General features: G+C 67.4%; 52 protein-coding genes, 1 tRNA gene and 3 rRNA genes (1 of these 56 only partly in view). 14 read left to right on the top strand and 42 right to left on the bottom strand.

Annotated features, from left to right (window positions below; all coding sequences use genetic code 11):
- Positions 1-966: the 5' portion of an acetyl-CoA C-acetyltransferase gene (locus GPY60_RS01605; RefSeq protein ID WP_156685819.1), read on the bottom strand. It extends 216 nt beyond the left edge of the window; only the first 966 of its 1,182 coding nucleotides appear in the window; it begins with the start codon at positions 964-966; its stop codon lies off the left edge, out of view.
- 78 nt (positions 967-1,044) lie between these two features.
- Here GPY60_RS01605 and mce point away from each other — a divergent pair, with 78 nt between their 5' ends.
- Entirely contained in the window at positions 1,045-1,509 is a 465-nt protein-coding gene (gene mce, locus GPY60_RS01600) for a methylmalonyl-CoA epimerase (RefSeq protein ID WP_156685818.1), read from the top strand.
- A gap of 53 nt (positions 1,510-1,562) precedes the next feature.
- Here the strand turns inward: mce and GPY60_RS26860 are convergent, their stop codons facing one another.
- A complete protein-coding gene (locus tag GPY60_RS26860; protein WP_156685817.1) occupies positions 1,563-1,871 on the bottom strand; it encodes a hypothetical protein in 309 nt (102 codons plus the stop codon).
- 20 nt (positions 1,872-1,891) lie between these two features.
- On the bottom strand, positions 1,892-2,563 hold the full coding sequence (gene nucS, locus GPY60_RS01590) for an endonuclease NucS (protein WP_197283501.1): 672 nt from the start codon (positions 2,561-2,563) through the stop codon (positions 1,892-1,894).
- Positions 2,564-2,608: 45 nt separating this feature from the next.
- Between nucS and GPY60_RS01585 the strand changes: the two genes are divergently transcribed.
- A complete protein-coding gene (locus GPY60_RS01585; protein WP_156685815.1) occupies positions 2,609-4,231 on the top strand; it encodes an adenylate/guanylate cyclase domain-containing protein in 1,623 nt (540 codons plus the stop codon).
- Positions 4,232-4,234: 3 nt separating this feature from the next.
- On the opposite strand, the gene GPY60_RS01580 is transcribed toward GPY60_RS01585, so the two are convergent.
- Together GPY60_RS01580 and GPY60_RS01575 are read right to left on the bottom strand one after the other, a co-directional pair.
- On the bottom strand, positions 4,235-4,990 hold the full coding sequence (locus GPY60_RS01580; protein ID WP_231639225.1) for a class I SAM-dependent methyltransferase: 756 nt from the start codon (positions 4,988-4,990) through the stop codon (positions 4,235-4,237).
- Complete coding sequence (locus GPY60_RS01575) at positions 4,987-5,967, bottom strand: methylenetetrahydrofolate reductase (RefSeq protein WP_156686023.1); 981 nt, start codon at positions 5,965-5,967, stop codon at positions 4,987-4,989. The genes GPY60_RS01580 and GPY60_RS01575 overlap by 4 nt, the downstream gene beginning before the upstream one ends.
- 107 nt (positions 5,968-6,074) lie before the next feature.
- On the opposite strand from GPY60_RS01575, the gene GPY60_RS01570 reads away from it, so the two are divergent.
- On the top strand, positions 6,075-6,464 hold the full coding sequence (locus GPY60_RS01570; protein ID WP_156685814.1) for a hypothetical protein: 390 nt from the start codon (positions 6,075-6,077) through the stop codon (positions 6,462-6,464).
- Between the two features lie 18 nt (positions 6,465-6,482).
- Here the strand turns inward: GPY60_RS01570 and GPY60_RS01565 are convergent, their stop codons facing one another.
- Entirely contained in the window at positions 6,483-7,730 is a 1,248-nt protein-coding gene (locus tag GPY60_RS01565) for an MFS transporter (RefSeq protein WP_156685813.1), read from the bottom strand.
- 90 nt (positions 7,731-7,820) lie between these two features.
- Between GPY60_RS01565 and GPY60_RS01560 the strand changes: the two genes are divergently transcribed.
- Entirely contained in the window at positions 7,821-8,741 is a 921-nt protein-coding gene (locus tag GPY60_RS01560; RefSeq protein ID WP_156685812.1) for a LysR family transcriptional regulator, read from the top strand.
- Positions 8,742-8,750: 9 nt separating this feature from the next.
- On the opposite strand, the gene GPY60_RS01555 is transcribed toward GPY60_RS01560, so the two are convergent.
- Genes GPY60_RS01555 through GPY60_RS01545 form a run of 3 tightly spaced genes read right to left on the bottom strand, consistent with a single transcriptional unit; the run spans position 8,751 to position 12,576 of the window.
- Complete coding sequence (locus GPY60_RS01555) at positions 8,751-9,167, bottom strand: hypothetical protein (protein WP_370462639.1); 417 nt, start codon at positions 9,165-9,167, stop codon at positions 8,751-8,753.
- A gap of 17 nt (positions 9,168-9,184) precedes the next feature.
- A complete protein-coding gene (locus GPY60_RS01550; RefSeq protein ID WP_156685810.1) occupies positions 9,185-12,124 on the bottom strand; it encodes an MMPL/RND family transporter in 2,940 nt (979 codons plus the stop codon).
- A complete protein-coding gene (locus tag GPY60_RS01545) occupies positions 12,121-12,576 on the bottom strand; it encodes an MmpS family transport accessory protein (RefSeq protein WP_156685809.1) in 456 nt (151 codons plus the stop codon). The genes GPY60_RS01550 and GPY60_RS01545 overlap by 4 nt, the downstream gene beginning before the upstream one ends.
- 179 nt (positions 12,577-12,755) lie before the next feature.
- Between GPY60_RS01545 and GPY60_RS01540 the strand changes: the two genes are divergently transcribed.
- The 3 genes from GPY60_RS01540 to GPY60_RS01530 all read left to right on the top strand — a co-directional run bounded on the left by GPY60_RS01540 (position 12,756) and on the right by GPY60_RS01530 (position 15,404).
- Complete coding sequence (locus tag GPY60_RS01540; RefSeq protein WP_156685808.1) at positions 12,756-13,355, top strand: TetR/AcrR family transcriptional regulator; 600 nt, start codon at positions 12,756-12,758, stop codon at positions 13,353-13,355.
- A 70-nt stretch (positions 13,356-13,425) separates the two neighbouring features.
- The gene (locus GPY60_RS01535) at positions 13,426-14,904 is read left to right on the top strand and encodes a DNA-3-methyladenine glycosylase 2 family protein (RefSeq protein ID WP_156685807.1); all 1,479 of its coding nucleotides are present in this window, start codon (positions 13,426-13,428) and stop codon (positions 14,902-14,904) included.
- Entirely contained in the window at positions 14,901-15,404 is a 504-nt protein-coding gene (locus GPY60_RS01530) for a methylated-DNA--[protein]-cysteine S-methyltransferase (protein WP_156685806.1), read from the top strand. Before GPY60_RS01535 ends, GPY60_RS01530 begins: the two co-directional genes overlap by 4 nt.
- 115 nt (positions 15,405-15,519) lie before the next feature.
- On the opposite strand, the gene rrf is transcribed toward GPY60_RS01530, so the two are convergent.
- From rrf to murA, 4 genes are all read right to left on the bottom strand, one after another.
- Positions 15,520-15,632, bottom strand: a 5S ribosomal RNA gene (gene rrf, locus GPY60_RS01525).
- A gap of 66 nt (positions 15,633-15,698) precedes the next feature.
- Positions 15,699-18,795: ribosomal RNA gene (locus tag GPY60_RS01520) — 23S ribosomal RNA — on the bottom strand.
- A gap of 272 nt (positions 18,796-19,067) precedes the next feature.
- Positions 19,068-20,587, bottom strand: a 16S ribosomal RNA gene (locus GPY60_RS01515).
- The 16S, 23S and 5S rRNA genes sit together here, the layout of an rRNA operon.
- Positions 20,588-21,150: 563 nt before the next feature.
- Entirely contained in the window at positions 21,151-22,407 is a 1,257-nt protein-coding gene (gene murA / locus GPY60_RS01510) for a UDP-N-acetylglucosamine 1-carboxyvinyltransferase (RefSeq protein ID WP_156685805.1), read from the bottom strand.
- Between the two features lie 80 nt (positions 22,408-22,487).
- Between murA and GPY60_RS01505 the strand changes: the two genes are divergently transcribed.
- Positions 22,488-23,072 (top strand): cob(I)yrinic acid a,c-diamide adenosyltransferase, encoded by a 585-nt coding sequence (locus GPY60_RS01505; protein WP_156685804.1) that lies wholly within the window; start codon positions 22,488-22,490, stop codon positions 23,070-23,072.
- A 147-nt stretch (positions 23,073-23,219) separates the two neighbouring features.
- Here GPY60_RS01505 and GPY60_RS01500 read toward each other — a convergent pair whose 3' ends face one another.
- The 21 genes from GPY60_RS01500 to argS all read right to left on the bottom strand — a co-directional run bounded on the left by GPY60_RS01500 (position 23,220) and on the right by argS (position 44,787).
- Positions 23,220-23,663 carry a DUF2550 domain-containing protein gene (locus GPY60_RS01500; RefSeq protein ID WP_156685803.1) on the bottom strand — a complete coding sequence of 148 codons (444 nt, stop codon included), beginning with the start codon at positions 23,661-23,663 and terminating at the stop codon, positions 23,220-23,222.
- A 16-nt stretch (positions 23,664-23,679) separates the two neighbouring features.
- Positions 23,680-24,045: a F0F1 ATP synthase subunit epsilon gene (locus tag GPY60_RS01495; RefSeq protein WP_156685802.1), complete on the bottom strand. Its 366-nt coding sequence runs from the start codon at positions 24,043-24,045 to the stop codon at positions 23,680-23,682.
- A gap of 1 nt (position 24,046) precedes the next feature.
- Positions 24,047-25,516: a F0F1 ATP synthase subunit beta gene (gene atpD / locus GPY60_RS01490; protein WP_156685801.1), complete on the bottom strand. Its 1,470-nt coding sequence runs from the start codon at positions 25,514-25,516 to the stop codon at positions 24,047-24,049.
- A gap of 22 nt (positions 25,517-25,538) precedes the next feature.
- Positions 25,539-26,453, bottom strand: coding sequence for a F0F1 ATP synthase subunit gamma (locus GPY60_RS01485; protein WP_156685800.1), 915 nt, complete (start codon positions 26,451-26,453; stop codon positions 25,539-25,541).
- Between the two features lie 6 nt (positions 26,454-26,459).
- Positions 26,460-28,139, bottom strand: coding sequence for a F0F1 ATP synthase subunit alpha (gene atpA, locus GPY60_RS01480; RefSeq protein WP_156685799.1), 1,680 nt, complete (start codon positions 28,137-28,139; stop codon positions 26,460-26,462).
- A 61-nt stretch (positions 28,140-28,200) separates the two neighbouring features.
- The gene (locus GPY60_RS01475; RefSeq protein ID WP_156685798.1) at positions 28,201-29,541 is read right to left on the bottom strand and encodes a F0F1 ATP synthase subunit B/delta; all 1,341 of its coding nucleotides are present in this window, start codon (positions 29,539-29,541) and stop codon (positions 28,201-28,203) included.
- Between the two features lie 6 nt (positions 29,542-29,547).
- A complete protein-coding gene (locus GPY60_RS01470) occupies positions 29,548-30,084 on the bottom strand; it encodes a F0F1 ATP synthase subunit B (protein WP_156685797.1) in 537 nt (178 codons plus the stop codon).
- 19 nt (positions 30,085-30,103) lie between these two features.
- Entirely contained in the window at positions 30,104-30,349 is a 246-nt protein-coding gene (locus tag GPY60_RS01465) for a F0F1 ATP synthase subunit C (protein ID WP_156685796.1), read from the bottom strand.
- Between the two features lie 87 nt (positions 30,350-30,436).
- Positions 30,437-31,192 carry a F0F1 ATP synthase subunit A gene (gene atpB, locus GPY60_RS01460; protein WP_156685795.1) on the bottom strand — a complete coding sequence of 252 codons (756 nt, stop codon included), beginning with the start codon at positions 31,190-31,192 and terminating at the stop codon, positions 30,437-30,439.
- Positions 31,185-31,667 carry an ATP synthase subunit I gene (locus tag GPY60_RS01455; RefSeq protein ID WP_156685794.1) on the bottom strand — a complete coding sequence of 161 codons (483 nt, stop codon included), beginning with the start codon at positions 31,665-31,667 and terminating at the stop codon, positions 31,185-31,187. Before GPY60_RS01455 ends, atpB begins: the two co-directional genes overlap by 8 nt.
- A gap of 246 nt (positions 31,668-31,913) precedes the next feature.
- Entirely contained in the window at positions 31,914-33,110 is a 1,197-nt protein-coding gene (locus GPY60_RS01450; RefSeq protein WP_156686021.1) for a glycosyltransferase family 4 protein, read from the bottom strand.
- 55 nt (positions 33,111-33,165) lie between these two features.
- Positions 33,166-33,819 (bottom strand): L-threonylcarbamoyladenylate synthase, encoded by a 654-nt coding sequence (locus tag GPY60_RS01445; RefSeq protein ID WP_156685793.1) that lies wholly within the window; start codon positions 33,817-33,819, stop codon positions 33,166-33,168.
- A complete protein-coding gene (gene prmC / locus GPY60_RS01440; RefSeq protein ID WP_156685792.1) occupies positions 33,812-34,660 on the bottom strand; it encodes a peptide chain release factor N(5)-glutamine methyltransferase in 849 nt (282 codons plus the stop codon). Before prmC ends, GPY60_RS01445 begins: the two co-directional genes overlap by 8 nt.
- On the bottom strand, positions 34,657-35,730 hold the full coding sequence (gene prfA / locus GPY60_RS01435; RefSeq protein ID WP_156685791.1) for a peptide chain release factor 1: 1,074 nt from the start codon (positions 35,728-35,730) through the stop codon (positions 34,657-34,659). Before prfA ends, prmC begins: the two co-directional genes overlap by 4 nt.
- A gap of 87 nt (positions 35,731-35,817) precedes the next feature.
- Positions 35,818-36,045: a 50S ribosomal protein L31 gene (rpmE, locus tag GPY60_RS01430; RefSeq protein ID WP_156685790.1), complete on the bottom strand. Its 228-nt coding sequence runs from the start codon at positions 36,043-36,045 to the stop codon at positions 35,818-35,820.
- A gap of 177 nt (positions 36,046-36,222) precedes the next feature.
- On the bottom strand, positions 36,223-38,109 hold the full coding sequence (rho, locus tag GPY60_RS01425; RefSeq protein WP_156685789.1) for a transcription termination factor Rho: 1,887 nt from the start codon (positions 38,107-38,109) through the stop codon (positions 36,223-36,225).
- Between the two features lie 261 nt (positions 38,110-38,370).
- Complete coding sequence (gene thrB, locus GPY60_RS01420; protein ID WP_156685788.1) at positions 38,371-39,312, bottom strand: homoserine kinase; 942 nt, start codon at positions 39,310-39,312, stop codon at positions 38,371-38,373.
- A complete protein-coding gene (thrC, locus tag GPY60_RS01415; RefSeq protein ID WP_156685787.1) occupies positions 39,312-40,394 on the bottom strand; it encodes a threonine synthase in 1,083 nt (360 codons plus the stop codon). The genes thrB and thrC overlap by 1 nt, the downstream gene beginning before the upstream one ends.
- A complete protein-coding gene (locus GPY60_RS01410; protein WP_156685786.1) occupies positions 40,391-41,716 on the bottom strand; it encodes a homoserine dehydrogenase in 1,326 nt (441 codons plus the stop codon). The genes thrC and GPY60_RS01410 overlap by 4 nt, the downstream gene beginning before the upstream one ends.
- A 3-nt stretch (positions 41,717-41,719) precedes the next feature.
- On the bottom strand, positions 41,720-43,054 hold the full coding sequence (gene lysA / locus GPY60_RS01405; protein ID WP_231639239.1) for a diaminopimelate decarboxylase: 1,335 nt from the start codon (positions 43,052-43,054) through the stop codon (positions 41,720-41,722).
- Positions 43,055-43,134: 80 nt separating this feature from the next.
- The gene (argS, locus tag GPY60_RS01400) at positions 43,135-44,787 is read right to left on the bottom strand and encodes an arginine--tRNA ligase (protein ID WP_156685784.1); all 1,653 of its coding nucleotides are present in this window, start codon (positions 44,785-44,787) and stop codon (positions 43,135-43,137) included.
- Between the two features lie 125 nt (positions 44,788-44,912).
- Here argS and GPY60_RS01395 point away from each other — a divergent pair.
- Positions 44,913-44,985: transfer RNA gene (locus GPY60_RS01395), tRNA-Arg, on the top strand.
- Positions 44,986-45,156: 171 nt separating this feature from the next.
- Here the strand turns inward: GPY60_RS01395 and GPY60_RS01390 are convergent.
- The 3 genes from GPY60_RS01390 to GPY60_RS01380 all read right to left on the bottom strand — a co-directional run bounded on the left by GPY60_RS01390 (position 45,157) and on the right by GPY60_RS01380 (position 49,195).
- Positions 45,157-45,927, bottom strand: a complete 771-nt coding sequence (locus tag GPY60_RS01390) for a cutinase family protein (protein WP_156686020.1) — start codon at positions 45,925-45,927, stop codon at positions 45,157-45,159.
- A 239-nt stretch (positions 45,928-46,166) separates the two neighbouring features.
- On the bottom strand, positions 46,167-47,096 hold the full coding sequence (locus GPY60_RS01385; protein WP_156685783.1) for a cutinase family protein: 930 nt from the start codon (positions 47,094-47,096) through the stop codon (positions 46,167-46,169).
- Between the two features lie 332 nt (positions 47,097-47,428).
- Entirely contained in the window at positions 47,429-49,195 is a 1,767-nt protein-coding gene (locus GPY60_RS01380; RefSeq protein ID WP_156685782.1) for a GNAT family N-acetyltransferase, read from the bottom strand.
- 80 nt (positions 49,196-49,275) lie between these two features.
- Between GPY60_RS01380 and GPY60_RS01375 the strand changes: the two genes are divergently transcribed.
- Together GPY60_RS01375 and rimI are read left to right on the top strand one after the other, a co-directional pair.
- Complete coding sequence (locus GPY60_RS01375) at positions 49,276-50,055, top strand: alpha/beta fold hydrolase (protein WP_156685781.1); 780 nt, start codon at positions 49,276-49,278, stop codon at positions 50,053-50,055.
- 162 nt (positions 50,056-50,217) lie between these two features.
- Positions 50,218-50,718, top strand: a complete 501-nt coding sequence (rimI, locus tag GPY60_RS01370; RefSeq protein WP_156685780.1) for a ribosomal protein S18-alanine N-acetyltransferase — start codon at positions 50,218-50,220, stop codon at positions 50,716-50,718.
- On the opposite strand, the gene GPY60_RS01365 is transcribed toward rimI, so the two are convergent.
- Positions 50,678-50,977 (bottom strand): hypothetical protein, encoded by a 300-nt coding sequence (locus tag GPY60_RS01365; RefSeq protein ID WP_156685779.1) that lies wholly within the window; start codon positions 50,975-50,977, stop codon positions 50,678-50,680. The two genes, rimI and GPY60_RS01365, sit on opposite strands and share 41 nt — an antisense overlap.
- Before the next feature lie 221 nt (positions 50,978-51,198).
- Positions 51,199-51,546: a hypothetical protein gene (locus GPY60_RS01360; RefSeq protein WP_156685778.1), complete on the bottom strand. Its 348-nt coding sequence runs from the start codon at positions 51,544-51,546 to the stop codon at positions 51,199-51,201.
- A gap of 465 nt (positions 51,547-52,011) precedes the next feature.
- Between GPY60_RS01360 and GPY60_RS01355 the strand changes: the two genes are divergently transcribed.
- Entirely contained in the window at positions 52,012-52,344 is a 333-nt protein-coding gene (locus tag GPY60_RS01355) for a DUF732 domain-containing protein (RefSeq protein WP_156685777.1), read from the top strand.
- Positions 52,345-52,415: 71 nt separating this feature from the next.
- Here GPY60_RS01355 and GPY60_RS01350 read toward each other — a convergent pair whose 3' ends face one another.
- On the bottom strand, positions 52,416-52,961 hold the full coding sequence (locus tag GPY60_RS01350) for an NUDIX domain-containing protein (RefSeq protein ID WP_156685776.1): 546 nt from the start codon (positions 52,959-52,961) through the stop codon (positions 52,416-52,418).
- A gap of 182 nt (positions 52,962-53,143) precedes the next feature.
- On the opposite strand from GPY60_RS01350, the gene GPY60_RS01345 reads away from it, so the two are divergent.
- Positions 53,144-54,865: an NAD-binding protein gene (locus tag GPY60_RS01345; RefSeq protein ID WP_156686019.1), complete on the top strand. Its 1,722-nt coding sequence runs from the start codon at positions 53,144-53,146 to the stop codon at positions 54,863-54,865.
- Between the two features lie 6 nt (positions 54,866-54,871).
- On the opposite strand, the gene GPY60_RS01340 is transcribed toward GPY60_RS01345, so the two are convergent.
- Positions 54,872-55,684, bottom strand: a complete 813-nt coding sequence (locus GPY60_RS01340; RefSeq protein WP_156685775.1) for a tetratricopeptide repeat protein — start codon at positions 55,682-55,684, stop codon at positions 54,872-54,874.
- A 37-nt stretch (positions 55,685-55,721) separates the two neighbouring features.
- Positions 55,722-56,603 carry an LLM class flavin-dependent oxidoreductase gene (locus tag GPY60_RS01335; protein ID WP_156686018.1) on the bottom strand — a complete coding sequence of 294 codons (882 nt, stop codon included), beginning with the start codon at positions 56,601-56,603 and terminating at the stop codon, positions 55,722-55,724.
- Positions 56,604-56,641: 38 nt separating this feature from the next.
- Here GPY60_RS01335 and GPY60_RS01330 point away from each other — a divergent pair, with 38 nt between their 5' ends.
- Complete coding sequence (locus tag GPY60_RS01330; RefSeq protein WP_156685774.1) at positions 56,642-57,055, top strand: VOC family protein; 414 nt, start codon at positions 56,642-56,644, stop codon at positions 57,053-57,055.
- Positions 57,056-57,225: the final 170 nt, after the last annotated feature.

The raw sequence follows: 57,225 nt of genomic DNA, 5'->3' as shown, positions 1-57,225 counted from the left end.
AGCAGCAAACGCCTCGTTGATCTCGATGACGCCGAGCTGGTCGACGGAGATGCCCTCGCGGGCGATCGCCTTCTTGATGGCGTTGGCCGGCTGCGACTGCAGGGTCGAGTCCGGGCCCGCCACGACCCCGTGGGCGCCGATCTCGGCCAGCCACGAAAGCCCCAGCTGCTGCGCCTTCTCCTTCTTCATCACCACCACGGCGGCGGCGCCGTCGGAGATCTGCGAGGCCGAACCGGCGGTGATCGTGCCGTCGCGGCGGAACGCCGGCTTCAGCCCGGACAGCGACTCGACCGTCGTGTTCGCGCGGATTCCCTCGTCCTCGGCAAACTGCAGCGGATCGCCCTTGCGCTGCGGGATCTCGACGGGCACCACCTCGTCGGTGAACACGCCGTCCTTCCACGCCGCGGCGGCCTTCTGGTGCGACCCCGCGGCGTAGGCGTCCTGCTCCTCGCGGGTGAACTGGTCGAGGTCGTTGCGCTGCTCGGTGAGCGCGCCCATCGGCTGGTCGGTGAACACGTCGTGCAGCCCGTCGTAGGCCATGTGGTCGAGCACCGTGACGTCCCCGTACTTGTAGCCCGCGCGGCTGTCCATCAGCAGGTGGGGAGCCTTCGTCATGGACTCCTGACCGCCCGCGACCACCACGTCGAATTCGCCGGCGCGGATCAGCTGGTCCGCGAGCGCGATGGCGTCGATGCCCGACAGGCACATCTTGTTGATCGTCAGCGCGGGGACGTCCCAGCCGATGCCCGCCGCCACCGCGGCCTGCCGTGCCGGCATCTGACCGGCCCCGGCCGTCAGCACCTGGCCCATGATCACGTACTCGACGGCCGACGCCGGCACGCCCGCCTTCTCCAGCGCGCCGCGGATCGCGATCGCGCCCAGGTCCGTGCCCGAGAAGTCCTTCAGCGAGCCCATCAGCTTGCCGATGGGCGTCCGTGCTCCAGCAACGATCACCGACGTGGTCATGAATACCTCCTGGACGTGCGCGGACCCCGGATTTCGATCCCCCGAGAAGCGGAATCGTTGCCGCCAGGTTACCGTGGTGTGATGACGACCGATCAAGTTGACGCCCGTCAGGTCCTGGCCACCGCGCTGGTGACGGCGATCGATCACGTCGGCATCGCAGTCGCCGACCTGGACGCGGCCATCGAGTGGTACCACGACCATCTCGGGATGATCCTCGTGCACGAGGAAGTCAACGATGACCAGGGTATCCGCGAAGCCATGCTCGCCGTGCCGGGCGCCCTGAAGGGCACCGCACAGCTTCAGCTCATGGCGCCGCTGGACGACTCCTCGACCATCGCCAAGTTCCTCGACAAGCGCGGCCCCGGCATCCAGCAGCTGGCCGTTCGCACCAGCGACCTCGACAGCCTCTGCGAGAGCCTGCGGGCGCAGGGCGTCCGCCTGGTGTACGAGGCGCCCCGGCGCGGCACCGCAAACTCCCGGATCAACTTCATTCACCCCAAGGACGCCGGCGGGGTGCTGATCGAGCTCGTCGAGCAGGCCTAGTCTGGTCTAACAGCGCCGAGCGCCCCGCTGGCCGGGCACTCGGCGCCCAATCGTCATGACCACTTGCGCGTCGGTCCGCGCGTGCTGCGGTGAGTCCAACACGGCGTGTGCCAATGCCGCCGGTCTTCGACCAGTCCCGGGCCGCCCCCGAGCGTCGAATCGGCCGGCCATACCACCAGATGTGCGGTCCCCGAACGTATCTCGTGATCGCAACCGGGACAGCGATACGCCTTGACGGCGCGCGCCGCGGCGACGGGACGAACTTCGTACTGGTGGCCGTCGGGCCCGGTCTCCACCCGGGGCGGCCCGGCGAGCGGCGGGAGCGGCCGAACCCGGCGGGACGGGGCACGGCGCCGGGGCATGCGCCAAGTCTAGTGAGCGATCAGAACAACCGGTATTCGTCGCTGTCCATGCCGCGCATCTGGTCGTAATCCAGCGTCAGGCAACGGATTCCGCGATCGACCGCCAGCGTGCGGGCTTGCGGTTTGATCTGCTGTGCGGCGAACACTCCCTTCACCGGCGCCAGCACGCTGTCGCGATTGAGCAACTCGAGGTAGCGGGTGAGCTGCTCGACGCCGTCGATCTCACCGCGACGCTTGACCTCCACGGCGACGCAGCCGCCGCTCTCGTCGCGGCAGAGAAGGTCGACGGGACCGATCGCCGTCATGTACTCCCGGCGGACCAGGGTGTACCCCTCCCCCAGCAGGTGGACGTGCTCGGCGAGCAGTGCCTGCAGGTGCGCCTCGACGCCGTCCTTCACCAGCCCGGGGTCGACGCCGAGGTCGTGGCTCGAGTCGTGCTCGACCTCCTCGACGGTGATGCGCAACTGCTCGCCCCCCTTGTTCTGGACCACCCAGACCGGAGCCCGCTCGCCGGGCTCCTCGGTGAGCCAGCACGGGGGACTCATCCAATTCAGGGGCTTGTAGGCGCGGTCGTCGGCGTGGACGCTGACCGAGCCGTCGGCCTTGAACAGGAGCAGACGGCGCGCCGACGGGAGATGCGCGGTGAGCCGGCCGATGTAGTCGACGGTGCACTGGGCGATCACAAGACGCACCCGACTCACCTTAGAGCGTGGCCGACAAATTAGGCTGACGCCACCATGTCGGCCAACCTGAGCTTGGCGAAACGCATCGGCCGGGTGCTCGAGACGGTCACCCGTCAGAGCGGTCGGCTACCGGAGACACCCGCGTACGGCTCCCTGTTGCTGGGACGGGTCGCCGAGAGCCAGCGACGGCGCCGCATCCGCATCCAGATCATCCTGACCGTGCTCGTCCTGGGCGCCAACCTGATCGGGATCGCCGTCGCGCTGCTCCTGGTGACCGTCGCGATCCCGCAGCCGAGCGTGTTCGACGACGCGCCCTGGTGGATCACCTTTGCGGCCTCACCGGCCTATATCGCGCTGGCACTCGCGGTGGGGACGTACTGGATCACCCGCAGGACGGTCATATCGCTGCGTTGGGCGATCGAGGAGCGCGCGCCGACACCGGACGACGAACGCAACACGTTCCTGGCGCCTTGGCGGATCGCCCGCTTCGACCTGATTTTGTGGGGAGTCGGGGCGGTGGTGCTGACGACGCTCTACGGCCTGGTCAACACGCTGTTCATCCCGCGCTTCCTCATCGCGGTCGGCATCTGCGGCGTCTTGGTGGCCACCGGCAGCTATCTGCTCGCCGAGTTCGCGTTGCGGCCGGCGGCGGCGCAGGCGCTCGAAGCGGGGCCGCCACCAAGGCGATTCGCGTCCGGCATCATGGGCCGGACCATGGTGGTCTGGTTCCTCGGCTCGGGCCTCCCCGTCCTCGGCATCGCCTTCCTGGCGGGCTTCCAGGCCCTGATGCGAAACCTGACCGAGACCCAGTTCGCGGTCGGCGTGCTGATCGTCTCGCTCGCCACGGTGATCTTCGGTTGCCTCCTGATGTGGATCCTGGCCTGGATCACCGCGACTCCGGTGCGCGTGGTCCGCGCGGCGCTCCGGCGCGTCGAGCGCGGCGACCTGCGTGGCGACCTCGTCGTGTTCGACGGCACCGAACTCGGCGAGCTGCAGCGCGGTTTCAACGCGATGGTCGACGGGCTGCGTGAGCGCGAGCGGGTGCGCGACCTGTTCGGCCGGCACGTGGGGCGCGAGGTGGCGCTGGCCGCCGAGCGGGAGAAACCGAAGCTGGGCGGCGAGGAGCGCCACGTCGCGGTGGTCTTCATCGACATCATCGGCTCGACCAAGCTGGTGACCAGCCGGCCCGCGGCCGAGGTCGTCGCGTTGCTCAACCGGTTCTTCGCGATCATCGTCGAGGAGGTGGACCGACACTGCGGTCTGCTCAACAAGTTCGAGGGCGACGCGACCCTGGCGATCTTCGGCGCCCCGAACCACCTCGACAGTCCCGAGGATCAGGCGCTGGCGGCGGCCCGTAACATCGCCGGTCGGCTCTCGCGCGAGATCGCCGAGTGCCAGGCCGGAATCGGGGTCGCGGCGGGCCAGGTCGTGGCCGGCAACGTCGGCGCGCGGGAACGCTTCGAGTACACCGTGATCGGCGAACCGGTCAACGAGGCGGCGCGACTGTGCGAGCTCGCCAAGCAGCAGCCGACCCTGTTGCTGGCGACGGCCGACACGCTGGACGGCGCGAGCGAAAGCGAGCGCGCCCGTTGGACATTGGGTGACACCGTCACGCTGCGCGGGCACGACGAGCCCACGCGGCTGGCCCTGCCGGTCGAGGACGCCGAGCGCGAGTGAGCTTCACGCGTGCCGCAGCACCAGCAATTCGCCGGTGAGCGTGCCGTTTCCGAGCAGCCGCCCGATGTCCGAACTCTGCCGCTCGGCCAATTGCCAGGCCCGCGTGTGACCGTGCCGGTCCGCCAATTCCTTTTCCACCTTGTCCACCCGCCGATCCCACTCGTCGGGGATTTCCGGCAGCTCCGCGGTGCGCAGCCACCGCTCGACACGAAGCCCGGAGCGCTCCGCCAACTCCGCGAGGCCGTCGGGGGTCGGGAAGTGGTTCTCGGCGAGCCGCTCATCGGGGATGTCGCGGTGAATGACGAACGCCAGCAACCCGATCGGGCCGCCGGGCCGTACGGTCCGTCGCAGCTCACGGAGAAGCCCGAGCTGGTCCGGCGTCGTGCACAACACCCCCAGCGACCAGGCGGCGTCGAAGCTCGATTCCGCGAGCGGCAACGCCGCGGCGTCGGCGCGCGCCACCGGGAAGCCGAACAACCGCTTCGCCGCGCGACAGGCGCCCGCCTCGGGTTCGACGAGGACCGGGCGAACCGCGCTCGCTTGCGCCGCGTAGGCGGCGGGTCCGCCGACCCCGGCGCCGCAATCCAGAAGCGAGTCGCCCGGTGCCAGCGCCATCTGCTCGATGAGCCAATCCAGGGCGGCGGGGCTGCCGCTTCCCCGGCATCCCGCCGGCACGTGGTAGTCGGGGCCGAGGTCGGCGGCCACGCGGGCCGTCCATTCCGCGACCGTGTCGAACTCGGCCTCCATCGCTTCCGTCACGCTGTCTCCTCCCGAATGCGGCGGCCGACCTCCGCCTTGATCTCCGCGCCGATGCGGGTGCCGGACGCCGACGCCAGCCCGGAGACGTTGACGCCGTCGACACCCTCGATGGACAACAGGGCGCGCGCCTCGTCGACGGCCGCGGCGATGCCGGCCGCGACCGGGTCCGCCGCACCCAGCACCCGCTCGGTCACCGCCTCGTCCAGTTCGAGTCCCGGCAGGCCCTGCAGCACGGCCGCGGATACGGTGTCGGTGAACACCGCGACCGCGGCGATCACCGGAATCGACAGCCCCTGTGACCGGGCCGTCGCCACGAACTCCGCGATCATCGCGGGAAACGGCACGTGGTTGAGCACCGCCAGACTGGCCCCGGCCCGCTGCTTCTGCACCAGCCGGCCGGGCCGCGCGGACACCGGTGGCGCCGTGGGCGTTTCGGGCACGGCCGCGACCATGTCGAGCGACGCGGCCAAAGCGACCAGGCGGGGCCCGTCCAGGTCGAAGGTCTGGGTGACGTCCGGACGCACGTCGTAGCCGCGGCCGTCCCCGGTGACGCAGAGCACCGTGTCGACCCCGATGGTCTTGAGCCCGCGCAGCTCCTGCTCGAGCACCACCCGGTTGCGGTCGCGGCACGACAGGGTGATCCATGGCGCGACGCCCGCGTCGAGCAGCAGCGAACCCATCAGCGTCGGCGGGAAGTCGGGCTTGTTCTGATGCTCACCCACCAGCACCGCGTCACAACCCGGCGCGAGGACGGCGGCGGTGGCCGCGACGTCGTCGCGATCGAACGGCGTGCAGCTGAAGTCGGTGAGCACCAAGGGGGCCCGGACGGGCCGCGGCGCGGACGGCACGGCCGACTTAACCGGCCAGGGCACGACGTCGGCGAATGCGCAAGGGCCTGGACGCATTTCGCACTGGCCGTCCGGGCGCACGCCGCCGCACGGCCCGAACTCCATCCGTTTCGGACATGCCGACTCCACCGACAAGCTGCGCCCTTCTCCCGCGCGAATGTCCCCTGCGTGTACCCGGTGCGGTGCGGGCACAAGCGTGCGCTTGAAATCGGGCGCCAGCGGGTAATTGGACCGGCATGACAGGAATTGGAACGGCCCGCCGCATTTCCGTCGCCGCCGCGATAGCCGCGGCGGTCACGCTGAGCACGTTGACCGCGAGCTGCAGCTCGGACAAGGACAAGAACAAGAGCCCGTCCACCTCGACGGTCACCACGACCGTCACGACGCCTGCCAGCACGACGACGGTACCTCCCGCGTCCCCCGCCCCCGGGGGACCGGGTGACACGGGCGCGCCGGGGTCCGGCACTGGGCCCGGTGGTGCTTCGACCGCCGTGCCGGGCGGCGGAGCCGGCGCCGGCCCGGGCGGGGCCAGCGCGGGCGTACCGGGTGCGAGCGCGGGCGCCGGCCCGGGTGGCGCGGGAGCGTGCGCGGGGCCGGTGTGCGTCGGCACCCCGCCCGCACCGTGATCGGCGGCGCCTGACGGCTCAGCCGACGGTTGCCACGGCCGGCACGGCGTTCGTTGCGGCGCGGGCGATCTCACCCCGCACCAGCACCGCGACGAGCGCCGCGCCGGCCAGCAGCAGCGCGCCCACGAACAGCACGGTCGACGGCCATCCCCCGGCGCCGTAGACGACGCCGCCCAGCGCACCGGCGACCGAACCACCCAGGTAGTAGCTGAACAGATACAGCGCCGCCGCCTCGGCGCGGTCGCGCTGGGCAACCGCGCCGACCCAGCCGCTGGCCACGGTGTGCGCCGCGAAGAACCCGCCGGTGAAGACGCCGACGCCGACGATGATCGCCGCCAGGGTTTGCGGGACGGTCAGCAGCAGCCCGAGCGCCGTGATCGGCAGCGCGCCCGCCAGCACGAGCTGACGGCCCCGGCGATCGGCGAGCCGGCCGGCCACCACGGACGTCCAGGTGCCGACGAGGTAGAGCGCGAACAACAGGCCGACCACCGATGACGCCAACTCGAACGGGCGGGCGCTGAGTCGGTAGCCCAGGTAGTTGTAGACGGTGACGAACCCGCCCATCAGGGCGAAGCCCACCGCAAAGAGCTTCCACAACACGGGGTTTCGCGCGTGCGCGGCGAGATTGCGGACGGTGGCGCGCACGCTCGCCGGCTTGGGGGTGAAGAACTGGGAGCGGGGCACCGCAACGGCGAACAGCGCGGTGCCGGCCAGGTTTGTCAGCGCGCAGACCAGCAGAGCGACGCGCCAATTGCTGACGTCGACGATCAGCGACGGGACGATCCGTCCTACCAGACCTCCCACCGTCGTCCCGGCGATGTAGCGTCCCATCGCGGCGCCGAGCGAGGACGCGTGCACCTCCTCCGCCAGGTACGCCATCGCGACCGCGGGGATCCCCGCGAGCGCCACGCCGTGCAGCGCCCGGCCGACCAGCAGGACGCCGAGCGTGGGGCTGAACGGCAGCAACAGCCCGATGACGCTGGAGGCCACCCCGGACGTGAGCATCACGGTGATGCGCCCATAGCGTTCGGAGAGCACGCTGGCCGGAATGATCGCCACCGCAAGCATTCCCGTGGTGAGCGAGACGGTGAGTGCCGCGGTGGCCGGGGTGATCCGGTAGTAATCCGACAGGGCGGGCAGCAGGGCCTGGCTGCAGTACATCGCGGCGAAGCTGGCGAGTCCGGCACCGTACAGCGCTGCGGTCACGCGCCGGAATCCGCGCGTTCCGGTCCGGTGGGCGGTGGGCGTCGACACGGTCTGACTCATGCCACCGATGCTCCCCCCACGGTGCTCATATGTGAAATGAATCGTTTGATGGATAATGATGTTTCTGTCGCATAAGTCGAGGTGGTGGCCGTGTCGGGAGACGATTACGAGTGGTTCATCACACTCGCGGAGCTCGAGCACGTCACGGCGGCGGCGGCGCAGCTGCACGTCGCGCAGCCGACGCTGACCCGGATGCTGGCGCGCCTGGAACGCCAGCTCGGCGTCGCGCTGTTCGACCGTCACGGCCGGCGGCTCTCGCTCAACACCTATGGCCGGATCTTCTACGAGCGCGCGCGGCGAGCGCAGTCCGAGCTGGACGCGGCCCGGCGCGCGATCGACGACCTGAGCAATCCCGCGGTGAGCGAGATCCGGCTGGGCTTCCTCGGTTCCTTCGGCGTGGTGGTGGTGCCACGCCTGATCGCCGGGTTCAAGGCGTCCTCACCGCGGGTGACGTTCACGCTCGAAGAGGGGTCCGCGGAGTCGATCGGCGACCTGGTGCAGTCGGGCTCCGTCGACATCGGGGTGGTGTCCCCCCGGCCCCAAGCGCCGACGTTGGCCTGGCGCAGCCTGTTTCGTCAGCGACTCGGCGTGGCGGTCCCCGGCGGCCACCGGCTCGCGCACGAGGCGGCGGTATCGCTGATCGACCTGGCCGACGACGCGATGGTCGCGATGCACCCGGGCTTCGGCATGCGCCGGCTGCTCGACGAGCTCTGTGCCGCGGCGCAATTCCGGCCGCGGATCGTCCTGGAGGCGGCGACTTTGACCACGACGGCCGGCCTCGTCGCCGCCGGACTCGGCGTGAGCCTGCTCCCCATTGACGGCAGCGAGTACGCATCCGGGATCACCGTGCTGCCGCTGGCCGACGCGGACGCCTATCGCGACGTGGGAATGATCTGGCATTCCGGTCGGCCGCTGTCCCGCCCCGCCCGGGACTTCATCGCGTCGGCCGCGGCCGTGCAGCGGCAACGACCCACTGCTGAGGACGGGGTGAAGGCGCGGCGCCGACGTTGACGGACGGGGTCAACGGACGGACAGTTCGGACCGCCTCAACCGCTCCTCCAAACGCCCCTTGAGGACGGCGACGCGCAGTAATTGGATCGTGAGGTTGAGTGAACCCAGCATCGGGAACAAGCCGATATAGATTCGCAGGGAATGGATTCCGTGCAATTCGATGCTCCCCAACACATAAAAGCATCCGATGGTGAACACCGCGGCGGGGATGGAAAACGCGAGGAGCGACCGCCGCTCGGCGATGACCTGCGCCGCGACATGCAGCTCCTCATCGGACATCGGCTCACCGCGGCGCAGCTTGGTGAGCGCGCTTCTGAAGCCTCCGATCCGTTCCCCGGTCGGCGTGGGCTGGCGCCGCAGAAGCCGCCCGACGTAGACGAAAGCGCATGCGGCGAAAAAGATCTCCGCAAGGGCAGCGATCACCATGAGCTCGGCCAACACGCTCATCGGCTTCCGCTTCCTGGCGAACGCCCCCCAGCCATCGTCCGCGAGGGCGATGCGAAGGTGACTGCGGGGTCTCCGTCCTCCCAAAGCAGCAGTTGACGAACGGCCGCGCGGGGCCCATACGGGCGGAGCATGGTGCTGGCAGGCCGGGGCCGAACGCGCTGCGGCCACCAGAACCACCGCCCAAGCAGCGCGGCGATCGACGGTGTCATGAAGGCTCGCACGATCAGCGTGTCGAACAACAACCCGAGGGCGATCGTCGTCCCGATCTGGCCCAGCACCAACAGGGTGGCGAACGCGAACGAGGACATGGTGAAAGCGAAGACGAGCCCCGCGGCGGTCACCACGGCCCCGCTGCCGGCCATTCCCCGGATGATCCCGGTGTTCAGCCCGGCGCGGATTTCCTCCTTGAACCTCGAAATGAGCAGGAGGTTGTAGTCAGATCCCACGGCCAACAAGATGATCACGGACAGCGCAAGGCAGATCCAATACAACTTGATCCCGATGATGTCCTGCCAGAGCAGAACGGACAGGCCGAAGGACGCACCCAGCGACAGCGCCACGGTGCCCACGATGACGATCGCGGCCACCAGACTGCGGGTGATGATCACCATGATCGCGAGGATGAGACTCAGCGCGGAGATGCCAACGATCATCAGGTCGTACTTCGCGCCGTCCGCGATGTCCTTGTAGGTCGCGGCCGTGCCGGCGAGGTAGATGTTGGAGTCGCCGAGCGGCGTGTTCTTGACCGCCAGCTTCGCCGCATTGGTGATCGGGTCGATGTGCGAAATCCCTTCGGGCGTCGCCGGATCGCCCTCATGGGTGATGATCATGCGCGCCGCTTTCCCGTCAGAAGAGAGAAAGAGTTTGAGCCCGCGCTTGAACTCGGGGTTGTCAAACGCCTCGGGCGGCAGAAAGAAGGAATCGTCGTTCTTGGCGGCGTCATACGCCTGCCCCAGGGCGGTCGCGGTGTCCGTGTTCGCCCTCGTCTGGGCGTTGATTCCAAAGTTGGTCGCGAAGTTGGAGAGCGTGAGGCCAAGGTTCTTTTCTTGGTCGGCGATCTGCGGCGGCAGCAGCGCCACCAGCTTCTGTTGACCCGCGTCCAGCTTGTCCAGGCTGGCGGTGAGCGTCGCGAACTGTTCGCTCAGCTGGTCGATGCCGTCCAGCGCGTCGAAAAGTGACCGGAACGCATAGCAGACGGGGATGTCGTAGCAATGCCGTTCCCAGTAGAAGTAGCTGCGGATCGGCCGAAAGAAGTCATCGAAGTTCGCGATCTTGTCGCGCAGGTCGGTGATGATGGCGACGGTGTCGTGGAAGCCTTGCGTTTCCTCGTTCGTCGAAGCCGCGAGATCCTTCTGCAGCGCGTACTGCCGGTTGAGGATGCTGATGGTATCCCTCAGGGTGTCGGCCTGCTTCCGGATGTCCTCGGCGCGGTCCTTCTGATATTGCAGGTTCTCGACGCTGCCGAGGCTGCCGGCGCTGATCTGGAAGGCGAGGGAGGTGTGCTCGAGCGGTGTCCCCAACGGCCTGGTCATGGACTGCACTTGGGCGATGCCGGGCAGGTGGGCGATCGCCTTCGCCACCCGTTCGAGATTGATCATGTCGGCCGGATTGCGCATGTCGTGGTCGGTCTCGATCATCAGCAGCTCGGGGTTGAGCCGGGCCTGTGAGAAGTGCCGCTCCGCGGCCGCATACCCGACGTTGGCGGGCGCACTGGCCGGAATGTAGCGCCGCGCATCGTAATTCGTCTGATACCCCGGCAGCGCGAGCAGACCGATCAGGGCGACCCCGATCGCCACCACCAAAATCGGTCCGGGCCAGCGCACGATCGCGGTGCCGATGCGCCGCCACCCCCGCGTCGCGACCGGACGTTTCGGGTCGAGCAGCCCGAACAGGCTCGCCACGGTGATGATGGCCGGGGCGAGGGTGAGGGCTGCGGCAAGGGCAACCCCGATGCCGATCGCGGCGGGGATGCCGAGGCTCTGGAAGTAGTTCAGCCGGGTGAAACGCAGACACAACACCGCGCCCGCCACGGTCAGGCCCGAACCCAGTACGACATGGGTGGTGCCGCGATACATGGTGTAGTAAGCGGTTTCGCGATCCTGGCCTTCGTGACGCGCCTCGTGATACCGGCCGACGAAGAAGATCGCATAGTCGGTGCCCGCGGCGATCACCAGCAGCGTCAGCAGATTGGTGGCGTACGTCGACAACCCGATCAATCCGGCATTGCCCAGGAAAGCGACGATGCCTCGGGCGGCGGCCATTTCGACGATCACCGTGACCAGGACCAGGAGTGCCGTCACCGACCGGTACACCCACAACAACATCCCCAAGATCACCAGGACGGTGATCACGGTGACCTTGAAGATGCCCTTGCTGCCCACCTCGAACTGATCGGTGACCAGCGGCGCCGCGCCGGTGACGTAGGCCTTGACCCCGGCGGGTGGCGGCGTCTGCCCCACGACCTTGCGGACGGCGTCGACCGACTCGTTGGCCAACTCGTCGCCTTGGTTGCCGGCGAGATACACCTGCACGTAAGCGGCTTTGCCGTCCTTGCTTTGCGAGCCCGCCGCCGTCAGGGGATCGCCCCAGAAGTCCTGGACGTGCTCGACGTGCTTCGGATCACGCTCGAGTTTACGCACCAGGGCGTCGTAGAAGCGGTGAGCGTCGTCACCGAGCGGCTTGTCACCCTCGAGAACGATCATCGCCGAACTGTCGGAATCGAATTCGTGGAACACCTTGCCGATGTGGCGCATGGCTTGGAACGACGGCGCGTCCGGGGTATTGAGCGAGACGTTGTGCGCTTTGGCCACGTCCTCGAGGTTGGGCACCGCGATGTTCGACACGGCCGCCAGTCCCACCCACACGAGCAGAATCGGCACGCAGAGCCGGCGGATCGCGGCCGCCAGCGCGGGCCGCGGGGCGCCTTCCTCGGTCATGCCGATTTCACCAGGCAGAAGGTGTACGCGTTCACTTCGTTGACGACCCTTTCGTCCTTCACCTCGCCGTCCACCAGGATGCGACAGCCTAGAGACCTGCTATTTCCCTGTGCCACAACATTTGTGAAGGCACCGGGCTGGGTGGTCACCATGGTCAGCGTCCAGGGCAAGGTCGCGTTCATGACTTGCTGCGGTTGCACGTTGATGTCGACGTAGTTGATCGTCGCCGTCGCATTCGCATCACCGAAGACCTCGAGCGTGATGCGCTTGGGGTTGAAGGGCTCGGTCTGCTCGGACAGGCCGCCGCCGGCCGAGGTGTTGTGGTGCGAGCCGAAGACTCCGTGCAGGCGATACACGCAGAACGCCGCCACCGCCGCCACGACGACGACCACCAGCAGGGGCCACCATCGCCTGGCCACGCTCGCCGGAGAATACGTTCTCACCGTTGGCATTTCGCGTTCCGTCCTATCCGGCGTCGCGTCCTGGTTACAAGCGACCGGCGACACCCGTCGAGCCGCGAGTGGCGACTTGCCTGTCGCACACTGGCTTCCCCGCTATCCGTGCGCTAGAGTTGGACGCATAAGGAATTCTGCGGCCGTAGAATTCCAGTGTCAAGCGGTAGGCGGAATTCTTGGTCAAACGCAGTCACTCCGGCCGACGGCCGGGGCCAACCGCCACGCAAGCGGCGATCGAGGACAGCGCTCGCAAGCTCTTCGCGGAACACGGCTACGACCGAACCACCGTCCGGCAGGTCGCCAAGAACGCCGGCGTCGACCCTGGCTTGGTGACCTACTTCTTCGGCACCAAGTGGGAACTCTTCTTGGCGGTCGTCGAGCCGGTCGCGGATATGGCCGCGCTGATCGATGGGGTCGTCTCCGGCGACCACGCCACGGCCGGTCGACGGCTTGCCACGGCCATCATCGAGATCCTCGCCGACGAAGCCCGGCGACGATCCATGGTGAGCATGATCCGCGCCGCCACGTCCGAACCGGAAGCCGCGAAGTTGGTACGACAATTCCTGACGTGCAACATACTTCAGCCCATCGCCGAACGACTCGGGGCCGAGGACGCCGCCTACCGAGCCAGCCTGGTGATGTCGCAGATCTCCGGCTACGCCATGGCGAACAGCATCGTGGGCCTCGAACCATTGACGGGTCACCCGCGCGCACGTGTCGCGGCGGATCTGGGCGACACCCTGCAGCGCTATCTGCTCGGGCCGCTTGAGCCCTGACGCGCTCAACGGTCACTGCCGTGTCGCTTTTCCGCTAGTTTTGTCGGCGCCGTGGTGTAACTGTGGAAACGTGCAAGCCGACTTCGACCGCTGCTACCGGGCCGTCCAATCCAAGGATGCCCGGTTCGACGGCTGGTTCGTGACCGCCGTGCTCACCACCGGAATCTACTGCCGGCCCAGCTGTCCCGCGCGGCCGCCGTTCGCGCGCAACGTGCGCTTCTATCCCAGCGCGGCGGCCGCGCAGCGCGCGGGCTTCCGCGCGTGCAAGCGGTGCCGCCCGGACGCCTCACCGGGGTCGCCGGAATGGAACGTGCGCGGCGACGTGGTCGCTCGCGCCATGCGGCTGATCGCCGACGGCACGGTCGACCGGGACGGCGTCGGCGGGCTGGCGGCCCACCTCGGATACACCACGCGACAGTTGGAGCGGCTGCTGCAGGCCGAGGTCGGTGCCGGGCCGCTCGCGCTGGCCCGCGCGCAGCGCGACCAGACCGCCCGTGTGCTGATCGAGACCACGGACCTGCCGTTCGGAGACGTGGCGTTCGCCGCCGGGTTCTCGAGCATCCGCCAGTTCAACGACACCGTGCGACTGGTGTTCGAGGCCACCCCGTCGGCGCTGCGCCGGCGCGCGACGGGTCAGCCGGGTCCGGCGACCGGGGTGCTGACGCTCCGGCTACCGGTGCGCACACCGTTCGCGTACGAGGGCGTCTTCGGCCACCTGGCGGCCACCGCCGTGCCCGGGTGCGAGGAGGTGCGCGGCGGCGCCTACCGCCGCAGCCTGCGACTTCCGCGAGGCACCGCGGTGGTCGCCCTCACCCCGGCCGTCGACCACGTGCGCTGCGCGCTCGTCCTCGACGACTTCCGCGACCTCACCACCGCGATTGCCCGTTGCCGCCGGCTCCTGGACCTCGACGCCGACCCCGAGGCGGTGGTCGACGCCCTGTCGGGCGACGAGCAGTTGGCCCCGATCGTGAAAAAGGCACCCGGGCAGCGCATTCCGCGCACGGTCGACGAGGCCGAACTGGCCGTGCGGGCGGTGCTCGGCCAGCAGGTGTCGACCAAGGCGGCACGGACTCACGCCGGCCGACTGGTGGCGGCCTACGGGCGTCCGATCCACGATGCCGACGGCGGGCTGACCCACACCTTCCCGTCGGTCGACGAACTGGCCGACATCGATCCCGTCCACCTGGCGGTCCCCAAGGCGAGGCAGCGGACCCTGAGTGCGTTGGTCGGCGGCCTCGCCGACCGGAGCCTCGTGCTGGACGCGGGCAGCGACTGGGATCGCGCCCGCGCGCAGCTGCTCGCGCTGCCCGGCATCGGCCCGTGGACGGCAGAGGTCATCGCGATGCGCGGCCTGGGAGATCCGGACGCCTTTCCCTCGAGCGACCTCGGGCTGCGGCTGGCTGCCGAGGACCTCGGACTCCCGACCGATCAGCGAAGACTGACCGCGCGCAGCGCGCGCTGGCGGCCCTGGCGTTCGTACGCCACCCAGCACTTGTGGACCACCCTCGATCATCCGGTAAACCATTGGCCACCACAGGAGGTCGCGTGATCACCTACCGCACCGTCGACAGCCCCATCGGACCGCTGACCCTGGCGGGCCGGGACTCGGTCCTGACCCACCTGCGCATGGTCGACCAGACCTACGAGCCCAGCCGCGCCGACTGGTCGCCCGACCCAAAGGCGTTCGACGATGTCGTCGAGCAACTCGTCGCCTATTTCGCCGGCGATCTCACCGACTTCGATGTCCGAATCGACCTGCACGGCAGCGAGTTCCAGCGCCGCGTCTGGGCGGCACTGCTGACCATTCCCTACGGGGAGACCCGGTCGTACGGCCAGATCGCCCACCAAATCGGCGCGCCCGGCTCGGCCCGCGCGGTGGGACTGGCCAACGGCCACAATCCCATTGCGATCGTCGTCCCGTGCCATCGCGTCATCGGGGCCGGCGGCAGCCTCACCGACTACGGCGGAGGACTCGATCGGAAGCGGACGCTGCTCGACCTGGAAAAGGGCCGGGCGTCGGCGAACTCCGATTTGACCCTGTTCGATTAGGCCGGCGAACGTCGACTCGTTGCGATATTTAGCCGGAATTTCCGCAACAAGTCGACGTTCGACCGCGTAAGAAATGCAAAAACACCCCCGCTTGCGCGGGGGTGTTTTTGTATATGTTCGGCGGTGTCCTACTTTTCCACCCGGAGGGGCAGTATCATCGGCGCTGACAGGCTTAGCTTCCGGGTTCGGAATGGGACCGGGCGTTTCCCTGTCGCTGTGGCCGCCGTAACTCTATTTAAATTTGTGGGTATCGGTGGGGGGTGTGGTGTCAGAAAGACAGTGGTTGCGATGTGTTTAAGTAAGTTTTCGGCCGGTTAGTGCCAGTTCCCTTCACTCATTGCTGAGCTTCCAGGTCTGGCCTATCAAACCCGTGTTCTGCGGGGGGCCTTATCCCTCTAAAAGGGTGAGAAACCTGATCTTGGAGAAGGTTTCCCGCTTAGATGCTTTCAGCGGTTATCCTGTCCGAACGTGGCTATCCAGCGGTGCTCCTGGTGGAACAACTGGTATACCAGAGGTTCGTCCGTCCCGGTCCTCTCGTACTAGGGACAGGTTTCCTCAAGTTTCTGACGCGCGCGGCGGATAGAGACCGAACTGTCTCACGACGTTCTAAACCCAGCTCGCGTGCCGCTTTAATGGGCGAACAGCCCAACCCTTGGGACCTGCTCCAGCCCCAGGATGCGACGAGCCGACATCGAGGTGCCAAACCATCCCGTCGATATGGACTCTTGGGGAAGATCAGCCTGTTATCCCCGGGGTACCTTTTATCCGTTGAGCGACACCCCTTCCACTCGGGGGTGCCGGATCACTAATCCCGACTTTCGTCCCTGCTTGACTTGTAGGTCTCGCAGTCAAGCTCCCTTGTGCATTTACACTCAACACCTGATTGCCGTCCAGGTTGAGGGAACCTTTGGGCGCCTCCGTTACATTTTAGGAGGCAACCGCCCCAGTTAAACTACCCACCAGGCACTGTCCGTGAACCGGATATACGGTTCGACGTTAGGTGTCCAATACGATCAGAGTGGTATTTCAACAACGACTCCGCCCCAACTGGCGTTGGGGTTTCACAGTCTCCCACCTATCCTACACAAACCGTACCGAACACCAATACCAAGTTGTAGTGAAGGTCCCGGGGTCTTTTCGTCCTGCCGCGCGTAACGAGCATCTTTACTCGTAGTGCAATTTCGCCGAGTCTATGGTTGAGACAGTTGAGAAGTCGTTACGCCATTCGTGCAGGTCGGAACTTACCCGACAAGGAATTTCGCTACCTTAGGATGGTTATAGTTACCACCGCCGTTTACTGGGGCTTAAATTCTCCGCTTCACCTTACGGTTAACGGGTCCTCTTAACCTTCCAGCACCGGGCAGGCGTCAGTCCGTATACATCGTCTTGCGACTTCGCACGGACCTGTGTTTTTAGTAAACAGTCGCTTCTCACTGGTTTCTGCGACCGGATCCCGCTCCCAGCGCAGGCTGTTCACGGTGTTCCGGTCCCCCTTCTCCCGAAGTTACGGGGGCATTTTGCCGAGTTCCTTAACCATAGTTATCTCGTACGCCTCGGTATGCTCTACCTGACCACCTGTGTCGGTTTGGGGTACGGGCCGTGTGTGTGCTCGCTAGAGGCTTTTCTTGGCAGCAGAGGCTCACCGAATTCGCCTCAATCGGCTATGCATCACCTCTCAGGAATATGAGCGACGGATTTGCCTATCGCTCTCCCTACAGGTTTGCCCCAGTGTTACCACTGACTGGTACGGCTACCTTCCTGCGTCACCCCATCGCTTGACTACTACCAGCGAAGGTCCCATGCAGCCGGCGATCCTCGCACCCCGAAGGGATTGATAGACCACCTTTTGGATGGTTAGTACCGCTGATTCGTCAGGGACGCCCACACACGGGTACGGGAATATCAACCCGTTGTCCATCGACTACGCCTGTCGGCCTCGCCTTAGGTCCCGACTCACCCTGGGCGGACTGGCCTGGCCCAGGAACCCTTGGTCTTACGGCGGGCAAGGTTCTCACTTGCCTTATCGCTACTCATGCCTGCATTCTCACTCCCCCACCCTCCACCACCGGTCACCCGATGGCTTCGCTGAATGGGGGACGCTCCCCTACCCAACCTTGCGGTTGCCGCGGCTTCGGCGGTGTGCTTGAGCCCCGCTACATTATCGGCGCACAATCACTTGACCAGTGAGCTATTACGCACTCTTTCAAGGGTGGCTGCTTCTAAGCCAACCTCCTGGTTGTCTTTGCGACTGCACATCCTTTTCCACTTAGCACACGCTTAGGGGCCTTAGCCGGCGATCTGGGCTGTTTCCCTTTCGACGTACGGAGCTTATCCCCCGCCGTCTCACTGCCACGCTATACACCACGGCATTCGGAGTTTGGCTGACGTCAGTAACCTAGTAGGGCCCATCGGCCATCCAGTAGCTCTACCTCCGTGGTGAAACACGCAACGCTGCACCTAAATGCATTTCGGGGAGAACCAGCTATCACGGAGTTTGATTGGCCTTTCACCCCTACCCACAGCTCATCCCCTCAGTCTTCAACCTAAGTGGGTTCGGGCCTCCACGCGGTCTTACCCGCGCTTCACCCTGGCCATGGGTAGATCACTCCGCTTCGGGTCCAGAACATGCCACTACACCCCAAAGGGGATGCGCCCTATTCAGACTCGCTTTCGCTGCGGCTACCCCTCACGGGTTAACCTCGCGACATGTCCCTGACTCGCAGGCTCATTCTTCAAAAGGCACGCCATCACCCCACGAGGAGGCTCTGACGGGTTGTAGGCACACGGTTTCAGGTACTCTTTCACTCCCCTCCCGGGGTACTTTTCACCATTCCCTCACGGTACTAATCCGCTATCGGTCATCGAGAAGTATTTAGGCTTACCGGGTGGTCCCGGCAGATTCACAGCAGATTCCACGGGCCCGCTGCTACTCGGGAGTTGATACGAGGTAGGTGCCGGGTTTTCGCGTACCGGGCTTTCACCGTCTGCGGCGGACCGTCCCAGGCCACTTCCGCTAACCACGACACTTTCTGACTACCCCTCAGCCAGGTAGAGCTGAGATGTATCAATCCCACGACCCCGCACACACAACCCCTACCCGGTTACACATGTGAGCGGTTTAGCCTGTTCCGCGTTCGCTCGCCACTACTGACGGAATCACAATTGTTTTCTCTTCCTACGGGTACTGAGATGTTTCACTTCCCCGCGTTACCTCCCGCACCCTATATATTCAGATGCGGGTAACACGACATCACTCGTGCTGGGTTTCCCCATTCGGAAATCCTCGGATCAACGCTCGGTTGACAGCTCCCCGAGGCATATCGCAGCCTCCCACGTCCTTCATCGGCTCTCGATGCCAAGGCATCCACCATGCGCCCTTAAGAACTTACTTTCACACAAAAATCAGAAGAAATTACACAAATGAACACGTGCCACGAGGGCAGCGCGTCCATTAGATGCTCGCAACCACTATCCAATAATCAAACACCACACCCCACCACCAAGATGGGGAGACTCCACGCGGACTGGCCGAGTGTTGCCTCAGGGCCCAATAGTGTGTCTGGCTTTCGCTTGTTGTCGTGCACCCGGCCCCGCCCACTACAGGCGAAGGCCCCTCACGGCTCACACCCCACCAATTGGGGTGTTTTTCGTGGTGCTCCTTAGAAAGGAGGTGATCCAGCCGCACCTTCCGGTACGGCTACCTTGTTACGACTTCGTCCCAATCGCCGATCCCACCTTCGACAGCTCCCTCCCAAAGGGTTAGGCCACTGGCTTCGGGTGTTACCGACTTTCATGACGTGACGGGCGGTGTGTACAAGGCCCGGGAACGTATTCACCGCAGCGTTGCTGATCTGCGATTACTAGCGACTCCGACTTCACGGGGTCGAGTTGCAGACCCCGATCCGAACTGAGACCGGCTTTAAAAGGATTCGCTTAACCTTACGGCATCGCAGCCCTTTGTACCGGCCATTGTAGCATGTGTGAAGCCCTGGACATAAGGGGCATGATGACTTGACGTCATCCCCACCTTCCTCCGAGTTGACCCCGGCAGTCTCTCACGAGTCCCCGGCATTACCCGCTGGCAACATGAGACAAGGGTTGCGCTCGTTGCGGGACTTAACCCAACATCTCACGACACGAGCTGACGACAGCCATGCACCACCTGCACACAGGCCACAAGGGAACGCCTATCTCTAGACGCGTCCTGTGCATGTCAAACCCAGGTAAGGTTCTTCGCGTTGCATCGAATTAATCCACATGCTCCGCCGCTTGTGCGGGCCCCCGTCAATTCCTTTGAGTTTTAGCCTTGCGGCCGTACTCCCCAGGCGGGGTACTTAATGCGTTAGCTACGGCACGGATCCCAAGGAAGGAAACCCACACCTAGTACCCACCGTTTACGGCGTGGACTACCAGGGTATCTAATCCTGTTCGCTCCCCACGCTTTCGCTCCTCAGCGTCAGTTACTGCCCAGAGACCCGCCTTCGCCACCGGTGTTCCTCCTGATATCTGCGCATTCCACCGCTACACCAGGAATTCCAGTCTCCCCTGCAGTACTCTAGTCTGCCCGTATCGCCCGCACGCTCACAGTTAAGCCGTGAGATTTCACGAACAACGCGACAAACCACCTACGAGCTCTTTACGCCCAGTAATTCCGGACAACGCTCGCACCCTACGTATTACCGCGGCTGCTGGCACGTAGTTGGCCGGTGCTTCTTCTGCAGGTACCGTCACTTGCGCTTCGTCCCTGCTGAAAGAGGTTTACAACCCGAAGGCCGTCATCCCCCACGCGGCGTCGCTGCATCAGGCTTGCGCCCATTGTGCAATATTCCCCACTGCTGCCTCCCGTAGGAGTCTGGGCCGTATCTCAGTCCCAGTGTGGCCGGACACCCTCTCAGGCCGGCTACCCGTCGTCGCCTTGGTAGGCCATCACCCCACCAACAAGCTGATAGGCCGCGGGCCCATCCCACACCGCAAAAGCTTTCCACCACAAGGCATGCGCCTCGAGGTCCTATCCGGTATTAGACCCAGTTTCCCAGGCTTATCCCGAAGTGCAGGGCAGATTGCCCACGTGTTACTCACCCGTTCGCCACTCGAGTACCCCCGAAGGGGCCTTTCCGTTCGACTTGCATGTGTTAAGCACGCCGCCAGCGTTCGTCCTGAGCCAGGATCAAACTCTCCAAACAAAAACTCCTCGAGAACGAGGTGATTTCAAATCAGAGAAAATCTGACCTAACAAAAAGACGCCATTAACTGGCATCAAAACGGCCATACCCACACACGGGGAGTGCTAGGCATGGCCAAAAAAACAACAACAAACTTATTAACCAAACACACTATTGAGTTCTCAAACAACACTTGTTCCGCCCGCTTCGGGGCAACCCTGCCAGCTTAATACCGTTCTGGCAGAGGCGTCAAGCCCCAGTTTTGGTCATCTCCTTGGAGGGTGACCGCTTCGGGGCAGCCGTGCCAGGCTAGTACCGATCCGGTAGGGAAGTCAAGCCCCGGTTGAGACCACCTGCGAGAGGCGACCGCCCTTGTGGGGCATTGACTTTGAACACTGTACCCGCTCGGTCTCGGCTCCCAAAATCGCCGGGTTTTGGCGGCTGATCTCGGGTGGTCGCGGGGCCCGAAAATGGGGCCGCCCGACCGGGGTACGAGGTAGTCAACAGCCGGTTCGACGGATTTGTTCCGGCCCCCGGCCTGGCAGGTACGTCAGGGGGATTCGACCGGCGGGCGTCGGGCGAGGCTACCCGCCCACCCGCTCGATCTCGGCCCCGAGACTGACCAGGTTCTCCACGAACAGCGGGTAGCCGCGGTCGATGTGGAAGACGTCGTGCACCTCGGTCTCGCCGTCGGCTACCAGGCCCGCCAGCACCAGGCCGGCGCCGGCCCGGATGTCGGAGCACCACACCGGCGCGCTCGACAGTTGCGGCAGCCCGCGCACCACCGCGTGGTGACCGTCGGTGCGGGCGTCGGCGCCGAGGCGGATCATCTCCTCGACGAACCGGAACCGCGCCTCGAAGACGTTTTCGGTGACCATCGAGGTGCCGTCGGCGATGGACGCCAGCGCGATCGCCATCGGCTGCAGGTCGGTGGGGAAGCCGGGAAACGGCAGCGTCGCGACGTTGACGGCCTTGGGCCGCTCGTACTGGACGACGCGGAAGCTGTTGTCCGTCTGGGTGACGGTGGCGCCGGCGTCGTGCAGCTTGTGCAGCACCACCTGCAGGTGGGCCGGGTCCACCCCGGTCACGGTGATGTCCCCGCGGGTCATCGCCGCGGCGATGCCCCAGGTGGCGCCGACGATGCGGTCGCCGATCACCCGGTGCTCGGTGGGATGCAGCCGCGGGACGCCGGTGATCGTCATGGTCGGGGATCCCGCGCCCTCGATCTGCGCGCCCATCTGATTGAGCATCGTGCACAGGTCGACCACGTCGGGCTCGCGCGCCGCGTTGTGGATCGTGGTGACGCCCTCGGCGACGACGGCCGCCATCAGGATGTTCTCGGTGGCTCCCACCGAGGGAAACTCCAGCTGGATCTCGGCGCCGCGCAGCGTGTCCGCCTGGGCGACGACGCAGCCGTGCTCGATGTTGCACTGGGCGCCCAACTGCCGAAGGCCCGCCTGGTGCATGTCCAAGGGGCGCGAGCCGATCGCGTCACCGCCGGGCAACGCCACCCTGGCCCGCTTGCACCGCCCGACAAGCGGGCCGAGCACACAGACCGAGGCCCGGAACTGCCGCACCGCGGCGAAGTCCGCGTCGTACTTGGGCTCGTCGGGTGAGGTGATCCGTGCGACGTCGCCGTCGAGCTCGACGGTGGCGCCCAGGCCGCGCAGCACCTCCGCCATCAGCGGCACGTCGAGGATGTCGGGGCAGTTCGTGATCGTGCTGGTGCCCTCGGCCAGCAGTGTTGCGGCCATCAGCTTGAGCACGCTGTTCTTGGCGCCCCCGACTGCGACTTCGCCGGACAACCGGTTGCCGCCGGTCACCACGAATCGCTCAGCCACCCGGGTCAGTTTAGTGAAGGGGTATCGCCTTGTCAGTCAGCTAGGGCCGGGTCATTTCATGCGCCGGGTACGGTTTGCTCATGGCCATCCACCTGACCCGCATCTATACGCGGACCGGCGACGACGGAACGACCGGTCTGAGCGACTTCTCGCGGGTGTCGAAGAACGACCCCCGTCTGGTGGCGTACGCCGACTGTGACGAGGCCAACTCGGCGATCGGCGTGGCGGTCGCGGTCGGGCGACCCGACGAGAAGATCGCCGCGGTGCTCCGGCAGATCCAGAACGACCTGTTCGACGCCGGCGCCGACCTGTCGACCCCGGTGGTGGAGAACCCCCAATATCCGCCGCTGCGCATCACCCAGCCCTACATCGACCGGCTCGAACGCTGGTGCGACGAATACAACGAGCCGCTGCCCGCGCTGAATTCCTTTGTGCTGCCGGGCGGTTCACCGCTGTCGGCGTATCTGCACGTCGCCCGAACCGTGACGCGGCGAGCGGAGCGCTCGGCGTGGGCCGCGGTGCACGCCGCACCCGAAACCACGAGCGCCCTGCCGGCGAAGTACCTCAACCGGCTGTCCGATCTGCTGTTCATCCTTTCCCGGGTGGCCAACCCCGACGGCGACGTGCTCTGGCGGCCGGGCGGCGGCGCGCCGAGCGCCGGCTAGGGAAAGCGTTGCGAGTAAGTGCTTTTTCGGCGCCGACCCTGCGGTGGTGGCGTCGAAACTGCGCCGAGACACTCATCTCCCGGTTTTCGACGCACTGAGCGCAGTCTCGGCGCACCGAGCGCAGGCTCGGGGCTAGTTAGCCGACCGCTAGACGCTGCGGCGGCGCGCACGGGGCGACGGACGGGACTCGAGCCAAGACTGGAACGCGGTCAACGCGCCGCGGTCGAGCGCGAGCTCGTACCCGGGCCGGCGGTCCTGCGTCGTGTCGCGCAACTCCAGGACGACGATCTCGTCGGTCATGATGTCGAACTCGTCGCCCCGCGGCGCGCGCCTGGCCACGATTTCGAGCCCCCGGCGGCTCAGCCGGCGATCCGGCCAGAGCCGGAGGCTCGAGAGCCGGTAGAACGCGGCTTCCCCGCCGCGATAGCGGATCACGCCGTGACGCCAGCCGTGGCCGCCGACCGCGGGGATGTCGCGCATGATTCCCGCCGTGCCGCCCTGCCGCAGCTTCCACAGCCGGAAGCTCAGCGCGATGACGGCCCCCGCCAGCACGACGACGAGCGCGACCATGCCAACCATGGGCGCGCTCATCATCGTTCGGGCGCTGCTAGTCGATCGCGCCGACGGCGCGCAATCGGGCGCGTCCCCGGGCCGCGATGCGGGGATCGTCCGATTCGGAGTCCTCCCGCGCGGCGCTCTCGTCGATGTCGGACTCGAACTCGGCGGACTCGGCCAGGATGGTCACGCCCTCCTCGGTGACCGACAGGAAGCCGCCGTCCACCGCGATCCGCAGGTCGTCCTCGCCCTCGCGTTCGACGCGCACCATGGCGTCGTCGACCAGCTGCGCGACGAGCGGGATGTGCCGCGGCAGGATGCCGATTTCGCCGACGGTGGTGCGGGTGAACAGGAACGTCGCCTCGCCCGACCAGATCTTCCGGTCGACGGCGACTATCTCAACGTTCAATTCCGCCATGTCAGGATTCCAGCTTGGCGCCGAAACTCTCGGCCTTCTTGGCCAAGTCGTCGAGCCCGCCGATCAGGAAGAACGCCTGCTCGGGGATGTGGTCGAACTCGCCCTTGGTCAGGCGGTCGAACGCCTCGATGGTCTCCTTGACCGGCACCGTCGAACCCGGCTGCCCGGTGAACTGCTCGGCCGCCATCATGTTCTGCGACAGGAACCGCTCGATGCGCCGCGCCCGCTGCACCAGCTGCTTGTCCTCCTCGGACAGCTCGTCGATGCCGAGGATGGCGATGATGTCCTGAAGGTCCTTGTAGCGCTGCAGGATTCGGATGACCTCCTGCGCCACGCGGTAGTGCTCGTCGCCGACGACGCTGGGGTCGAGGATCGTCGAGCTGGACGCCAGTGGATCCACCGCGGGGAAGATGCCCTTGGAGAACACCGAACGGGACAGCTCCGTGGTGGCGTCGAGGTGCGCGAACGTGGTCGCGGGCGCCGGGTCGGTGTAGTCGTCAGCGGGCACGTAGACCGCCTGCATCGACGTGATCGAGCGGCCACGGGTCGAGGTGATGCGCTCCTGCAGCTCGCCCATCTCGTCGGCCAGGGTGGGCTGGTATCCCACCGCCGACGGCATCCGGCCGAGCAGCGTGGAGACTTCGGAGCCGGCCTGCGTGAACCGGAAGATGTTGTCGATGAACAGCAGAACGTCCTGGCCGGCCTCGTCGCGGAACCACTCGGCCATCGTCAGCGCCGACAGCGCGACCCGCATACGGGTGCCGGGCGGCTCGTCCATCTGGCCGAACACCAGCGCGGTGTCCTTAAGCACGTCGGCCTCTTTGAGCTCGACCCACAGGTCGTTGCCCTCACGCGTGCGCTCCCCCACGCCGGCGAACACCGACGTACCGCCGAAGTTGCGCGCGATGCGGTTGATCATCTCCTGGATGAGCACCGTCTTGCCCACGCCGGCACCGCCGAACAGGGCGATCTTGCCGCCGCGCACGTACGGGGTGAGCAGGTCGACGACCTTCAGCCCGGTCTCGAGCATCTCCGTGCGGGGCTCGAGGTCCTCGAACGCCGGCGGCTTGCGGTGAATCGACCAGTGGTCGAAGTCCTCGCCGTACCCGGGCTCGTCGAGGCAGTCGCCCAGGGCGTTGAACACGTGGCCCTTGACCTTCTCCCCGACCGGCACCGAGATCGACTTGCCCGAGTCGGTGACCTCGACGCCGCGCACCAGGCCGTCGGTGGGCTGCAACGAGATTGCGCGCACCAGGTTGTCGCCCAGGTGCTGGGCGACCTCGAGCGTCAGCGTCTTCTTCAGGTCCTCGAAGGTGATCTCGGCGTTGAGCGCGTTGAACAGCTCCGGCACGGAGCCGCGCGGGAACTCGACGTCGACGACGGGTCCGGCGATCCGGACGACGCGGCCGCTGGTTTCGCCGTTGCTCGACGACTTGTCGGTCTTCTCGGTCGTTTTGGTAGTAGCAGCCATAATTTTCTTCTTTCCTCGTGTGCTACTCGGCGTCGGCGAGCGCGTTCGCGCCGCCGACGATTTCGCTGATCTCCTGGGTGATCTGGGCCTGCCGCTCGCGGTTCGCCATCAGCGTCAGCTCCTTGATGAGGTCGTCGGCGTTGTCGGTGGCCGACTTCATCGCCCGCTGCCGCGACGCCAGCTCCGACGCCGCGGATTCGAGCAGCGCGGCGTAGACCCGGGTCGTGATGTAGCGCGGCAGCAGCGCGTCGAAAAGCGTTGTCGCGTTTGGCTCGAACGAGTACAGCGTGTGGAGCTCCTCGGTCTCTTCGACGTACTCGACGACCAGCGGGGCCATGCGGTGGGCCACCGCCTGCTGCGACATCATCGACTTGAACTCCGAGTACACGACGTGCAGCTCGTCCACGCCCTGCGCGTCCGACTGCTCGTCGTCGTCATCGCCGACGCCCTTCATGAAGGCGTCGACCAGCGTGGAGGCGATCTCCTGCGCGTTCTCCACCTGGGGCTGCTCGGAGAAGCCGGTCCACGAGTCGGTGATGTCCCAGTTGCGGAACTTGAAGTAGTTCAAGGCCTTCCGGCCCACCGTGTACACGACCGGCGTCTTGCCTTCCTCCCTCAGCAGGGAGAAGAGCTCCTCGGCGCGGCGGAAGATGCTGGAGTTGTACGCCCCGCACAGGCCGCGGTCGGACGACACCACCAGCACCCCGGCCCGCTTCGGCTCGGGTCGTTCGACCAGCAGGGGGTGGTCCAGCGCGGCCTCGGCGGACAGGGTCGTGAGCATCGCGGTGATCTGGAAGGCGTAGGGCCGGGCGGCTTCGAGCCGCGCCTGCGCCTTGCCGATGCGCGATGTCGCGATCATCTCCTGCGCTTTGGTGATCTTCTTGATCGACCCGGCCGAACGAATCCGGCCGCGCAGTTCGCGAAGTGTGGCAGCCATCTTTAGCTACTTCTTGTCCTTCTTGGCGTCCTTGGATTCTTTTTGTTCCTTGGGCTTTTCGCGCTTGACTTGCACCGACTCCTTTTCCAGGTCCTCTTCGTCCATCGCCTCGACGTGCTCGTCGGGCACCACCGAGGCACCGTCGGACGCGGCAAAGCTCTTCTTGAAGTTGTTGATGATCTCCGTGAGCTGGTTCTCGCCCTCCTCGGAGAGCTTCCCGCTGTCGCGGATCCCGGCCAGGAAGCTCTCCTCGGACGCGCGCATGTGGTCGAGCAGCTCGGTCTCGAACCGCCGGACGTCCTCGACGGGCACCGAGTCCAGGTGACCGCCGGTGCCCAGGAAGATGGAGACCACCTGCTCCTCGACGGGCATCGGCTGATACTGCGGCTGCTTGAGCAGCTCGACGAGCCGCTCGCCGCGCTCCAGCTGGGCCTTGGACGTCGCGTCCAGGTCGGAGGCGAACGCCGCGAACGACTCCAGTTCGCGGTACTGGGACAGGTCCAGACGCAGCGAGCCGGCCACTTCCTTCATCGCCTTGATCTGCGCCGCCCCGCCCACGCGGGACACCGAGACACCGACGTTGATGGCCGGCCGCACGCCCTGGTTGAACAGGTCTGACTCCAGGAAGCACTGACCGTCGGTGATCGAGATGACGTTGGTGGGGATGTAGGCCGAGATGTCGTTGGCCTTGGTCTCGATGATCGGCAGGCCGGTCAGCGAGCCGCCACCAAGGTCGTCGGACAGCTTGGCGCAGCGCTCCAGCAGGCGGGAGTGCAGGTAGAAGACGTCGCCCGGGTAGGCCTCGCGGCCGGGCGGGCGGCGCAGCAGCAGCGAGATCGCGCGGTAGGCCTCGGCCTGCTTGCTGAGGTCGTCGAAGACGATCAGCACGTGCTTGCCCTCGTACATCCAGTGCTGCGCGATCGCCGAACCGGTGTACGGCGCAAGCCATTTGAAGCCGGCGGAGTCGGACGCCGGGGCCGCGACGATGGTGGTGTAGTCCATCGCGCCGCCCTCCTCGAGCGCGCGCCGGACCGACGCGATGGTCGTGCCCTTCTGCCCGATGGCCACGTAGACGCAGCGGACCTGCTTCTTCTCGTCGCCCGACTCCCAGTTGCCGCGCTGGTTGAGGATCGTGTCGACGCACACGGCGGTCTTGCCGGTCTTGCGGTCACCGATGATCAGCTGCCGCTGCCCGCGACCGATCGGCGTCATGGCGTCGATGGCCTTGATGCCGGTCTGCAGCGGCTCCTTGACGCTCTGGCGCTGCACCACCGACGGCGCCTGGATCTCGAGCGCGCGGCGGATGTCGGTCTCGATGTCGCCCTGGCCGTCGATGGGGTGCCCCAGCGGGTTGACGACGCGGCCGAGGAACGCGTCGCCGACGGGCACCGACAGCACCTCACCGGTGCGCTTGACCTGTTGGCCCTCTTCGATTTTCTCGAAGTCACCCAGGATCACTGCGCCGATGCTGTGCTCTTCGAGGTTCAGCGCGACGCCCAGGACGCCGCCCGGGAACTCCAGCAGTTCCTGGGTCATGACCGAGGGCAGGCCTTCGACGTGCGCGATGCCGTCACCGGCCTCGATGACCGTACCGACCTCCTCGCGGGCGGTGTCGGAGGTGAAGGAGTCTACGTACTCCTCGATGGCGCCCTGGATGTCCTCAGCGGAGATTGTCAACTCGGCCATGGGTTTTCGTCTTCCTACTTGATCTTTGTTCGCGTCGGTCTTGGTGGTGGGTGCTCGGTGGTCAGTCGGGCAATTGCGCCTCGGCCGCGGCCAGGCGTGACGAGAGGGTCCCGTCGATCACCTCGTCGCCAACGGAGATGAGCAGCCCGCCCAGCACGGCCTCGTCGACCTGCACCTGCGCCGCCACCGGGTGCCCATAGATGCGGCCGAGGACTTCGGTGAGCCGCGAGCGCTGCGCGTCGCTGAGCTCGGCCGCCGCGGTGACCTGCGCGACGACCTCGCCGCGGCGCGCCACGGCGACCCCTGCCAGGAATTGGATTGCCTCGTCGGCGTTCTGGCCCCTCAGCAGTTCGACGGTGTGGGTGAGCAGTTGCAGCACAACCGGGTTGACGCCGCCGCTCGCGCTGTCGAGCACCTTGCGCAGCAGCCCCACCCGTCCCTCCACGGGAACGGAGTAGTCGCCCAGCAGGATCGCCAGCCGCGGCTGCGCGTCGAGTATGCGGGAGAACCGGAACAGCTGGTCCTCGACCTCGTCGACCTTGTCCTCGCGCTCGGCCACCTCGAGCAGCGCCTGCCGGGACACGTGTTCGATGGCGCTGACGAGGTCGGCGTTGGCCGACCAGCGCTCGGAGACCGCGAGGCGCAGGACGTCGAGCGTGGCGTCGCTGACCTTGCCCGACACCAGTCGCTCGATCAGCCGGACCCTGGGCGTCGCGTCCTCGGCGGGCACGGTGAGGTACCGGGTCACCACGATCTCGCGGTCCAGCATCTGGCCTACCGCGACCAGCTCCTCGGACAGCGTCGAAAGGGCTTTGGTGTCAAGGTCTTTGGCCAGGTCTTTGAACCGCTCCGCCAGCTCGGTCACCGCCCTGCGGCTGGCCGAGCGCATCTTGGCCAGCAGCGGGTACGACACCTCGGTGGGCGCCGGGGCCATGGCGTCGAGGTCGTCCAGGAACCGGTCGACGGTGGCCGACCGCTGTTCTGCGTCCGCGACGTAGTTGCGCACCAGTTCGCCCGCCTGGCGAACGGCCTCGTGACCGAGTTCCAGCCGGAGCTGACGGCTCAGCTGCGTCCGCAGCAGCTCCACCTGCCGGTTGCCTTGGGCTTCAATGCGTTCCGCCTCGACGCCGGCCTGGGCGCGCAGCTGCTCGGCGAGTCGGGCCGAGTCGGCCTGCGCCTCCTCGACGATCCGTTCGGCTTCCGACTTGGCGTCCTCCACCGCCCGGCTGTGGGCGGTGGTCGACTCGGTCAGCCGGTCCGCCGCCGCGGACGACTCTTCCAGCTGCCGGCGCACCGTCTCCTGCCGGGTCTTCATCATGCGGCGGATGGGCGGAACGGCGTAGCGCCACACCAGAAACACGATGAGGCCGAATCCCAGCAACTGGCCGAAGAATGTCGACATGCGCGATTACCGCCCCGATTTCGCGGTCGAGGACGTCGTCGCCGCGACGGGGGCGACGTCCACACCCAGGATCCGGCTGGCCAGCGTCGCCGACATGCCCGCGACGTTCGCGCGCAGATCGAGTTCCACGGAGTCCCTCTCCCGCTTCAATTGTTCGGCGGCCCCCTGCAACGTGGACATCACCTGTTGCTCGGCGCGGGCGCGCGCGTCCTCCACCACTTTACGGCCTTCCGCGCGGGCATCGTCGCGCAACGACGACGCCCGAACCCGGGCCTCCTTCAACGCTTCTTCGTAGTCGGCCCGGGCCGCCTCGAACTGCTCGGAGGCCTTCTTGTTGTCGGCCGCGGTCTTGGCGACCAAGGCCTCGCGTTCGCGCAACACCCGCATGATCGGCGGCACGACGAACGTGCCGATGATGATGAGCACGATGAGGAAGATGCCGAGCACGAAGAAGAACGTGCCGTTGGGAACGAGGAAGTTGCTGCCTCCCCCTCCCTCGGATCCCTGGCCTTCGGCCAGGACACTGAGGTGCGCGCTATGCATCACAGGCCCGTCACACCAATTACTTGACTGGCGTGGCGAATACGAACAACGCCATGAAGGCGAGGTTGATGAAGTAGGCAGCCTCGACCAGACCCACCGTGATGAAGAACGGGGTGAACAGTCGGCCCTGCGCCTCGGGCTGCCGGGCGATGCCGGCCACCAGGGCGTTACCCGCGACACCGTCACCGATGCCGGCGCCGATCGCACCGCCGCCCATGATCAGTCCACCGCCGATGAGGGCACCGGCAGCGATAGTGGGGTCCATGCTTTTCCTCCTTTATGTGGTGGCTGTCTGATAGCGGTCTATCAGGCGCCTGTGTTGGTGCGGATCTTGGGCCGCGTCGTGGCGGTTTCAGTCATGGTGTTCCTCCACTTCCATCGACTGGCTGAAGTAGAGGATCGTCAGGATCGAGAAGATGAAGGCCTGGATCGCGCCGACGAAGAGGTCGAACGACTTCCAGATCGCGTTGGGCAACCACATGATGTACCAGGGGAAGAGCGCGATGAGCGCCACCAGGATGCCGCCGGCGAAGATGTTTCCGAAGAGCCGGAGCGACAACGAGATCGGCTTGGCGAGCTCCTCGACCAGGTTGATCGGCGCCAGGAACGCCACGTGGCCCTTCAGCACGGCCAAGGGGTGGCCGACGATCCCGCGCCGCCAGATGCCGGCGACGTGGTAACAGACGAACACAAAAAGGGCCAGCGCCAGAACGTAATTGATGTCGGCGGCCGCGGACTTCAGCAGCTCGGTGGTGTGGCCCGACTTGTCGGTGTACTGCAGGGGCAGAACCGACAACCAGTTGGAGATCAGGATGAACACGAAGATCGTGACCGCCAGGGGCAGCACGAACGGCGCGATCCGCATGCCGATCGCCGCCTCGATCTGGTCGCGCATCTGAATGGTCAGCGCCTCCCAGAACAACTGAACGCCGCTGGGCACGCCCGTCGACGTGATCTTCGCCCGCAGGAAGAAGGCCAGCGCCAGCACGATCACCGCGGCGATCGCGGTCGACAGGACGGTGTCGGTGTTGACGGTCAGGCCGAACCACGTCGCCGTGTTGTGCTGCCCGACCTCGATCTGGGAATCGGCCAAGAAGACTTCAGTCATTCCCTGGGGTCCTTTCCTCGGTCCCGGTGGTGGCCGCGTCGGGGGCCGCCGCCTCGACGGCCACGCCCCCGGCGCGGATCTTCTTCCAGACGGGGATTGCCGTGGTCACGACCAGCAGCACCTGGAACAGCGCCAGCCCGAAGAGCACGCCCAGGCCGGCGGGGCGGAAGACGAAGGCGACGATCAGCGCGAGGACCGTGATGACCGCGAGCCGCGATGCCGAGTTGAGTGCCATGTTCCGCTTCAGGGGGTGGTCGGTCGCGGTGATCGACTCCACCGACCGGCGCACCAGAAGCGCGTTGAGCAAACCGAGGAGCAAGCCGGCGCCGAAGAACACGCCGACCATGAGGTGACCGGACAGCCCCGCGGCGAGCGTCGCCCCCGCCGCGATCACGAGGCAGATCACGAGAAGACGGACGGGGCGGAAAGCAACAGAGGGGAACACCAACGGCGCGTCCTGCGCTGGTGTCGTCACTGCAGCACCTCAATCCCAGGTTGACAAACGGAAACCCCCGATCGACTGATCGGTGGCCCGCCGAGCGTATCGCACGTCACAGCTGATTCGCCCAAGGGGTAGCTCCAGGCGCCGGTCTTCAAACCGCCCATCCGAACTGGCGCCCGAACGGCCGATTGCCCGGTGTCCTCCGAGGCTTGTTTTTGGGCTTCTACCTGCACCGTACCATAGCGCGACCGCTACTACTACCTGGTGTCGTAGACGCGGCTAGTCCTCGTCGACGTAGTCGTCGCGGCGGCGCAGGAGCGGGATGGCCGTTGCCACCCCGGCGACCACGATGGCCCCCAGCATCACCATGGCGGTGTCGCGCGGGTCGAAGAAAATCGTGCTCGCGGCGCCGAAGGCCACGATGCCCACCCACAGATAGATCAGCAGGACCACCCGGCGGTGCGAATGACCGATCTGCAGCAACCGATGGTGCAGGTGCATCTTGTCGGGGCTGAACGCGCTGCGGCCGGCGCGGGTGCGGCGCACGATGGCCAGCAGCAGGTCCAGCATCGGCACGAACATGACCGCGACCACCAGGAGGAACGGCGACAGCAGAGCAAACACGTCGCGGGCGCCGTAGGCGTTCTGCGACACGGGTCCGGCCGCGGTGGTGGAGGCGGCGGCGAGCATCAGGCCGATCAGCATCGAGCCGGAATCGCCCATGAAGATCTTCGCCCGGTGGAAGTTGTGCGGCAGGAAGCCCAGGCATGCCCCGGCCAGCACGACGGAGATGACCGCGGGCGGGTAGAACAACACGTCGCCGCCGTGGTCGCGCAGCAGGCCCACAGAGAACACGCAGATGGCCAGCGCGGTGATGAGCCCGAGCCCCGCGGCCAGCCCGTCGAGGCCGTCGACGAAGTTCATTGCGTTGACGATCGACACGGTGAGCGCCAGGGTGAGCAGGATCGAGGAGGCCTGGTCGAGGACGATCGTGCCGACGCCGCCCAGGGGGATGTAGATGACGCTCCACGCCACGCCCATGGTGACCAGCACGCTGGCCGCGGTGATCTGACCGGCGAACTTCGTCAGCGCGTCCAGGCCCCAGCGGTCGTCGATCAGGCCGATGCCCATGATGACCGCGCCCGCCACGAGCACCGCGGGCATGCCCGTCGAGTAGACGAAACCGCGGGTGAGCGCCGGGAGCTGCGACGCCAGGAACACCGCCGAGAGGACGCCGACGAACATCGCCAGGCCGCCCATGCGCGGCGTGGGAGTCACGTGCACGTCACGCTCGCGGGGGTAGGCGACCGCGCCGAGCCGGGTGGCCAGCATGCGCACCGGGCCGGTCGCGAAGTACGTGATGATCGCCGCGGTCAGGCCGACGAGTGCGAGTTCGCGCAACGGGACGCCGGCGCTGCGGTCGGACAGCGCGAGCAGACCACCGGCGACGCTGGACACGTCGAGACCGTACTGCAACAACCTGAGACCTCGACAATCCCCCGGCGGGGCGGTGGTTTTCGGAACACCGTGATCAGGCGGTCAGGGTTGCCGGCTCCACGCCGAGCACTTCCGCGATGCGCTCGGTGCTGACGGGCCCCGGGCGCAGGATGCGCGGGGCCGGGCCGGTGAGGTCGACGATCGTGGACGCCGCCTGTTGCTGTGAGGGTCCCGCGTCGAGGTAGACGTCGACCAGGTCGCCGAGCTGGTCACGCGCCTCGCCGGCGTTCACCGCGGCAGGGCGGCCGGACACGTTGGCGCTGGACACCGCCATCGGGCCCACCTCGCGGAGCAGCTCGATCGCGACCGGGTGCAGCGGCATCCGCAGCATGACGGTGCCGCGCGCGTCGCCCAGATCCCACTGCAGCGACGGCGCCTGCGTCACGACCAGGCTCAGCGCGCCGGGCCAGAACGCGCGGATCAGATCGCGGGCGCCGTCGGGCACCGTGTAGACGAGGCCCTCGATGGTGTGCCACGAGCCGACGAGCACACCGACCGGCATGTCGCGGCCCCGGCCCTTCGCGGCCAGCAGGGCGGCGACCGCGGCGCTGTTGAAGGCGTCGGCGCCGATGCCGTACACGGTGTCGGTCGGCATCACCACCAGTCGGCCGCCCTTGAGCGCCGTTGCCGCAGAGGCGATTCCCAGCGCCCGCCGGTCGGGGTCTGCGCAGTCGAAGACTTCAGTCATGGGCCCCGCCCCGTCGGGCCGTGACGAAGCGCGGCCGGCCGGCCAGGTCGCGGCGACTGCGCACTTCGTCGAAAAGCCCTGCAGCACCGAACAATTCGGTCGTCTGCTCGGCTGCGGTGTCGTCATGCTCGACGGCGACCAGGCCGCCCGGCCGCAGCCACCGCGCGGCGAGTGCGACGATCGGGGCGATCACCGCCATCCCGTCCGGTCCACCGAAAACGGCGTGATGCGGATCGTGTACGGCGACTTCGGGCCCGACGTCGGCGCTGTCGGGGACGTACGGCGGATTGGCCACAAGAAGGTCCACACGCCCGTCGAACTCGGGAAGCAGCCCCGGCTCGGTCACGTCGGCGCGCAGGAGTTCCACCGACGTGCCCTCGGTGTTGCGGCGCGCGTACTCGAGGGCGGCCTCGGAGTCGTCGATGCCGACGACGCGGGCGGTCGGCCGGTGATGTGCCAGAGCGACGGCCAGCGCACCGGAGCCGGTGCACAGGTCGACGATCAACGGGTTGCCCGGAAGAGCCTGCGCCATGGCCCATTCCAGCATGGCCTCGGTCTCCGGGCGCGGGATGAACACGCCCGGTCCGACGTTGAGCAAAAACGGCCCGAAGGCCGCGGTCCCGAGGAGGTGCTGCAGCGGCACCCGCCGCTCGCGAGCGGCGACGATGTCGCGGTAGCGCCCGAAGAACTCGTCGTCGGGTGGGTCCAGGAGGGCGAGCCGGCCGCGTTCGGTGCCCGCCACGTGGGCGGCCAGTTGCTCGGCGTCATACCGGGCGGAGTCGATCCCCGCCTCGGCGAGTTGCGCCGCGGCACAGTCGATCGCGCGCCGGAGGGCGGTCATGTGTGTTGCAGCCGCGATTGTCTGTCGGCGGCGCTCAGGGCGTCGAACAGCGCGTCCAGGTCGCCGTCGAGCACCTGGTCGAGGTTGTGGGCCTTAAAACCGATGCGGTGGTCGGTGATCCGGTTCTCCGGGAAGTTGTAGGTGCGGATCCGCTCGCTGCGGTCGACGGTACGGATCTGACTGGCCCGGTCGGCCGACGCGTCGGCCTGCGCCTGCTCCTCGGCCAGCGCCTGCAGGCGGGCGGCCAGCACCTGCAACGCACGGGCTTTGTTCTGCAGCTGCGAGCGTTCGTTCTGGCAGGTGACGACGATGCCCGTCGGCAGATGGGTGATGCGCACCGCGGAGTCGGTGGTGTTGACGCCCTGCCCGCCCTTGCCGGACGAGCGGTAGACGTCGATGCGCAGGTCCGACTCGTCGATCTGCACCTCGCCGACTTCCTCCGGTTCGGGATAGACGAGCACACCCGCCGCCGAGGTGTGAACGCGGCCTTGCGATTCCGTGACGGGGACGCGTTGCACGCGGTGCACCCCGCCCTCGAACTTCATCCGGGACCACACCCCGTCGGCGGTGTCGCCCTTGCTGGCGATGGAAAGGGTGGCGTCCTTGTACCCGCCCAAGTCCGAGGTCGTCTCGTCCAGGACGGTCACGGTCCAGCCGTGGCGCTCGGCGTAGCGGATGTACATGCGGGCCAGGTCGGCCGCGAACAACGCCGACTCCTCACCGCCCTCACCGGATTTCACCTCGAGGACGATGTCGTCGGCGTCGTGCGGGTCGCGCGGCGCGAGCATGTCGGTGAGCTGGGTGTCCAACTCGGCCACGCGCGCCTCGAGTTCGGTGACCTCCTCGGCGAACGAGGCGTCGTCGGCGGCCAGCTCGCGGGCGGTCTCGAGGTCGCCGCGGGCCGACGACAACTTGCGGTAGGTGGCGACGATCGGGGCCAGGCGGGCGAACCGGCGACCGGCCTTGCGGGCCTCGCCGGGGTTGCTGTGCAACTCGGGGTCGGCCAGCCGCCGCTCGAGTTCGGCGTGTTCGGCCAGCAGCACGTCAATCGTCTGCACCGGCTGCGTCATGTCTCACCTCCTGCCCCACCTGGGCGCACACGCAAATCGACGCCCGGCCCGTGCGACTGGCGCACAGTTCGGGCGTCGGTAAGCCGGCTACTTGTCGGCGTCAGCGGCCTTGCGCTTGCCGTACCGCTTCTCGAAGCGGGCCACGCGGCCGCCGCTGTCGAGAATCTTCTGCTTGCCGGTGTAGAAGGGGTGGCACTGCGAGCAGACCTCTACGACGATGCGGCCGCCCTGCTTGGTGCTGCGGGTCTCGAAGGTGTTGCCGCAACCGCAGTGGACCGTGGTCGTCTCGTATGCGGGATGAATGTCAGATTTCATGAAAGTCCTCTTCGGGGGTTATCGGGCATCGATTATGCCAGGTCACGCGCTATCTCCCCAAAACAGCGGGAAGGGCCCGGGCATTCCCGCCGGCCGGGGTGCGCCGAAACGTGCAGCAGGGCGACGGCGCGCGGCGCGTCGTGTGCCTGGTGCACGTGTCGACGGCCGGGTGAACCGCTAGTCGTTGTCCATCGAGCCGGGTGTCGTCTTGGACACCTGGACCAGGAACTCGTAGTTGGTCTTCGTCTTGCGCAGCTGGCTCATCAGCAGGTCGATGGCCTGGTGCGAGTCGAGGCCCGAGAGCACCCGGCGCAGCTTGTGCACGATGCCGAACTCGTCGGGGCTGAGCAGGAGCTCGTCCTTGCGGGTGCCCGACGGGTTGACGTCGACGGCCGGGAACACGCGCCGCTCGGCGATCTTGCGGTCGAGCTTCAGCTCGGCGTTACCCGTGCCCTTGAACTCCTCGAAGATGACCGTGTCACCGGTCGAGCCCGTCTCCACCATCGCGGTGGCGATGATCGTCAGCGACCCGCCCTCCTCGATGTTGCGCGCGGCGCCCAGGAAGCGCTTGGGCGGGTACAGCGCGGTGGAGTCGACACCACCGGACAGGATCCGGCCCGAGGCGGGCGACGCGTTGTTGTAGGCGCGCCCGAGGCGGGTGATCGAGTCGAGCAGCACCACGACGTCCTTGCCCTGCTCGACGAGCCGCTTGGCGCGTTCGATGGCCAGCTCGGCGACCGACGTGTGGTCCGACGGCGGCCGGTCGAAGGTGGAGGCGATGACCTCGCCCTTGACCGAGCGCTGCATGTCGGTGACCTCCTCGGGCCGCTCGTCGACGAGCACGACCATGAGGTGGCATTCGGGGTTGTTCTTGGTGATCGCGTTGGCGATGTCCTGCAGGATCGTCGTCTTACCCGCCTTGGGCGGCGAGACGATCAGCGCGCGCTGCCCCTTGCCGATCGGCATGATCAGGTCGATGACCCGGGTGGTCAGCCGGTCGGGGGTGGTCTCAAGGCGCAGCCGCTGGTTCGGGTACAGCGGCGTCAGCTTGCCGAATTCCGGCCGCTTCCTGGCGTCTTCGACCGAACCGCCGTTGACGCTGTCCAGGCGCACCAGCGGGTTGAACTTCTGCCGCTGGTTGGGCTGCTCGCCGTCCTTGGGCACCCGGACCGCTCCGGTCACCGCGTCGCCGCGGCGCAGGCCGTTCTTGCGCACCATGTTCATCGACACGTAGACGTCGTGCGGGCCCGCCAGGTAGCCGGAGGTGCGCACGAACGCGTAATTGTCGAGCACGTCAAGGATTCCGGCGACCGGCTGGACGACGTCGTCCTCGCGCAGTTCGGCGTCGGTGCCGTCGGCCGAGCGCTCGCCGCGGCGGCGACGGTCGCGGAAGCGGCGTCCCCTGCGGCCCTGGCGGCCCTCCCCGTCGTCGTCCTGCTGGTTCTGGTTCTGGTTCTGACCGCCGCGCTGCTGGCCGCCGGAGCCCCCGGAGCCTCCGGAGCCATTGTCACCGCCGGCTTCTTGCCCGCGGTCGTCGGTCTTGGTGTCCTGCCGGCCGCCCTGGCGCTGGTTGGCATTTGCCTCGCGGCCACCATCGCGGCCGCCGGAACCGTCGGTGTCCTCCGCGGCGCGCGCGGCCGACCCGGGTTCCCGGGAGGCGCTGCGCCGTTCGCGGCGGGGGGCCTCGGCGGTCGTGCCGTTCTGCTCCCCCTGCGCCGCCGGCTGCTCGGCAGCCACGCCGTCGGATGCGCCCTCGTCGGGTTTGGCGGCGGAGTCCGAACGGGACTCGGCGCCGGCGTCCGGATTGGTCTCGGGATTGGTTGACGTGCCGTTCGCCTTGCCTCGGATCTCCTTGATCGCGGCGATCAACTCGTTCTTGCGCATGCCGGAGGTCCCCTTGACGCCGACCTGATTGGCCAGCGCGCGCAGCTCGGGCAGCACCATGGTGGAGAGTGAGCCAACCGGGGCGTCTGTCCTGACGTCGGGGGCGTCTGAAGTCACGGGCTTGGACAGCTGGTCGCTGTCGGCGCTTTCGCCAGCCGTGAAGAGGTCCGTATCAGTCACGGATTTCCTTTCTTCCCCCGCTGATCAGGTCATTCGGGGGGTCGTTGCATTCAGCAGAATCGCCGAGTGCGCCCAATCATCGACTCTGCAACGGTGATCGCCTGGATCGGCGGAGAGTGCGGCGAACCTCGTCCACGAGAAGAATTGGTGGTCGTCCTAGCCGCAATGCAGTACAGATGCAGATGCTGCGATTGCTGGACGGCTCCGAGGATAGCCCCCATCGCTGTCGGAAGCAAGCAAACGCTCCGGCCTCGCTGTGGGTTAACCGGGGACCTTGACGCCCGGACTCCAGCGTACTCCTTCGCCGGCGGACATCTCGGTGACGGCAAATCCGTTCGCGGCTCCGCACTCCACCGCCTCCGGCGGTAACCCCCGCTCCGTGGTGAGCGCAATGAGCGAAGGTCCGGCCCCGGAAAGCGTCACTGCCACGTTAAGACGCCGCAGTAGCCGCATATATTCCGCCGAGGCGGGCATCGCCGGGCCGCGCTGCCGCTGGTGCAGGACGTCCTCGGTGGCAGCCATCAGCAGGTCGGGCCGCTCGGTCAGCGCGACCACCAGCAACGCCGCCCGGCTGACGTTGAAGCGCGCGTCCTCGTGGCTGACCCGTGCGGGCAGCAGCACCCGCGTCTCGGCGGTAAGCGAGCGCTCCTCGGGGATGGCGCAGAACAGCCGGATGTCGGGGTGCAGCCGCAACGGCACGGCGCGGTAGTCGGGCCCGTCGCCGGTGCACTCGCTCCACGAGACCACCGCCCCACCCAGGACCGCGGCGGACGCATTGTCGGGATGCCCCTCGAACTCCGACGACAGCTGGATCAGCCGGGTTGTACTCAATGGCTCCGAATCCGATTGAGCGACAAGGCCGTTCACCGCGGCCAAGCCGCCGACCACGGCCGCGGCGGAGGAGCCCAGGCCGCGCGAATGCGGGATGGCGTTGCGGCAGCGCACCGTCAGGCCCGGGGCGCGAACCCCGACGGCCTGCAGCCCGCGCTCGATCGCGCGGACGACGAGGTGTTCGGGACCCAGCGGCACCTGACCGGCGCCCTCCCCTTCGACCTGCACCACCAGGCCCGATTCGGTTGTCTCGACCACGATTTCGTCGCAGAGACTCAAGGCCAGCCCGATGCTGTCGAAGCCGGGGCCCAGGTTGGCGCTCGACGCCGAGACCACGGCGCTGGCGCTCAGCCCGGCGGGCAGCGTCTCCACTACACGAGCCCCAGCTTCTCGACCACCAACCCGGGGTCGACGGGCACCGGCGAGACCGTCGGCATGTCCTTCAGCGCCGTGTCGGGGTCCTTCAGGCCGTTTCCGGTGACGGTGCACACCACCGTGGAACCCCGGGCCACCCAACCGTCCTCGACGGACTTGAGCAGGCCGGCGATGCTGGCGGCGGAGGCCGGCTCGACGAACACCCCTTCGGTCTGGGCCACCAGGTGGTACGCGGCCAGGATCTCGTCGTCGGTGGCGGACAGGAAGCGCCCGTTGGACTGCTGCTGGGCCTCGACGGCGGCCGTCCACGACGCCGGGGCGCCGATGCGGATCGCGGTGGCGATGGTTTCCGGGTGGCTGACCGGCTTGCCCAGCACCAGGGGCGCCGCGCCGGCCGCCTGGGTGCCGAGCATCCGGGGCAGCTTGTCGATGACGCCGTCCTGGTGGTACTCCCGGTAGCCCTTCCAGTACGCGGTGATGTTGCCGGCGTTGCCCACGGGCAGGGCGTGCACGTCGGGCGCGACGCCCAGTGCGTCGACGATCTCGAACGCCGCTGTCTTCTGGCCCTCGATGCGGACGGGGTTGACCGAGTTCACCAGGGAGATGGTGGGAAAGTCGGCGGCCATCTTGCGGGCCAGTTCCAGGCAGTCGTCGAAGTTGCCGTCGATCTGGATGATCTTGGCGCCGTGCATGACCGCCTGGGCGAGCTTGCCCATCGCGATCTTGCCCTGCGGGATCAGCACCGCGCAGGTCATGCCGGCGCGGGCGGCGTAGGCCGCGGCCGACGCCGAGGTGTTTCCGGTCGACGCGCACAGCACGGCCTGCTGCCCGCGCGCCAGGGCGTCGGTGACGGCCATCGTCATGCCCCGGTCCTTGAACGAGCCGGTGGGATTGAGGCCCTCGACCTTGAGATGCACCGTGCACCCGGTCCGTTCGGAGAGCCGGGTTGCGGGGATCAGCGGGGTGCCGCCCTCGAAAAGCGTGACCGGGGTCCAGTCGTCGCCCACCGGCAACCGGTCGCGGTAGGCGGCGATCAGGCCGGGCCAGGGCTGATGGGTGGCCGTACGGGGGGCGCTCACAGGTTGGTCCCTTCCAGGCGCAGCACGCTGGCGACGCTCTGCACGACGTCGAGATGCGCCAGGGCTTCGACGGTTTCGGAAAGCGCCGCGTCGGTGGCGGTGTGGGTGACCACGACGACGCGGGCGCCGACCCGTCGGCCGCCCTCGTCGACCACACCCTCCTGCCGCACCTCGGCGATGCTGACGTCGCGATTGGCGAATTCCGCTGCGACCGAGGACAACACACCGGGCTTGTCGGCGACGTTCATGCTGACGTAGTAGCGCGTGGAGACCATTCCCATCGGGGCGATGGGAAGTTGCGCGTAGCGCGATTCGCGCGGTCCCCGGCCGCCCAGCACCCGGTTGCGCGCCGCCATCACCAGGTCGCCGGTCACGGCCGACGCCGTGGGCGTACCGCCGGCCCCCTGGCCGTAGAACATCAGCCGCCCGGCGGCCGCGGCCTCGACCACGACGGCGTTGAACGCCCCGTTCACGGTGGCCAGCGGGTGCGAGAGCGGCACCAGCGCCGGGTAAACGCGGGCCGAAACCCGTTCCTGCCCATCGTCTCCCTTGACGCGCTCGCAGATCGACAGCAGCTTGATCGTGCAGCCCAGGGCGCGGGCCGACTCGAAGTCGGCCGGGGTGATCTTCGTGATGCCCTCGCGGTAGACGTCGTCGGCCGTCACCCGGGTGTGGAAGGCGATGGAGGCCAGGATCGCCGCCTTGGCCGCGGCGTCGTAGCCCTCGACGTCGGCGGTCGGGTCGGCCTCGGCGTAGCCCAGCGCGCTGGCGTCGGCCAGCGCGCTGTCGTAGTCGGCGCCGGTGCTGTCCATCGCGGACAGGATGTAGTTCGTGGTGCCGTTGACGATGCCGGCCACCCGCAGCACCGTGTCACCGGCCAGCGATTGGGTGAGCGGGCGGATGACCGGGATGGCACCGGCCACCGCGGCCTCGAAATACAGGTCGACGTGGGCGCTTTCGGCGGCCTGGGCCAACTCGCCGGTGGACTGCGCGAGCAACGCCTTGTTCGCGGTGACGACGGACTTGCCGTGCTCGAGCGCGGTCAGGATCGCCTTGCGCGCGGGCTCGATCGGCCCCATCAGTTCGATGACGATGTCGACGTCCTCGCGGGAGACGAGTTCCTCGATGTTGTCGGTGAGCAGCTCGATCGGGACACCGCGGTCGTCGGCGACGCGGCGCACCCCGACGCCCCGCAGCACCAGCGGCGCGCCGCCGTGGGCCGCGAGGTCGTCGGCGCTGTCCTCGATGATGCGGACGACCTCGCTGCCGACGTTGCCCAACCCGAGTACCGCTACGCCGACGGCGTTTTCGTCACCGGCCACCGTTCACCTCACTTCCAGACTGAGCAGATCGTCGACCGTCTCCCGGCGCAGGATCAGGCGGGCGCGTCCGTCGCGCACCGCCACGACGGCCGGCCGGCCGATCATGTTGTACCGGCTCGAGAGCGAATAGCAGTAGGCGCCCGTGGCGGCCACGCCGAGGAGGTCGCCGGGCCGCATGTCGCCGGGCACCCAGGTGTCGCGCACCACGATGTCGCCGGTCTCGCAATGCTTTCCGACGATGCGGGCCAGCGTCGCCGGCGCGTCGCTGGTCCGGGAGACCAGGCGGGCGTCGTACTGCGCGTCGTACAGGGCGGTGCGGATGTTGTCGCTCATGCCGCCGTCGACGCTCACGTAGCGCCGGTGCGCCGTGGCGCTGACGTCGACGTCCTTGACGGTGCCCACTTCGTAGAGCGTGATGGTGCCGGGACCGGCGATGGCGCGGCCGGGCTCGACCACCAGCCGGGGCGTCGGCAGGCCGACGGCCGACGACTCCTTGCCCACGATGGCGCCCAGCTTGGCCGCCAGTTCGCTCAGCGGCGGGGGGTCGTCGGCGGCAAGATAGGAGATGCCCAGGCCCCCACCGAGATCCACGGTCGAGATCTGCGCGGTCTTGTCGACGCCGAACTCCTCGACGATGGCCTGCAGCAGGCCGATGACGCGGTGCGCGGCCAGTTCGAACCCGTCGACGTCGAAGATCTGCGACCCGATGTGGCTGTGCAGCCCGACGAGTCGCAGGTGATCGGTAGCGAACACCCGCCGCACCGCCGCCATCGCGGCGCCGCTGGCGATCGACAGCCCGAATTTCTGGTCCTCGTGCGCGGTGGAGATGAACTCGTGGGTGTGCGCCTCGACGCCGACGGTGAGACGCACGAAGACGTCCTGGACCACCCCCGCCTCGGCGGCGATCGCGTCCAGGCGCTCGATCTCGATCATGGAGTCGACCACGACGTGGCCGACCCCGGCCTTGACCGCGTCGGTCAACTCCGCGACGGACTTGTTGTTGCCGTGGAAAGTGATTCGCTCCGGCGGGAAGTCGGCGTGCAGCGCCACGGCCAGTTCCCCGCCGGTGGACACGTCGACCGACAGGCCCTCCTGGTTGACCCAGCGCGCGATCTCGGTGCACCAGAACGCCTTCGCCGCGTAGTACACGTTGTGCCCGCCACCGAAGACCGACGCCATCTCCCGGCACCGCGCGCGGAAGTCGTCCTCGTCGACGACGAACAGCGGGGTCCCGTACTCGTGGGCGAGGTCGGTCACGGAGACGCCGGCGACCGACGCCACCCCGGCCTCGTCGCGTGCGATGTTGCGCGGCCACACATTCGGGGCCAACCGCAACAGGTCCTCGGGCGATTGCGGTCGCGGCGGGCTCTCGACGTGGCGCGTCTCCTCGGCGTGCCGGGGGCCGGCGGCGTGGACGTTCACATTCGCTCCGGTGCGCCGACCCCGAGGATGGTCAGGCCGTTCGCGATCACTTGACGGGTGGCCTGGCACAGCGCCAGGCGGGCGGCGTGCAGGTCGGTGGGTTCCTCGTCGCCCTGGGGCAGCACCCGGCAGGAATCGTAGAACCGGTGGTAGTCGCCTGCGAGGTCCTCGAGGTAGCGGCACACGCGGTGCGGTTCGCGCAGTGACGCAGCGGTTTTCAGCACCCGCGGGAACTCGCCGAGGGTGCGCAGCAGCGTGCCCTCTTTGTCGTGGGTGAGCAACTCGAGATGCTCGGTGCTCGCGCTCAGGCCGAGCTCGTCGGCGTTGCGGGCCAGCGCCGAGAGCCGGGCGTGCGCGTATTGCACGTAGTAGACCGGGTTTTCGTTGGACGCCGACGACCACAGCGCCAGGTCGATGTCGATTGGGGTGTCCACCGACGAACGGATCAGGCTGTAGCGGGCGGCGTCGACCCCGATCGCGTCGACCAGGTCGTCGAGCGTCAGCACCGTGCCCGCCCGCTTGCTCATCCGGACGGGCTGCCCGTCACGGACCAGGTTCACGAGTTGACCGATGAGCACCTCGACGGTGGCCGGGTCCTCGCCGAACGCCGCCGCGACCGCCTTGAGCCGGGCGATGTAGCCGTGGTGGTCGGCGCCGAGCATGTAGATGCACAGGTCGAAGCCGCGCTGCCTCTTGTCGAGGTAGTAGGCGATGTCGCCGGCGATGTAGGCCGGCTTGCCGTCGCTCTTGATGACGACGCGGTCCTTGTCGTCGCCGAAGGCGCTGGTGCGCAACCAGGTTGCGCCGTCCTTCTCGTAGACGTTGCCGGTCTCGCGGAGCCGTGCGATGGCCTGGTCGACGCGGCCGCTGGTGTGCATGGAGTCTTCGTGGGTGTAGATGTCGAAGTCCGTGCCGAACTCGTGCAGCGATTCCTTGATGTGGTCGAACATCAGGTCCACGCCGATGCGGCGGAACGTCTCGTGCATGTCCGCGTCGGGCAGGCCGAGCGCGTCGGGGGCCTGCTGCAGGATCTGCGCGGCGATGTCGTTGATATAGGCGCCCGCGTAGCCGTCCTGCGGCGTCGGCTCGCCCTTGGCGGCGGCGATCAGCGAGGCGGCGAACCGGTCGATCTGGGCGCCGTGGTCGTTGAAGTAGTACTCGCGCGCCACGGCGGCGCCCTGTGTCGACAGCAGGCGTCCCAGCGCGTCGCCGACGGCGGCCCAGCGGGTGCCCCCGATGTGGATCGGCCCGGTCGGGTTGGCCGAGACGAACTCGAGGTTGACCTTCAGCCCGTCGAGCGCGTCGGACTGGCCGAACTCGTCACCGGCGTCGATGACGTTGCTCACGACCACGGCCTGCGCGGAGGCCTCGAGGCGCATGTTGATGAAGCCGGGGCCGGCCACCTCGGCCGAGGCGATGCCGTCTTGTTGGGCCAGCTTGTCGGCCAGCCACCCGGCCAGCTCGCGCGGGTTCGCGCCGACCTTCTTGCCCAGCTGCAGCGCCAGGTTGCTGGCGTAGTCGCCGTGCTCGGGGTTGCGCGGCCGCTCCACCGTCACCGTCGCCGGCAAAGCGGCAGCGTCCAGCCCGCGCTCGGCGAGCACCGCGGCAGCGGTGGCTTTGAGCAGCTCAGCCAGGTCGGCGGGGGTCACGAACGTCCATCCTATGGGCTGGGCTGGATTCGCCCGAATTGATTGCGGTGGCTAGGCGGCCACTGTGATGCGTTAGTCTGTGCGTGCTTGTTGCAAGCCCCATGGCGCGACGTCTTCATCGGTCCGCCCCCGTAGCTCAGGGGATAGAGCGTCTGCCTCCGGAGCAGAAGGCCGCAGGTTCGAATCCTGCCGGGGGCACAGGTCGTTTTTGCAGGTCAATGGCCGATTTGAAGGGTCATCAGGGCGGCCAGGTGATCTATGGGTTATCCGTTGCGGGCCGCCCCCCTGGTCACTCACCTTGACCGGGACGCGATGTCGGAACGTGGCGCTTGCCGCTCCGCACAAGACGACGGGCTGTCATGGTGAGAACTAGCTAGCAAAGCCCCCAGGCGACAGGGACCCGGCGACGACCGCCGGCGCGCCAGGACCCGCACCCCCTGGGGCGCCAGGGCCTCCGCCGAGACGACTGGTCGCAAAGGCCGCGCCCTGGTCAATGATTGGGCCGTTGGTCGAATACGATTTGTGTACGTCGAAACTCCCCCCGTCGGAACAGATCGGGTCCTCGGGAGCGCATACCTGAATGGACTTGGCTTGATAAAGCGGCCCGACGATGACCGGCGGGGCGCCGAAAAGATTCATCATCTTGTCGCTCGGCAACGCGTAGAGCACAACCGAGGAGACGTGGTTGGCCACTTCGGGGTCCATCGGTTTGGGAACGGTCGCCGGATCGATCCCAGCCGGTACGGCAGCCGAGGTGACGAAGCCCATGACGGCCGCGCCCGCGGAATAACCGCCGAGCACCATTTTGGTGTTGGGACAGTCGTGCGCCATTGAAACGACATGCGCGTCCGCGTCTCTGATTCCGTCCATGGCTGCGTTCTTGAAGTCGTAGGTAGCGGGGTAGTCGACCGGATATATGTCGAGCGATTTGGCGCCAACGCGGGGGCGCAGGGAGTCGATGAATGCCTGTCCGGTCGGGCCGACACCCGCAGGGTCGTCGGTGCCGCGGGCGAACACCACCTGAACGTCCGGACACGGAGCGGCCGCGGCCGGGATCGCCGTCGCGAGGACGGAAATGCTGACACCCGAGGTCGCGACTATCGCAGGAGCAAGGAAACGAGGGATGGGGCGCGCAAACATGGCGCAGTGTGCCCACATATGCGACTCCCTAAACCGCGAATTTCCGGGCAGGCTCAAGGGCCGAAAATGCGAAGGAAGAACAACACGGCCGATTTGTTCTGGAACCGGTCAAATAGGTGCTTTTCCGGTGAAGTGTGCACGGACCGATCGTTCCACTCAGGCGCCGCAGGAGCGGCCATGTTCTTGCAGGCGTACACCTCAGCTTGTGGCGGAAAACCCGATGCAACCGGCCCTTTCAGTCACATCTGCGACGCGATGGAAGGAAATGGCGGTGTCTCCGCCGCGGCCTGGCCGATGAAGTTGATGATCGGGGTTATGTCGTAGGTGTAGTGGCTCGCATTGGGTCCGGCGGCGAGGAACATACCGCCGTTGATGACCGCCTCGGCGATACCCATGAGTTGTTCGAACAGGTCGGGCCCGAAGATCCGGAAGATGTCCAGCGCGATCGCGAGGACGTTCGGCCACCATTGCTGCACGATGTTGTAGATCTGCGTCTCGTACACGCCGGCGGGCGGCTCGTTTACCCACGGCGGACCGGACGTCGAAATGTTCAATCCAGCCGGGCTGCCCGACGGCGGCCCGACCGGAGCGTCGGTGTACAGGTCGTTGCCGTCGCCGATCGTGTTGACCCATTCGCCCCAGAAATGCGTGACCGGGTTTGCCAGGTGCGGCACGACGTGCTGCGGCTGAAGGCAATCCGGCCCCGCGATCCCCCCGGTGACAACGCCGTCGAGGTCGGCGGGCAACGGCCAGCCCGCATATTGGTTGCCGCTCGCCCAGCCGGGCAGCCGGCACGGGTTTCCCCACACACCCACGGCCACCAGGTCGCCGGCTCGCCCGGCACAGCGCCCGGTGGCGCTGAGCAGTTCGTCCCGAACGAAGTGGCTGACGACGATGGCGCCCTGCGAATAGCCGAGCAAGATGAACGATGTGCCTCGGGGATTCCCCGGCGGATACACGTCGTTGATCAGGCGCACGATCTCGTTGACGCCGTCCTGCACCGATTGACCCATCTGCGGGTTGGTGACGCTGGCCGGGTAGTTCCCCAGCGGCTGCCAGTAGCACAGCGATTGATTGAGCGCGACGGCCACCGCCGCGGGTTGGGGCGGCGTGGTGTCCCACATCGAGACGTTGCTGCCCGAGGCCGTGATCACGATGTGCTGCGCCATAATTTCCCCCCGCGAATCTGACCCGGCGCCGGTCGAAAAGTCCTCGTCGTCAGCGCCCTTGACGTTTCGGGCAGCTACCCCATGGTGCAACTATAGGCCGTGCGCAGTCGTCCAGGTTCGATCGCGCCACGGCGCTGGCGCGCCAACCAGCCGAACGGAGGCCGTCATGCCGAGTTTGAGGCGCGAGGAAGTCGAATTGGCTTTGCGCGGAACAACTTTCGGTGTCGACACGCGGATGCATCCGATCACGGACCCAAACTTGCCACCTCGCGATACCAAGCCGTCGCCTGTCGCTCGCACCGGCCGACGTCCACAGGTGCGCGGAGTTGGCCTCAAATGGTGCATTTCAGTCCGACGTGGGCGGCGTGATACCCGAGCCGGCAATAGAACGCCCGAGCCCTTTCCCGAGCCCCGTCAGTGGTCACCTGCGCCAGCCGTGCCCCGTGTGCTCGGCCGTAGTTGTGTGCCCACTCGACGAGCGCAGTACCAAGACCCTGTGCGCGTTCGGCTTGGGCGACCCGTAATCCCTCGATCTGCAGCCGGGTGGCGCCGGCGCGGGAAAGGCCGGGGATGATCGTCAATTGCACAGTCGCGACGACCATATCGCTACTGTTCAGGACGACTCCGAGAAAGTTGGATCGGTTGCGAACGACGATGTCGTAGGCCGCCTCGTAGCGTTCGAGTTCGGCGCCTTCCCGCTCCTGACCGAACTCGTCGTCGGAGAGCAGCTGGGCGATCACGCCCACGTGTTCGCGCGTCGCGCGCTGCACACGAAATGTGCGGCCCGCTACCCGCAGCAGTCCTCGAACCGAGGACTGCGCCAGTGCCTGTAGGCGCGCCACCAACAGGTCCAGCCACGCCCCCACGTTGATGCGTGCTTCCGCGGTATCTGGGTAGCGGCATCGCAGATGGAGCCCGGACTCGTCCTGGATGAACCAGAGCATGACGTCGTCGGTGTGGACGCTCGCGCTCACATACTGGGCGTCGAGTCCGACCGAGTCGATGCGCACCGGAAGTCTGCTTTGGTCCAGCCAGGAAATCGCGAACATGCCGGGCGCGACGGGCATTCCACCCCACGGAGCCAGCACGTCGGCCAGTGGCCAGGAACCAAGCTGCACGGCTTCTTTGACGGCGGCGGCCGCGGCGTGCGGCTCGGCGACCGCCGACTCCAGGACCGAATTAGTGATGAACCAGCCCACCGAGTCGTGCCATTTGTCTTCAAATCGGCTGTGCACGGGGAAGACCGCGCGCAGCGGCGCCCCGGCCAACTCGTGGGTCACCGCAGTCATGGCGACCACAGCGAGTGCCAGCGTCGAGACACCGTCGTCGCGTGCCTGCGCGGCGAACGCGGCGCCGTCATCGACATCGAACACGTCGCGCACTTCAACGCGTTCCGGATGCGGCCCGCACTCACCCAACGGCAGCGGAAACCGTGGCATCACCCCACCGCTGTCGCTGATGATTTGTGCCCATCGTTCGCGCACGTAGTCCGGTGCCGCGGAACGGTCCAATAGTGCTTGCGTGTGCACGACAAATGCCGGCGGAGGCTGCAGCGACAAGGTGCGTCCGATCCGCGCGTCGGCGAGCATCGACAACAGGTCCCGGGCGATCACCAGCATCGACCACATGTCCACGTGGGCGTGGTCGGCAGCGATCACCACCGTCAATCCGGCGGCGGTCTCCAACACACACAACCGATGTGAGGGCCGCTGATAGGGCGAGCAGGTCGCATTGAGAACTACTCGCAGTGCGTCGTTGACAGCCTGACCCGGAGCGATCTCATGCTCTACCCACTCCCCCGGGTGAATATCGATCTCATGCAGCCGCGGATCGCCGTCAGCCCCGGGCGTGAATGCCGTTCGTAGGGTGCCGTGGCGGGCGATCACGGCCAGCCACGCATCGGCCAGCGATTGGCGGCTGACCCCCGTCGGCAACCGAATGGACAGAGCCATCCAGGAGCCGGGTCGTGCGCCCGCACCAACGTGTATGCGCTGGTCAAAGGACACCGGCAGCTGCCGGCCGAGGTCAGACACCGACACGTCATAGCCCCAGAGTCGTCCGAAGGGTAGCCGCAGGTGCGCCACGTTGGTCAGCCGCATGGCGGTACCCTAACGCCCCAGATAGCCTGAATGCTCGGTCAGCGCGGGGCGAGCCGTCGGGTCGTGAAAAGAGTTGCGTGATGTCCACTTTCGTGGTTCCCGGAGCAGAGCTTGCGGTTGAACTGAGCGACGAAGGTGGTCATCCGGTAGTTCAACTGCACGGGCTTACCTCCAGCCGCGCGCGTGACCGGGTGCTCAATCTCGACCTCGGCAGGGGCCTCAGCGGGACCCGACTGCTGCGGTACGACGCACGCGGCCATGGCAAGTCCACGGGGCGCAAGGTCCCGGAGGATTACCGGTGGGAATGCCTTGCCGAGGATCTTCTGCAACTGCTCGACAAATGGTTTCCCGGCGAACAGGTGCACGGAGTCGGCCCGTCCATGGGTGCCGGGACGCTGCTGCATGCCGCCGCCCGCGAGCCGGACCGCTTCGCCGGCCTCACGCTGATGGTGCCGGCCACCGCCTGGGAAACCCGGCCCGCGCAGGCGACGATCTACCGGGTTGCGGCCGAGTTGATCGAGGCCGAGGGCGTCGGGGCATTCATCGCGGCGGCGCGTAAGGCGACTCCGCCACCAGCCACGGTCGGCGCGCCCGAAACGGTTCCCGATGTGGCCGACGCGCTGCTGCCGTCACTGTTTCGAGGCGCGGCTCTCAGCGACCTGCCCGCTCGCGAAGCGGTCGCACGAATCGATGTGCCGACGACGATTTTGGCCTGGGTCGGCGACCCGGCGCATCCGATGTCGACAGCGGAATCGCTTGCCGCACTGATGCCGCGGTCAACGCTCACCGTGGCGCACACCCCGGCCGATGTCGAGACCTGGCCGCAGCTCCTGAGCCAAGACGTCGCCCGCCGGGGCTGACTGGGGCGACCGACTTCGAAAACTCAATCAGCGGTTCGATTCTCGTGATCTGGCAAACTCCCCAGCAGGTTCGAACCTGCCGCGCGCACAGGTTTCGCAGTTCAGGGACACTTCCAGAATGGAAGTCTTAGCAATCCCGGCGCCGTCGACCGTCGCGGGCCAATGACCACGCCCCCGGAGCCGGTGCTCCTCGGACCACTCCTACCGGCCGACGTCGACAGGTGCGCCGAGTTGGACGCACTGCTGTTCGCGGGTGATACGCCATGGTCGGCGGCGGTCTTCGCACGTGAGCTAGCCGGCAAGGACAACCATTTCGTGGGTGCTCGCCGCGCCGGCACGCTGATCGGCTACGCCGGGATCGCGCGTCTGGGTTCCACGGGTTTTACGGGCGTGGCCTTCTACGAGGTGCGCAATATCGGCGTGGACCCGGCGTACCAGGGGCACGGCGTCGGCCGCCGGCTGTTGAACGAGCTGCTGACGTTCGCGGCGGGCGGCACCGTGTATCTGGAGGTGCGGTGCGACAACGAGGCGGCCATCGCGCTGTACCGCAGCGTGGGGTTCGACCAGGTCGGCCTGCGTCCGGGGTACTACAACGGCACCGACGCGGTCACGATGCGGAGGCTCAGTTACGCCGGTAACGACGAACAGGCACATGACCCCTGATCTTGACCTCCACGTCGGCTCCCGCCCCGCCGACCTCCTTCACGATGAACGTGTAGAGATCGCCCAACGGGCTGCCGAGCAGCGGTTCCCCCAACTCCTCGACGAACCACTGCACCCCCGGCTGGTTGCATGGGGGCTTCGATGCCCTGTTCTCGTCATAGTGCCACTTCACGTCCGGGTTGTCGGCGGGGAACTCGATGTTGTCATCCCGCCGTATCTCCGCTGCCGGAATGGTGTCAAAAGCCTGGCCCGTGCTCACGGTTATGAGGTTAGTGGTGGGGCCTGGCGCGACACCGGTCATCTCCCGCGAGAACGAACGCCTCGATGTCGCGTCCGCCGCCCGGACTCAACTCACTCCAGCCGGGACCGCCTCTGCCGGCTGGCAACCCGGGACTCGGCGCCCCGGGTCGACCATCCGTCCAAGCGTGCGTCCGGGCGGGCCGCTGCCCTTCAGGTCAGCACCCGCGACGTCGGGATGCGTCAGGATGCCGACTTGATGGTGATCTTGTTCGTCTGCGTGTATCCCGGTGGGTGGCCGCACTCCGCACCGGTGTAGGTGATGACGTTTGTGCCTTCCAGGCTGTCGGGATCCCACGTCATGTGGTAGCTGGTGCCCATCTGGTGATAGCTACCGTCGGCACAGATTATGTCGCCCGTACCGTCGAGCACCCATTGACCATTAACTAGGTACGCCGGGTTACCTCCAGCGCCGGCTTTGACCCAGACGCATCCGCCGTTGGGCTGCTGCGCGCAGGGGTTGACCGACCAGCTGGTGGTCACGGCGTGGCCGTCCGGCGATGTCGAGGTCTCGTTGTAGCTACCGCTCATCGTTGTATTGTCCGCCCACGCTGGGCCGGCCGCACCGAACGCTAGACCGGCGCACACAGCGGTTACGGCGAACCCTCGCGCGATACCTGACTCGAGATTCATCATCATCCACCTTTGCTCGCGGCGACCTGGACTGTCAGCTGGAAGAACCCGTCGGCATCCGTGAAGTGTCGGCGACCCGACAATCCACCGGAAACCCCATGTTCACGCCGCCCCATCCAGACCGCCGAATAGCCGTCATCAATGTTTTTGGTCTATCACACGTCCCGGGTTGTCGCGACTTGACGGGTTTGCTGGTGGCAAAGTCAGCCGCGCTAAGCAGGTCGCGGGTCAACCCACAACAATTCACGACTAGCCGTGTTGCGACCGCGTCAAGAATTTATTGAGAACACGTAAAGGGTCCCTGGTGATCCTTCTTCTCAAGCGCACACAGCGCCCCACCCGGAATCACCGAAGGAGTTCACAATGTTCGCTCGCCGCATCACCTCCGCCCTGGCCGGTACCACCCTGGCCGCCTCCGCTTTCGGCGTCGCCGTGTTCCTCGCCGGCACCGCCGGCGCCAGCTCGGTCGACGAGTCATTCCTGGCCCAGTTGAACGCGGACGGGATCACCCCGCCGAGCGCGTCGGCCGCCGTCAGCGAGGCCCACGCCGTCTGCAAGGCGCTCGACGCGGGCTACTCGAGCAAGGACGTGATCAACGCGGTCGCCCAGACGACGGGCCTGAGCGCCAAGGGCGCCAAGACGTTCTCCATCGACGCCGCCTCGGCCTACTGCCCGCAGTACGTCACGTCGGCCTGATCACGGCCTGATCCCGGCCGGAGTGCCGCCACCACCGTGCGGGGACCCCAGCGGGTCCCCGCTCTGGTGTGTCAGCGGCTCCGCAGCAGGAACAGCCCGTAGGCCGCGATCGACTGGGCATCCGAGATCACCCCGGCGCGGATCATCCGCTCGAACTCGTCGAGCGGGAACCACGCGCTGCGCATGTCCTGTTCCTCGTGCTCCCGCTCGGCCTCCCCCTCGACGATGCCGGTGGCCAGGAACACCCAGCCGCGCTGGCTGGTCAGGCCGGCCGCGGTGTCGATCTGGCCGAGCGCTTCGAACGACGTGGCGCTGAGCCCGGTTTCCTCGCGCAACTCGCGCGCGGCCAGCGCCGACGGCTCGGTCTCCGCGAGGTCGGGAGCGGTGCCCTGCGGGAACTCCCACCGGCGCGCGCCCAGCGGATACCGGTACTGCTCGACCAATCGGAACCGGCCGCCATCAAAGGGTTCGTAGGGCACCACGAGGGCGTACGTGGGCCTTTCCACGACGCTGTAGATGCCCGGACTGCCGTCCGGGCGGCGGATCCTGTCCTCGCGGAGCACCAGCCACGGATTCCGGTAGATCTCCCGGGACGAGACGCATTCGATGAAAGGCACGCCGCCAGTATTGCCGCGACTTCGCCTGCGCACCAACGCGTTGCATCCGCGGTGAAACCGCCGACGGCCGGCGGGACGTTTCGGCGGCCTGACGCGGTACGGTGCCCGATAGTCTTAGCAACGCGCGAATCGCCAACGTCACAGAGGTGGGACATGCCGGACGACTCGAAGCGTGCGTGACGATGCGCCGCCACATCATCGTCAGCGGCGAGGACGCGCTGGCGACGACCATCATCGATGAGCTGAACAACGCCGGCGTCAGCGTCGTCAAACTCGAGAACCCGGCCGAACTCGCCGACGCCGGCATCGATCGGGCGGTCGCCGTCGTGTGTGCCGGGGACGACGATGCCGTCAACCTCGAAATCGCTTTGCTGGCAAGGAAATTGAATCCCCGGGTGCGGGTGGTCGCGCGGCTGGCCAATGACGTGCTGCGAGGGGCTGTCGCGGCCGACAACGGTCCTGGGGCCATCCTCGACGTGGCCGACCTCGCGGCGCCGTCCGTGGTCGAGGCCTGCCTGGCGCACACGGCGCACCCGTTCGAGGCCGCCGGTATCAAGTTCGTCGTGTCGGGCGCCGAGGTGTCGCGCGACGGGACGCTGCGGGAGATCTACGGCGACCTCGCTCCGGTGGCCGTGATCCAGGGCAAGAACTCGGCCGCGCCGGGCTCGGTGGAACCGTGCCCCGGGCGCGACCTGCACGTGCGCGCGGGTGACTGGACGGCGATGATCGGCAGCGTCGACGAGCTGGCCGCCCGCGGCATCAAGGTGCCCCGCCCGACGCCGACACGCTCGCGCCGGGCGCCGCTGCGTCAGGCGCTGGACGCCGCACGGTCCCTGCGCGACGACGTCAACCCGATGTTCGCCCGCGCGCTGCTGGCCGCGGCCTTACTGCTGATCGGGTCGACCGTCGTGCTGCGCTTCGGCTACCACCGCCCGGGCATGCAGTGGATCGACGCGCTGTACTTCAGCGCCGAGACGATCGCGACCGTGGGCTACGGCGACTTCAGCTTCAGCACGCAGCCCGTCTGGCTGCGCCTGTTCAGCGTGATGCTGATGTTCGCCGGCGTCATCACCACCGCGGTGCTCGTCGCGTTCATCGCCGACCTGCTGATCTCGCGCCGCTTCGCCCGCTCCGCCGGACGCCGGCGGGCGCGGCACCTGCGCAACCACGTCATCGTGGTGGGGCTGGGCTCCTTCGGCAGCCGCGTGGTGTGCGACCTGGCCGCCGCCGGGTATGACGTCGCGGTCGTCGAGCGGGACGAGAACAACCGCTACCTGTCGTCGGCGGAGGAACTCGACGTGCCGGTGGTGTTCGGGGACGCGACGTTGCGCCAGACGCTGGAGTCGGCCGGCGTCAAGCACGCGCGGGCGGTCGCGCTGCTCACCCAGGACGACATGGTGAACATCGAGACCGGGATCGTGCTGCGCGAGATGCTGGGCCCGCGGGTGCTGCCCGAGGTGATCCGGCCCGGGGTTCCGTTGGTGCTGCGCGTGTACGACCGCGCGTTGGGCAGCGCCGTCGCCGAGCGATTCGGGTTCGACAACGTGCGGTCGACCGTCGAACTGGCCGCCCCGTGGTTCATCGGCGCCGCGATGGGCCTGCAGGTGCTGGGCACCTTCTGGGTCGGCCAGCGCTCGTTCATGGTCGGCGGGATGCACGTGGCCGGGGGCAGCGAGCTCGACGGCCTGCAGATGTTCGAGCTGTCCACGCAAACCCGGGTCATCGCGATCACCCGCGACGATGCGCCGGTCAAGCTCCACCCCCGGCGCGACGCACGGCTCTGCGCCGGCGACACCGTCTACGTCGTCGGCCCCTACCGCGAGCTGCTGGCGACCCTGCGCAAGGGTCAGCCGCCGCAGCAACCCGACATCGCCGGACGCTCGCCGAAGGCCGAGGCGAGCTGACGGGCGTCAGGGCTGCGAGCCGGAGGCGGATTGCCTGAGCCTCGCCAGCTCCTGGCGGCTCGCGACGGTCAGCGGGTGCTCGTCACCCAGCAGGCGCGCCTCCTCACCGACGAGGAATTCCCAGGCGGCGGCGTCGGCCGCACCGGGCTGCCACAGGACCAGCATGTGCCGCGCCGTCAGCGTGTGGGGGTGGTCGGGCCCCAGCGTCTCGCGGCATTCGCCGGCGAGCGACTCGAGCTCCGCCAGGGCCGCCGAGCCGTCACCCGCGCGACCCCGCCATATCGCGATCATGAGCCGCGTGCCGAGAGTGTCGGCGTGGTCGCCGCCGAGCACGCGCTGCCGCGCCGCGAGGACGCGTTCGGCCTCGGCGATAGCGCCCACGAGATCGCCGATCTCCCAACGCTTTTCGGCCACCCGTTCCCTGGCCGCCAGCGTGCTCGCGTGATCCGGGCCCAGGACGCGCTGCTCGTCGGCGAACAGCCGCAACCATTCGGCCAGCGACCGCAGCGGGTGCTCCCCGGCCCGGCCCGCCAGGAGGTGCCGCGCGGCCAGCGTGTTGGCGTGGTTGCGTCCGAGCACCTCGACGAGGTCGGGCATGAGCCGCTCGAACGTGGCGTAGGCGGCCTCGCCGTCGCCCGCCTGGAGCCGCAGTGTCGCCAGCGCCACCTCCAGCTCCAGGACGTCGCGATGCCGCTCGCCCCACTCCGCACGGCACCGGTCGAGCAGCTCGCTCGCGTGGCTGACGGCGCCGGCGTAGTCACCGTCGCCCGCACACTCCGCGGCCAGCCGAACCGTCGCGGCCAGCTCCGGCTCGCTCATGCGGCCAATGACACCGCACCCCGACGGGCGCGGCAATTCACTCCAGCCGCCCGGCGACGTCGGCCGCGCGGTGCAGCTGGTCGAGGTCCGAGCTCGTCGGGATGAGCTGAACCTCGTCGGCGCCGATCTCGGCGAACCTGCGCAACGTCGCCAGCAGGTCGTCCTCCGTGCCGGCCCAACCGGTCATCGGCGCCATCGCGTCGACGTACTCGGCCGGGATCCAATTCATGTAGTGACGCAGGTGCCGGTGCACCTGGGCGCGGGCGTCCTCCGGTGAGCCGAAGGCGAACCAGAACGACGTCACCAGGTGTGGCTTGGGTTTCCCGGCGTCCGCCCACGCCTTGCGGGCGACGTCGAACAGCTCGTTCTGCTTGTCGACGTCGAGGTCGAGGGTGGTGCCGGCCAGGCCGGCGGCCCAGTCCGCGGCGCGGCGGATGGTCTTCGGGCCGATGCTGCCGATGAGCAGCGGCGGGCCGCCCCCCCCCCCCGGGGCCGGTCCGACGGGCAGCACCGACTCGGTGACCTTCTCCCCGGACCAGACCCGCTTCATCACCGCCACCCGGTCGGCCAGGCCCCGGATGGTCTGCGTCGCGGGGTCGGCGCTGACGGCGTGGTAGTCCTCGTGCCTACCGCCGACGCCGATGCCCACGCTCAGGCGCCCGCCGCACAGCACGTCGCCGGTGGCCAGCGCCTTGGCGAGCATCACCGGGTCGTGCAGCTGCGGCACGATGACGGTGGTCAGCAGCCGTACCCGACGGGTCCAGGCGGCCAGCGCCCCGAGCAGTGTCAGGTTGTCGGGGTTGTCGAACGCGATGCGCTCGCCCCAGCACAGCGACGAGAAGGGTCCCTCGTCGATCGCCCGCGCCCAACTCTCGAGGACATCCGCGTCCAAGTCCGGCTCCATCACCGGCATCGTCATCGCTACCCGCACGACGGCGATTCTGGCAGCATGGCCGGATGGGTGTGACCAGTACCTCCATCGCGCACGTCCGCCTGACGGTCACCGACATCGAGCGGTCGCGGCAGTTCTACGAAAGCGTCTTCGGGTGGCCGGTGCTGCTGGAGGTTCCGGACAACGCCGACGAGGCGACCCGCAACCAGCTCGGCTTCCTGTTCGGAGGTGTCATCTACGACCTCGGCGGCACGCTGCTCGGGCTGCGGCCGGTGGCCACCGACCGCTTCGACGAGGACCGGGTGGGCCTGGACCACATCGCGTTCCGGGTCGGCAGCAAGGCCGAATTGGATTCGGCCGCAGCGCATCTGGAGGAGATCGGCGTCGCGCACGAGCCGGTCAAGGACATCGGCCCGTCCTACATCCTGGAGTTCCGCGACCCGGACAACATCGCTCTGGAGCTCACGGCGCCGAAATAGGCGCGGCGAGCGTGCGCAGAATGACCGCTTGGACGGCGTGTCGGCGTGCAAACACTCAGTGTCAGGGTGGCGTTGCCGCGTTTGCGGTGGTTGGGTCCAGATCACCCGGTGTCTGGCTCTTACAAACACTGCCGCCTTGAGGAGGTTGGCGTTCGTGCGTTGTGTCGGCA

This window comes from Mycobacterium sp. Marseille-P9652, from assembly GCF_902652685.1.
In the GTDB taxonomy this organism is placed as follows: Bacteria; Actinomycetota; Actinomycetes; order Mycobacteriales; family Mycobacteriaceae; genus Mycobacterium.
The sequence above is the reverse complement of the archived record's forward strand: the minus strand, read 5'-3'. Positions and strand labels throughout refer to the sequence as shown.

Coding starts and splice junctions, on each gene's coding strand:
- GPY60_RS26860 (WP_156685817.1), bottom strand. CDS start 1,871: ATGCCCCGGCGCCGTGCCCCGTCCCGCCGGGTTCGGCCGCTCCCGCCG.
- GPY60_RS01585 (WP_156685815.1), top strand. CDS start 2,609: ATGTCGGCCAACCTGAGCTTGGCGAAACGCATCGGCCGGGTGCTCGAG.
- GPY60_RS01570 (WP_156685814.1), top strand. CDS start 6,075: ATGACAGGAATTGGAACGGCCCGCCGCATTTCCGTCGCCGCCGCGATA.
- GPY60_RS01565 (WP_156685813.1), bottom strand. CDS start 7,730: ATGAGTCAGACCGTGTCGACGCCCACCGCCCACCGGACCGGAACGCGC.
- GPY60_RS01555 (WP_370462639.1), bottom strand. CDS start 9,167: ATGGTGATCGCTGCCCTTGCGGAGATCTTTTTCGCCGCATGCGCTTTC.
- GPY60_RS01550 (WP_156685810.1), bottom strand. CDS start 12,124: ATGACCGAGGAAGGCGCCCCGCGGCCCGCGCTGGCGGCCGCGATCCGC.
- GPY60_RS01545 (WP_156685809.1), bottom strand. CDS start 12,576: ATGCCAACGGTGAGAACGTATTCTCCGGCGAGCGTGGCCAGGCGATGG.
- GPY60_RS01505 (WP_156685804.1), top strand. CDS start 22,488: ATGGCCATCCACCTGACCCGCATCTATACGCGGACCGGCGACGACGGA.
- GPY60_RS01500 (WP_156685803.1), bottom strand. CDS start 23,663: ATGAGCGCGCCCATGGTTGGCATGGTCGCGCTCGTCGTCGTGCTGGCG.
- GPY60_RS01495 (WP_156685802.1), bottom strand. CDS start 24,045: ATGGCGGAATTGAACGTTGAGATAGTCGCCGTCGACCGGAAGATCTGG.
- atpD (WP_156685801.1), bottom strand. CDS start 25,516: ATGGCTGCTACTACCAAAACGACCGAGAAGACCGACAAGTCGTCGAGC.
- GPY60_RS01485 (WP_156685800.1), bottom strand. CDS start 26,453: ATGGCTGCCACACTTCGCGAACTGCGCGGCCGGATTCGTTCGGCCGGG.
- atpA (WP_156685799.1), bottom strand. CDS start 28,139: ATGGCCGAGTTGACAATCTCCGCTGAGGACATCCAGGGCGCCATCGAG.
- GPY60_RS01475 (WP_156685798.1), bottom strand. CDS start 29,541: ATGTCGACATTCTTCGGCCAGTTGCTGGGATTCGGCCTCATCGTGTTT.
- GPY60_RS01470 (WP_156685797.1), bottom strand. CDS start 30,084: ATGCATAGCGCGCACCTCAGTGTCCTGGCCGAAGGCCAGGGATCCGAG.
- GPY60_RS01465 (WP_156685796.1), bottom strand. CDS start 30,349: ATGGACCCCACTATCGCTGCCGGTGCCCTCATCGGCGGTGGACTGATC.
- atpB (WP_156685795.1), bottom strand. CDS start 31,192: ATGACTGAAGTCTTCTTGGCCGATTCCCAGATCGAGGTCGGGCAGCAC.
- GPY60_RS01445 (WP_156685793.1), bottom strand. CDS start 33,819: ATGACTGAAGTCTTCGACTGCGCAGACCCCGACCGGCGGGCGCTGGGA.
- prmC (WP_156685792.1), bottom strand. CDS start 34,660: ATGACCGCCCTCCGGCGCGCGATCGACTGTGCCGCGGCGCAACTCGCC.
- prfA (WP_156685791.1), bottom strand. CDS start 35,730: ATGACGCAGCCGGTGCAGACGATTGACGTGCTGCTGGCCGAACACGCC.
- rpmE (WP_156685790.1), bottom strand. CDS start 36,045: ATGAAATCTGACATTCATCCCGCATACGAGACGACCACGGTCCACTGC.
- GPY60_RS01390 (WP_156686020.1), bottom strand. CDS start 45,927: ATGTTTGCGCGCCCCATCCCTCGTTTCCTTGCTCCTGCGATAGTCGCG.
- GPY60_RS01385 (WP_156685783.1), bottom strand. CDS start 47,096: ATGGCGCAGCACATCGTGATCACGGCCTCGGGCAGCAACGTCTCGATG.
- GPY60_RS01380 (WP_156685782.1), bottom strand. CDS start 49,195: ATGCGGCTGACCAACGTGGCGCACCTGCGGCTACCCTTCGGACGACTC.
- GPY60_RS01375 (WP_156685781.1), top strand. CDS start 49,276: ATGTCCACTTTCGTGGTTCCCGGAGCAGAGCTTGCGGTTGAACTGAGC.
- rimI (WP_156685780.1), top strand. CDS start 50,218: ATGACCACGCCCCCGGAGCCGGTGCTCCTCGGACCACTCCTACCGGCC.
- GPY60_RS01360 (WP_156685778.1), bottom strand. CDS start 51,546: ATGAGCGGTAGCTACAACGAGACCTCGACATCGCCGGACGGCCACGCC.
- GPY60_RS01355 (WP_156685777.1), top strand. CDS start 52,012: ATGTTCGCTCGCCGCATCACCTCCGCCCTGGCCGGTACCACCCTGGCC.
- GPY60_RS01345 (WP_156686019.1), top strand. CDS start 53,144: ATGCGCCGCCACATCATCGTCAGCGGCGAGGACGCGCTGGCGACGACC.
- GPY60_RS01340 (WP_156685775.1), bottom strand. CDS start 55,684: ATGAGCGAGCCGGAGCTGGCCGCGACGGTTCGGCTGGCCGCGGAGTGT.
- GPY60_RS01335 (WP_156686018.1), bottom strand. CDS start 56,603: ATGACGATGCCGGTGATGGAGCCGGACTTGGACGCGGATGTCCTCGAG.
- GPY60_RS01330 (WP_156685774.1), top strand. CDS start 56,642: ATGGGTGTGACCAGTACCTCCATCGCGCACGTCCGCCTGACGGTCACC.